The following is a 54,909-nucleotide window of genomic DNA, read 5'->3' on the forward strand; positions in this document are numbered from 1 at the left end:
CCGCCGCCGACGAGTTCGGGCTCGGACAGGCGGACCAGGCGGAGGGGCCGCTCGGGCAGATCACCGCCGCCGTGCTCTACAACACCGTCATGAACTTCGCGTACTTCGGCGGCGCGATCCTCTTCGGCCGGAACTCGTGGCGCTCGGCACTCCAGCGCTCGCGCCTCGTCGCCCAGACCGACCGGGTGCGGGAGCAGGCCGGCGAGCTGGCCCGTAGGGCGGTCGTGGACGAACGGCTGCGGATCGGCCGCGAGCTGCACGACGTCGTCGCCCACCACATCGCCGTCATCGGCATCCAGGCCGGTGCGGCCCGCCGTGTCCTGGGCAAGGACCCCGCCGCCGCATCACAGGCCCTGCGCACGGTCGAGGGTTCCAGCCGCGACGCGGTGTCCGAGATGCGCTCGCTCCTCGGCGTGCTGCGCAGCGAGACCGACACCCGGGTCGACCGCGCGCCCGAACCCGACCTCCGGGACCTGGCGCGGCTGGAGGTCGAGTACCGCGAGTCCGGCCTCGCGGTCGAGTTCCACCGGGCGGAGGACCGGCCCGGTGACCTCGACGACGTCCCGGCCCCGCTCGCGCTGTCCGTATACCGCACCGTCCAGGAGTCCCTCGCCAACGTCCTGCGTCACTCGACGGCCGGCACCGCGCTCGTCACGCTCCGCACCGGACGCGACGACGCCACGACGGCGGAACGGCCCGGCTGGGTCGAGGTCGAGGTCGTCGACGACGGCCGGCCCCGATCCGGTACGGCCGGCTCGGGCTTCGGGCTGCGCGGCATCCGGGAGCGCGTCGGGCTGCACGGCGGCGAGGCGGAGATCGGCCCGCGCCGCACCGGCGACGGGTGGCGCGTCCGGGCCCGCTTCGCCGTGCGCGTGCGCGAGGCCGCACCCATCGCCTGAGACCGGGAGAACCATGTCTGCACCCGTGCGCGTCCTCATCGTCGACGACCAGTCCCTGGTCCGTTCCGGCTTCGCCATGGTCCTGTCCGTCGAGGACGACATCGAGGTCGTCGGGCAGGCCGCGGACGGCGAGCAGGCGCTGAGCTCGCTGCGGTCCACGCCCGCGGACATCGTCCTCATGGACGTCCAGATGCCCGTCATGGACGGCATCACCGCGACCCGGCAGGTGGTCGCCCAGGACCTGGCCAAGGTCATCATCCTGACCACGTTCGACCGGGAGGACTACCTCTTCGACGCCCTGGCCGCCGGCGCCAGCGGGTTCCTGCTGAAGAACGCCGACCCCGAGGACCTCGTGGAGGCCGTCCGGGCGGTCGCCAACGGGCACGCCCTGCTGGCGCCGGAGGTGACCGTCCGGGTCATCGCCCGGCTGGCCGCTGCCGGCCGGCCCGCCCCGTCGTCCGGTGGCCCGCCGGACGATGCCGCGACCTCGCACACGCCGACGGGCACCGCGCCGTCGCACACGGTGCCTTCGGTCGGCGCCACGACATCTGCCGACGGCCCCGCGGCCGCCGTGCCCGATCCCGGCGCCACCGCCGCCGTCGGCGACCTCACCGCGCGGGAGCGGGAGGTGCTCGCCCTCATGGCGGACGGGCTGTCCAACACCGAGATCGCCCAGCGTCTCTTCCTCGGGGAGTCCACCGTCAAGACGCACGTCTCGCACATCCTCACCAAGACGGACTCGCGGGACCGGGTCCAGGCGGTCGTGCTGGCGCACCGGGCCGGCCTGGCCCGCCAGGACTGACCTCTCCGTCTGCAGGAGGAGGCCGGGGCTGCTGCGCCCGCCAGCAGGTTCACCCTCCAGGCCGATGTGCCCGCCCGGCCGGCCTTCCTAGGCTCGTCGCAGAAGAGGAAGGGAGCGTGGAGATGCTGAGCTCCGCACCGGCGCTGGAGGTCATGGACCTCACCCGCCGTTTCGGCGACAAGACCGCCGTCGACACCGTCTCCTTCGTCGTCGAGCCCGGTCGGATGACCGGGTTCGTCGGGGCGAACGGGGCGGGCAAGACCACCACCATGCGGATGATCATGGGGGTGCTGGCCATCCACCAGGGTGAGGTCCGCTGGGACGGCCGCCCGATCACCAACGCGGACCGGGCCGGGTTCGGCTACATGCCGGAGGAGCGTGGCCTGTACCCCAAGCAGCCGGTGCTCGACCAGCTCGTGTACCTCGGCCAGCTGCGCGGCATGACGCGTCGCGACGCCGCCGCCGAGGCGGCGGAGCTGCTGGAGCGGTTCGGCCTGGGCGAGCGCCTGAAGGACAAGCTCGAGGCGCTCTCGCTCGGCAACCAGCAGCGGGTCCAGGTGGCGGCCTCCCTGCTGCACGACCCGGCCGCGCTGATCCTCGACGAGCCGTTCTCCGGCCTCGACCCGGTCGCGGTGGACTCCATGGTGGACCTGCTGCGGGAGCGGACCCGCAAGGGCGTGCCGGTCCTGTTCTCCTCCCACCAGCTCGACCTGGTCGACCGGCTCTGCGACTCCCTCGTCGTGCTGGCCGGGGGCCGGGTCCGCGCCGCCGGCACCAGCGAGGACCTCCGGGCGCGTGGCCCGCGGCGGTACCGCGTGACCACCGCCGAGGACGCCGGCTGGGTGCGCGGCGCCGCCGGCGTCGAGGTGCTCGACGTCGCCGGCCCGACGGCGATCGTCCAGTTCGCCGACGACGCCGCCCGCGAGCATCTCGTCCGTGCCGCCGCGGAGCGTGGGCTCACCGAGCTCACCGCGATCGTCCCCACCCTGTCCGAGATCTACCGAGAGGCCGTGCGATGACCACCACGACCGAGACCCCAGAGACGACCGTCGAGAGCACCGGCTCCGTCCAGCGGCCGTGGCTCGTCGTCGCCGTGCGCGAGGTCATGGTCAAGCTCCGGGACCGCAACTTCGTGATCTCGACCTTCGTCACGCTCGTCATGATGGCCGGCGCGGTCGCGGTGTCGACGTGGTTCGGCTCGCGCAGCTCGGAGTACACCGTCGCCGTCGTCGACGACGACGCCGCGCGGATCGTCCAGACCGCGGACCAGGCCGCCGGGGCGGCGGGCGACTCGGTCGCCGTCGCGGAGCATCCCGACGCCGGCGCGGCGCGCGCCGCCGTCGAGTCGGAGGACGCGGACGCCGCGCTGCTGCCGGGCGATGACGGCTGGGCCGTCGTCGGCTTCAGCGAGGTCGACACCTCGCTCGAGGGCCTGCTGCGCGACGCCGTCGCCGCGGACGTCCTGGAACGGAACGCCCAGTCGATGGGCACCTCCACGGCGGAGCTGACCGCGGGGTCGGAGGTCACCACACAGCTCCTGGACCCCGACGCCGAGAACCCGGTGCTGAGGTACGTCGTCAGCCTCGCCTTCGCGTTCCTCTTCTACATGGCCGCGATCATGTTCGGCATGACGATCGCGACGTCGGTGCTGGAGGAGAAGCAGAACCGCGTCGTGGAGATCCTGGCCACCGCCATCCCGATCCGGCAGCTGCTCTACGGCAAGGTCATCGGCAACTCGGCGCTGGCCCTCGCCCAGATCGCGCTGTACGCGACCGTCGGCCTCGTCGCGCTCAACTTCACCGACCTCGTCTCCGACATCGGCTTCCTGCTCGGCGCCGCCGGCTGGTTCGTGGTGTTCTTCGTCGTCGGCTTCTTCGCCCTGGCCGCCGTCTGGGGCGTCCTCGGCTCGCTGGCCAGCCGCACGGAGGACCTCAACTCCAACACCGGCCCGGTGATGATGGTGATCATGGTGGCCACGTTCGCCGGGATCTTCGCCACGGGCACATGGCTGACCGTCGCCTCGTTCGTCCCGGTGGTCTCCACCGTGGCGATGCCCGTGCGGATGCTCAGCGGTGGTGTGCCCGTCTGGCAGTCCGTCGTGGCCCTGCTCCTGAACGTCGTCGCGGCCTACCTGCTGGTCCGGCTCGGGGAGCGGATCTACACCCGTGCGGTGCTGCAGGGCGGGACGGCGCTCAGCTGGCGGCAGGCCCTCCGGCTCGAGGCCTGAGCCCGCCCCTCACCAGGCCGGGACGAGCCCGATCCGCTCCCGCCGAAGCACGGCGCGGAACTCGGGGTCGCGCAGCAGCCGCAGCTCCCACGCCCGCTTGCGGCCCTCGGCGGGGTGGAGTAGCCGGCCCGCGGAGGCCGGGGCGGGATGCAGGATCAGCTCGGAGACGCCGTCGGGGATGGCACGCAGCTGGCCCAGCACGTGGGCACGCAGGTGTGCGTAGCTCACCAGCAGCCGGCCGGGGAGCCAGGCGCCGACCAGTGTCTCGGGCAGCCGCAGCCCCAGGTCGTGCGCCGTCGCGACCGCCTGGTCGTACCGGCGGCGCAGCCGCCCGCGCATGCCGGCGCGGGCGAGCCGCGGGAGGCGGCGCGGCAGGCGGAACCCGAGGGAGTGCTCGGCGCAGAACCGCAGGGCCGAGTCCATGCCGCGGCGGCCGTAGAGGCTGCCGGAGTGGGAGTCGAGTGCCTGCGGCCGCAGTCCCTCGGCATGCATCCAGGCGAGCTGCGCCCGCATCTCGGTGCGCAGGTGGTCGGGCTCGGCCGAGCCGTGCACCCGGGCGGGCAGCACGTGGAACGAGCCGCCGGCGTCGGTCAGTGACCCGACGTCGCCGGCGAGGGGGCGCCACGGCGTGAGCTCCCGGGCGCTGGTCAGCGTCACGTGCAGCCGGGGGTCCGGCAGGCTCGCGGCGCGGACGCGGCGGGCGGCGTCCCGGGCGCCGGGGGCGACGGGCATCAGCGTCGTGGAGGTGATCCGCCCCTGGCGGGCCAGATCCACGATGGCCTCGTTCGTGCGTGGACCGAGACCGAGGTCGTCGGCCGTCACCACGAGTCGTCTGCTCATGCCTCGCTCTCCGGGTCGGTGGCCGTGCCACGCTAACCCGTCCCGGTCGCGGCCGGAACGAGAGGTGAGACGGTCCACAGACCTCACGTGAAGCGTCTCACCCGGCCGGCGGTCGCGCACCTGGGCGCCCGCCGGCGGCAGCCCAGGGCTCACCAGCCGGACAGGACGCGCGCGATCGCGGCGTGGAACGCCCGGACGTGCTCCCGCACGGCGTCCGCGGCACGTTCGGCGTCACCGGCTGCGACGGCGGTCAGCACCTCCCGGTGCTCGCCGACCGCCTCCTCGAGGCGGCCCACGCGGTCCAGGCCGAGGAACCACAGCCGGACGCTGAGCACGAGGTACTCCTCGAGCGTGGCCGCGAGGAACCGGTTCGCGGCAGTGTCGTAGAGGAACCGGTGCACCCTCTGGTCCAGGCGGATCAACGGGAGCGGATCCTCCCCGACCTGCGCGACCTCGCCCGCCAGCTCCTCGGCCTGCCGGCGTTGCGGCTCGCCCGCCCGCCCGGCGGCGAGCCGCGCCGCCAGCGGCTCGAGCTCCACGCGGACCTCGGCGATGCCGGCCAGGTCGCGCGCGTCCACCGTGGCCACGGCCATGCCGCGCCGCGGCCAGATGGTCACCAGCCCGTCGTCCGCGAGCCGGCGCAGCGCCTCGCGGACGGGGGTGCGGCCGAGATCGAGCCGCGCCATCAGCTCGGGTTCGTGCAGCGGCGCGCCGGGCGGCAGCTCGAGCGTCACGACCAGATCGCGTATCCGGTAGTAGGCGGCCTCCGCCCGGCTGACCGTCCCACCCCGGGTCGGTCCGAGCACGGTGAGGTCGGCGAGGTCTGCGGCGTCGGCGGCGTCAGGCCGTCCGGACGGCTCGCTCCGGGGCATGGTCACCGCCACCTCCTCTGATATATCGTGAGGATATCAGCGCCCTCACGGACGGAGGCGGACCGATGGAGACCCTCCCCGAGCGTGCCGACGTGGTGGTCGTCGGCGCCGGAATCGTCGGAAGCGCGCTGGTCCGGCACCTCGCGGACCTGGGCTGGCGCGACGTCGTGCTCCTGGAGAAGGGTCACTTGCCGGACCCGGGCGGATCGACGGGCCACGCGTCGAACTTCGTCTTCCCGGTGGACCACTCCAAGGAGATCACCGAGCTCACGCTCGACTCGATGCGGCAGTACGCCGAGCTGGACGTCCTCATCACCTGCGGGGGGATCGAGGTGGCGCGTAGCGCCGAACGTCACCAGGAGCTTCGCCGCCGCGTCTCCTCGGCCCTCGCGTGGGGCGTGGAGGCGGAGCTCGTCGGGCCGGGCCGGATCAAGGAGCTCGTGCCGTGGGTGCGCGAGGACCTGCTGCGCGCCGGGTTCCACACCCCCACCGGCGCCGTCGTCGACCCGTTGCGGGCCGGCGAGCTCATGCGTGGCCGTGCCGCCGACGCCGGGGCGCTCACCGTGCTGGACCGCACCGAGGTGGTCGGCATCGACACCCTGCCCGGTCCGCGCGGACGACCGCGCGTGGTGGGAGTGCGCACCGACCGCGGCCGGATCGAGACGGAGACTGTCGTGGTCGCGTGCGGGGTCTGGAGTCCCGCCGTGGCCGCCCTGGCCGGCGCACGGATCCCGCTGACCCCGGCGGTGCACCAGATGATGGACCTCGGCCCGATCCCGGAGCTGGCCGCCGGCGGTGAGGTCATCAGCTTCCCGCTGGTGCGCGACATGGACCACAAGATGTACGAGCGGCAGCGTGGCGCCGACCTGGAGGTCGGCTCCTACGCGCACCGGCCGATCCTGCACCACCCGGCCGAGATCCCCCCGCTCGGCGCCGGGCCGCAGACCTCACCGACCCGGATGCCGTTCACCGAGGAGGACTTCGTGCCGCAGCTGCAGGCCGCCCGCGAGCTCTTCCCCGCTCTCCTCGACCGCGAGGACGTGCGGCCGAAGGACGCCATCAACGGCCTGCTCTCCCTCACCCCGGACGGCTCGCCGCTGCTGGGTGAGACCCCGGAGGTCCGCGGGCTGTGGTCGGCCGCCGCGGTGTGGATCAAGGAGGCGCCCGGCGCCGCCCGGGCGGTCGCGGAGCTGCTCACCGACGGCGCCAGCGAGGTCGACGTGCACGGCGCGGACATCGCCCGGCTCTACCCGCACCAGCGCACCACCCACCACGTCCGCGCCCGCGCCGCCGAGGGCTTCCCGAAGATCTACGGGATCAGCCACCCGCGCGAGCAGTGGGGCACGAACCGCCCGCTGCGCACCAGCCCGTTCCACCCGCGCGAGGTCGAGCTCGGTGCCGAGCTCTACGAGGCCGCCGGCTGGGAGCGGCCGCAGTGGTACGCCGCCAACGAGCCGCTGCTCTCCGAGTACGGTGCCCGCATCCCCGAGCGGCGTCACGAGTGGGACGCGCGGTGGTGGTCGCCGGTCATCGAGGCGGAGCACCTCGCCATGCGCGAGCGGGCCGGGCTGTTCGACCTGTCCGCGTTCGCCGTCTTCGACGTGACGGGGTCCGGGGCGCTCGACCTCGTCCAGCGTCTCGCGGTGGCGCAGGCCGACCGGCCGGTGGGCCGGGTGATCTACACCCCGCTGCTCGACCCCCGCGGCGGCTTCCGCGCCGACCTGACGATCGTGCGCCTGGGCGAGCAGCACTTCCGCGTCATCACCGGCGCGGCCGACGGCGGCCGGGACCTGGCATGGTTCGCCGCGCACGCCGAGGACACGGTCACGCTGACCGACCTCACCTCGGCGACCTGCGCACTGGGGCTGTGGGGCCCGCGCGCCCGCGACATCGCCTCCGCGCTCCTGGACGACGGGCCGGCCCAGGAGCACCCCGGCAGCGACCTCTCCGACGAGGCGTTCCCGTTCGGCACCGCCCGCGAGGTGGTCCTTGCCGGCGTCCCGGCGCTGCTGCTGCGCATCTCCTACGTCGGCGACCTCGGCTGGGAGATCCACGTGCCCACCGAGCACGGCCTCCCGCTGTGGGACGCCCTGTGGCGGGCGGGTCGGACGCACGGGCTGATCGCTGCCGGAGCCGGCGTGTACGGCACGACCGGCCGGCTGGAGAAGGCCTACCGGCTCATGGGGGCCGAGCTGTCACCGGACTACGACCCCGTCGAGGCCGGGCTGGCGCTCCCGCGGGTGAAGGACGCGGACTTCGTCGGCAAGGCGGCCTACCTCGCCGCCCGGGACCGCACGCCGACCACGACGTTGTGCACGCTCGCGCTGGACGAGGAGGTGGCGCGGTACCCGACCGGGAACGAGCCCGTGCTCATGCCGGACGGTGCACCGCTGCGCGACGGCCGCGGCCGGCGTTCCTACGTCACCAGTGCCGGCCCGGCGCCCTCGCTGGGTCGGTACCTGCTGCTCGCCTACCTGCCGCCGGAGCAGGCGGTCCCCGGCACCAGTCTCGTCGTGGACTACCTGGGCGAGCGGCTGCCGGTCGAGGTGCTCGAGGTGGGCAGGACCCCGCCCTTCGACCCCGAGAACGCCCGGACGAAGGGCTGAGGAAGGGCGGCCTCCGGCGAGCTCAGGCCGCGGGACCGCCCAACCGCCGGGACACCTCCGCCGCACCCGCGACGACGGCGTCCCGCACCCGGGGGAGCTCCTCCTCGGTCAGCCGGTAGCCGGGGCCGGCGGCGCTGAGCGCCGCGACCACCGAGCCGGTGTGGTCGTGGATCGGTGCCGCGACGGCGTGCAGCCCCTCCTCGAACTCCTCGTGCGCGAACGCATGCCCCTGCTCGCGCACCTGCCGCAGCTCCTGCCGCAGCGCGGCGGGCGCGGTGATGGTCCGCGCGGTGAACCGCTCGAGGCGCCGGGTGAGCATCTCCCGCAGCTCCTCCTCGGGGAGGTGGGCGAGGAGGACCTTGCCGTTCGAGGTGGCGTGCGCGGGGGTGCGCTGCCCGATCCAGTTCCGGGTCCCGATCGTGGTCGAGCCCTCGGCCTGGCACACGTTGACGGCCATCCCGCTGGACAGGATCGCCACGTTGCAGGTCTCGTCCAGCTCGGCCGCGAGCCGGTCGCACACCGGTTGCGCCTCGGCCGCCACGCTCAGCCGCCCCGCGGTGGCGCCCGCGAGCCGCAGGCACCCGATGCCGAGGCGGTAGCCGCCCTGACCCTCGGGCGGCTCCACCAGGTCGTGCCCGGACAGGACGTCCACCAGCCGGGAGATCGTCGACTTGTGCACGCCGATCTCCCGAGCCAGCTCGCCCAGGGAGGCCTCCTCCTCCCGTACGAGGATCTCCAGGACGCGCAGCGCGCGGTCGACGGACTGGACCGGTCGGGCGGGGCGGTCGGTGCTGACGCTCATGGCTCGAAGCCTAGGTGAGTCACGCCGTCGGACCGTGGATTTGGCGTTGCGCATCGCGCAACCCATTGCGCTGTGCGCAACCCGATGCTACGAAAGGCGTACCACCCCGGGAGGAGGCGACGATGCCCATCAACACTGACCCTCGAGTCCTGCTCTACCCACGGATCCGCAAGTCCCCGTTCTTCCACGCCTCGCGCCAGCACGGCGTCGCGATGTACAGCGTCTACAACCGCACCTACCACGCTCGTCACTACGGCGATCCCCTCGCGGAGTACTGGTCCCTGCTGACCGGTGTGACGCTGTGGGACGTCGGCGTCGAGCGCCAGGTCGAGATCACCGGGCCGGACGCGTTCGACTTCACCAACTACCTCGTCACCCGCGACCTGAGCCGCTGCGCTGTCGGGCAGTGCAAGTACGTGTTCCTCACCGACTCCGACGGCGGCATCCTCAACGATCCCGTCCTGCTCCGGCTGGACGAGAACCACTTCTGGCTCTCCCTCGCGGACAGCGACATCCTGCTGTGGGCGCGCGGCGTGGCCCACGGGCTGGGCTACGACGTGCAGATCCGTGAGGCCGACGCCGCACCCGTGCAGGTCCAGGGCCCGCGCTCGCCCGACGTCATGCGGGACCTGTTCGGCCCCTCCGTCCTCGACGTCGGCTACTACCGGCTGGCCCGGTACGAGCTCGACGGCATGCAGGTGATCGTCTCCCGCACGGGCTACAGCGGGGAGGCGGGCTTCGAGATCTACGTGCAGAACGCCTCCCGTGACGGGGTGCGGCTGTGGCAGCGGGTCTGGGAGGCCGGCCAGCCGCACGGGCTGGTGCCCATCGGCCCTTGCCACATCCGGCGGATCGAGGCCGGCATGCTCGCGTTCGGCGCGGACATCACGTTCGACACCAACCCGTTCGAGGTCGGCATGGGCTACGACTGGATGGTCAACCTCGACCAGGAGGCCGACTTCATCGGCAAGGCGGCGCTCACCCGGATCAAGGCCGAAGGCGTCAGTCGCCGGCTGGTCGGTCTCGAGATCGGCGGCAACCCGCTCGGCACGTACAACGACGGCAGCATGATCGAGCCGTTCGAGGTCTCCGTGGAGAGCGAGCGGGTCGGCGAGGTGACGTCGGCCTGCTGGTCCCCGCGGCTGGAGAAGAACATCGGGCTGGCCATGGTGCCCGTCGCCCAGAGCGAGATCGGCACGCAGCTCGAGGTGGCGGGGCCCGGCGGCACCGTCGAGGCCGTCGTGGTGCCCAAGCCGTTCGTCGACCCCACCAAGGAGGTGCCGAAGCGCGACCTCGTGGGCGGTGCGGACCGCACGTCGCCCACGGACGGTGCTCCGGTGCTCTCCGGGCCCTAGGCGTCCGACCAGGTCAGGAGTACGGCCCGCTCAGCGCTCGGCCACCTGGTGGGGCAGGCGCGCCAGTCGCGCGGTCTCGGCGTCGTCGCGCTGCTGAGCTCGCAGGCCGGTGGCGTACTCACGGTCCCGGCGGGCGACCAGCACGGCGGCCAGGAACCGCTCCGGATTCGTCCCCCACGGCGGTGGCGGCGAGACGAGCGGCTCGACCCGAGCCGCCAGGGCGCGACCCATGTCGGCGCGTGCGGCCGGGTCCATCGTCCCGGTGCGCCCGAGGAACTGCCGCGCCGCGAGGCCGAGTCCGTCGGGCAGCGCCCGGATGTCGGCCGAGGCGGCCCACTCCGCCAGGTCCGGCGGCATCACCAGGGGCGGCTGGCGGCGTTCGTCGCCGCGGATCCGCACCGCGTAGGTACCCGCGAGCATGTCGCCGAGGCGCTTGCCGCGGCGCGTCAGGATCGCGGCGATGACGGCGATCCCGCCCGCGGTGAGCCACAGCTCGCCGAGGCCCACGAGGGCCCGGACCAGGGTGTGCCGCAACCGGACCGGTCCGCCGTCGTCCCGCACGACGCGCACGCCGGTGGCGAGCTTGCCGAGCGAGCGGCCCCGCGTGAGCGTCTCGACCGTGACGGGCACCAGGAGGGTGACCGTCGCGATGAGCAGCACGGTCAACGCGCCCTGCAGGGCGGCGTTGAGCCGGCCGATCAGGGAGGACGCGGCGGCGGCCAGCGCGACGACCACGAAGAGCGTCGCCGCGGCGTCGAGGGCGCTGCCCAGCGCCCGCACACCGACGGAGGCCGGCCGCGACTCGAGCGCGACAGCCTCGCCGGTGACGATGAGGTCGTCCTGCAGCCGCACGTTCGCCAGGGCGGCTCGGGGTCCGGACGTGGTCACGTGTGGCAGGGTACCGACGTGGACCCGGACGCCTTCGCCGCCGTGCACGAGCCGCAGTGGCGACGGCTCGAGGAGCTCAGCCGGCGGCGGGAGCTCAGCGGCCCCGAGGCCGACGAGCTCGTGCGCCTCTACCAGGCGACCGCGGGCCACCTGTCCGCGCTGCGCAGCTCCGCGCCCGACCCGCAGCTGGTGAGCAGGCTGTCCGTGCTGCTCGGGCACGCCCGCGGGCGTGTGGCGGGCACGCACGAGCTTCGGCTGTCCGACGTCGTGCGCTTCTTCGCGGTCTCACTGCCGGCCGCGTTCTACCGGGTGCGCTGGTGGACGATCGGCGTCGCCCTCGCGTTCGTCGCGCTTGCCGTGGCGACCGGCGTCAACGCCGCCACGAACCCGGCGGTGATGAGTCAGCTCGGGACGCCGACCCAGCTGGAGGAGTACGCGCAGGAGGCGTTCGCCGCCTACTACAACAACTATCCCGCGCCGGACTTCGCCGCCCAGGTGTGGACGAACAACGCCTGGATCGCCGCGCAGTGCATCGGGCTGGGCATCACCGGCGCCTTCCCGGTCTACGTGCTCTACCAGAACGCCGTCGCCATCGGGCAGGCGGGCGCCATCATGGAGGTCTACGGCGACCTGGAGGTCTTCTTCGCGCTCATTCTCCCGCACGGCCTGATGGAGCTGAGCGCGGTCTTCATCGCGGGCGGCACCGGCCTGAAGCTCTTCTGGACCGCGGTCGCGCCGGGACGGCGCAGCCGCGCCCAGGCACTCGCGCAGGAGGGCCGGTCGCTCATCACCGTCGCGGTGGGGCTCGTCGTCGTCCTCGGCGTCTCCGGGCTGGTCGAGGGGTTCGTCACCGGCTCGTTCCTGCCCACCTGGGCCGAGCTGACCATCGGGGCGCTGGTGCTGGCCGCCTACTGGGCGTACGCGCTGCTTCCCGGCCGGTGGGCCGTCCGCTCCGGCGAGGTCGGTGACCTCGAGCGCGATCTCGCCGGGCACGTCCTCGCCGAGGCAGGCTGACCCCTGGCCCCGGCCGCGGCGTGGCACTGGTCCTGCCGCCGCGTGAGCGACGAAAACCTGCTGCTGCGTGCGCGTGAGAACGGTTAGTCTTGACGGTCGGCCCGCCGCGCTCCCGGCGGGCAGCACCAGGAAGGAGGACCGACCATGGCCGGCACCAAGGCACCCGGGGAGAAGAAGCTCACCGCCGCGCAGCGGGCCAAGGCCGAGTCCGACGCGCGCAAGGTGATCGCCCGGAACAAGCGGGCGCGCCACGACTACCACATCGACGAGGTCTTCGAGGCCGGGCTCGCCCTCAGCGGCACCGAGGTCAAGGCGCTCCGGATGGGGCGCGCCTCGCTCGTCGAGGGGTGGATCGAGATCGACAACCGCGGCGAGGCCTGGCTGCACAACGTCCACATCCCCGAGTACTCGCAGGGCTCCTGGACCAACCACGGGCCGCGCCGGAAGCGCAAGCTCCTCCTGCACAAGGACCAGATCGTCAAGCTGGGCACCAAGTCCCGCGAGAAGGGCCACACGATCGTCCCGCTCGAGCTCTACTTCATCAAGGGCCGTGCCAAGGTCGAGATCGCGCTCGCCCGAGGCAAGCAGGAGTGGGACAAGCGCCAGACCCTGCGCGAGAAGCAGGACCTCCGGGAGGCGCAGCGGGCGATGAGCCTGCGGCAGCACCGCTGAGGCCCTGGCGCGGCGTCCCGGCCGGTCGCGCAGCGCTCCTCCTCACGGGGGAGGAGCCCCCTCCTCAGCACGCCTGAAGTCCCTCCCCGGACGGACGAACCGGACGACCTGCGTCGATACGGTGGCCGGGACGAAGGGGGAACGATGCGAGCACCAAGACGCGCGGCCGCCCTGCTGACGCTGCTCGTCGGCGGACTCATGGTGAGCACGCCGGCACAGGCGGACGAGGAGGACGAGGCCGGCACCATCACCCGGATGGACATCACCGCCGACCTCGCGGCCGACCGGGGCACAGCGCGCATCGTCGTCGACCTCGAGCTCGATCTCGGGTCCGACGAGGCGCACGGGCCCTACCTCGCACTGGCCGAGCAGCAGGAGATCGCCGGGGACCCGGACCACTACCGCGTCCTGGACGTCACCGGGATCACCGCCTCGTCCGAGACCGCGCCGGACGACCTGCGCGTCGAGCGCGAGGACGGTGCCGTGCAGCTCTACGTCGGTGACGAGGACACCGAGATCACCGGGCGGCACGAGTACCGCATCGAGTACACCGCGACCGGCCTGGTCAACCCCGACGTCGCCGGGACCGACGAGCTGTACTGGAACGCGGTGGCCCCCGGCGGCTTCGAGATCCCGATCGAGGACGTCACCGTCACCGTTAACGGGCCGGCCGCCGCCACCGGCGGCGCCTGCTACGTCGGACGCACCGGGTCCGAGGAGGAGTGCGGCGACCTGGGCCTCAGCGGCGGCACGGTCCGGGCCCGCCAGGGCGCGCTCGAGCCCGAGACGGGGCTGAGCGTCGTCGTCGGCTGGCCGGCCGGGACCTTCCAGGATGCCGAGCCGGTGCTGACGCACCGGTACACGCCGGCCAACGTCATCCAGCTCACGCCCCTCACCGGTGGGGTGACGGCGCTCGCCGTCCTGGCGGGCACCGGCGCGGTCGCGCTGCACGCCCGCAGGCGCGGCCGGGACCAGGCCTACCTGGGCCTGACCCCCGGGCTCACGCCGGCCCCGGGGCAGTCCGCCCAGACCGGGACGGCGCGGCGGGCACCGGTCGCCGTGCGATTCACCCCGCCCGACGGCGTCCGGCCGGGCGAGGTCGGCACGCTCGCGGACGAGGTGGCGCACGGTCACGACGTCACCGCGACGATCATCGACCTCGCCGTGCGCGGGTACCTGCGCATCGAGGAGGTCGCGCCGGAGGCCGAGGACGGAGCGGGCGCCGAGAGCACGGACGACGGCGAGGACGCCGCACCGGACCCGGAGGACTGGCGCCTGGTGCGCCTGCGGTCCGACAGCGACGGGCTGGAGAGGTACGAGGCCGCGCTCCTGGGACGGATCTTCGCCGAGGGGGAGGAGGTCACGCTCTCCGACCTCGGTACGGACCTGCAGACCACCGTGAGCGCGACGCAGAACGACCTGTACGAGACCGTGACGGAGCGCGGGTGGTTCGCCGGCAACCCCCAGAAGATCCGCAACCGGTGGATCGTCCGAGGGATCGTGGTGCTCGGGGTGGGCGTGCTCGCGATCCCTGTCCTGTGGGTCACCCAGCTCCCGCTCGTGCTCGTGCTCATCCCGCTGCTGCTCGGCGTGGCGCTGCTCGTCGCGTCGACCGCGATGCCGGTGCGCACCGCTGACGGCACGGCGGTGCTCGCCCAGGCGCTCGGGTTCCGGCAGTACCTGGAGACCGCCGAGGCCGAGCAGATCCGCTTCGAGGAGCGGGAGGGCGGTACCGACGTCTTCTCCCGCTACCTGCCGTACGCGATCGTGTTCGAGCTGGCCGACCGGTGGGCCGAGATCGTCGCCGAGGCGGCGCGGGTCCAGGGCCACCCGATGCCCGAGCCGACCTGGTACGTGCCGATCGTGCACATGTCGCTGTGGTCCGACCCCGGCCGGTTCTCCTCGAACGTCGGGAGCTTCGCGACGGCCGCCTCCACGGCCGTGACGGCCGGGTCCACCGGGGCCGGCGGGTCGTCCGGGTTCACCGGATCGGTGGGCGGCGGCGTCGGCGGCATGGGCGGCGGCACCTGGTAGGACCGCGGGACGACCGTGCGGCGATCGGGTACCCGCGTTACGTTGTGGCCGTCCCTCGTCCGATCGGTTGGAGGTTCCTTCCCATGGGTCTGCCCCTCAAGCTCAGCCACATCCCCGCCCGCGCGGCGGCCGGTGCGTTCATCCTCAACTCCGGGCTCGGCAAGCGGGGCCTGCCGGCCGAGCACGCCGCCGGCCTGCAGGAGATGGCGGCCAACGCGTTCCCGCAGCTGAAGGACCTGCCGCCGAAGGAGTTCGGCAAGCTGCTCAGCACCTCGGAGACCGCGCTCGGCGCGGCGCTGCTCCTGCCGTTCGTGCCCAGCTGGCTCGCCGGGCTGGGGCTCACCGGCTTCTCGGCCGCCCTGCTCACCATGTACACCAAGACCCCGGGCCTCACCGAGGAGGGGTCGAGCGTCAAGCCGAGCCAGGACGGCATCGGGATCGCCAAGGACGTCTTCCTGCTCGGCATCGGCCTCACGCTCGTGCTCGACGACCTCGTCTCGCGCCGGAAGTAGTCGCGGCCAGGGCCCCTGGGCACGACATGGAGCTCGGCCTCTACACCTTCGGCGACCTCGACACCCGGCCGAACGCGGAGCGCGTCGACCCGGGCCGGCGACTGCGTGAGGTGGTCGAGCGTGCCGTGCTCGCGGAGCAGGTGGGCCTGGACCACGTCGGGATCGGTGAGCACCACCGGCCCGACTACGCGATCTCGGCGCCGAGCGTCGTCGTCGCCGCGATCCTGGCGAGCACGCAACGGATCACGGTGGGCAGCGCCGTCACGGTGCTGTCCACCGAGGACCCGGTCCGCGTGTACCAGGAGTTCGCGACGATGGACCAGATGTCCGGCGGACGGGTCGAGCTGCTCGCCGGTCGCGGGTCGTTCGTCGAGTCCTTCCCGCTGTTCGGGGCGAGCCTGGAGGACTACGACGCGTTGTTCGCGGAGAAGCTCGACCTCCTGCTGCGGATCGACGCGGGCAACCCGGTCACGTGGTCCGGCCGGTTCCGGCCCGGTCTCACGGACGCCGTCGTGCTTCCCAGGCCGGTGGACAAGCCGGGTCTGGGGGAGCACCTGCGGATCGCCGTCGCGACCGGTGGCTCGCCCGCCTCCTCGCGGCGCACGGGCGCGCTCGGGCTCCCGGTGGAGTATGCGGTGATCGGTGGGCAGCCGCGGCGCTTCGCCCCGCTCGTGGCGCTCTACCGGGAGGCGTATGCCGAGGCCGGCCACCCGCCCGGCGGCGACCGGGTGGGGGTCTCGGGCCAGGGCTTCCTCGCCGAGACGGACGAGGCCGCCCGGGAGCGGTTCTACCCGTACTGGCTCGCATCCGCCGCCACGATCGCCGCGGAACGCGGCTTCGCCATGCCGAACCGCATCTCCTTCGAGGCGCAGGCGCAGGGGCACGGCGCGTTCTTCGTGGGCGCGCCGCAGAGCGTGGCGGAACGCATCGTGCGGCTGCACGGTGAGCTCCGCCACGACCGGCAGAGCTTCCAGATGGACCTCTCCGGCGTCCCGCACGCCGACTCGATGCGGGCGATCGAGCTGCTCGGGCGCGTCAAGGAGCTCGTCGATGCCGAGGTCGACTCTGGGCAGGATGCTGGGCCGTTTCCGGGGCGAGGGCCGGCCGTCGGGGAATGAACGTGCCGCCGGCCTGGTTGACCCCGTAGCATGGACGTGCCGGACCGGCCTCGTGCCGGGACGGTGACAACTCAACAGGGGGATGATCGGTTTCGACGACGGTTGTCGTTCCAGGGGAAGCGGGCCGAGGATGCAGAGTCATCTCGGAAACGCTCTCTGCAAACCAATAGGTGCCGATTCCAAGCGCACCGAGTTCGCCCTCGCCGCCTGAGCGAGCCCCGAACTCCGTCAGCCCGGGATAGCTCTCGACCCGGTTCCTGGCGCCATCTAGAGAGCCACTGCTCGTAGCCCACGTCGCCGGGGCTGCGGGAACACCTAGGTGACTGAGCCCTATCGCGACTTGTCTGCGTGATCGCGAGGGCTGAGAAATCAAGCAGCAGACTGCGCCCGGAGAAGCCCTGTTACCTCACCGTCGGACGCGGGTTCGATTCCCGCCATCTCCACCCAAGCCGGAAGCCCGGACCCCGTGGGTCCGGGCTTCCGTCGTGCCTAGCGCCAGACGTCCGCCGCGATCTCGACGACGGAGCGCACCTTGGCCCACTGCGCCTCCTCGGTCAGGACGTTGCCCTCCTCGGTCGAGGCGAACCCGCACTGCGGGCTGAGGGCGAGCTGGTCGAGCGCGACGAACCCGCTGGCCTCGTCGATGCGGCGCTTGACGTCCGCCGGGTCCTCCAGGTCGCCGCTCTTGGAGGTGATGAGCCCCAGCACCACGGTCTTGTCGCCCTCGGGGAGGAGCCGCAGCGGCTCGAACCCGCCGGCGCGCTCGGTGTCGTACTCCAGGAAGTACCCGTCGTAGGGCGTCTCGGCGAGCAGCTGCTCGGCCACCGGCTCGTAGCCGCCGGACGAGATCCACGTGGAGCGGAAGTTCCCCCGGCACACGTGGGTGGTGACGGTGAGGTCCTCAGGCTTGTCCCGCAGGGCGGCGCTCAGCAGGCCGGCGTAGCGCTCGGCGATGTCCTCGGTCCGGATGCCGCGGGCCTCGGCCTTGCCCAGCTCCTCCTGCGAGCACAGATAGGCCCAGGCGGTGTCGTCGAGCTGGAGGTAGCGGCAGCCGGCGTCGTAGAACGCCGCGACGGCGTCCCGGTAGGCCGCGGCGAGGTCCTCGAGGATGTCGTCACGCTCGCCGTACTCGCCGGTGACCACCGCGTCCTGCTCGAGGCGGAAGTGCAGCACGGTCGGCGCCGGGATGGAGATCTTCGGCGTGACCGTGGTGCGGTCCCGCACGAAGCGGAAGTGCTCGAGCATCGGGTGGTCACCGGGGAAGCCGATCCTCCCGGAGACCTGGACGCCGCGGGGCTGGGTCTCCACGCCGGCGAACTGGATGCCGTGGTCGAGCGTGACGATGTCGACGCCGTCGAGCATCCCGAAGAAGTCGAAGTGCCACCAGGAGCGGCGGAACTCGCCGTCGGTGGCCAGCTGCAGGCCGGCGGCGCGCTGCTTGGCAATCAGGGCCGCGATCTCGGCGTCCTCGACGCGGCGGAGGCCCTCGTCGTCGAGGCGACCGGCCTCGTGGTCGGTCCGGGCCTTCTTGATGGCGGGGGTACGCAGGAAGCTGCCGACGACGTCGGCGCGGTACGGGGGATCGACGCTCACGCCGGCAGCCTACGGCGCCCGGCAGCGCCGGCCCGCGGCGCCCAGCCGTCGCCCAGGATGCGGACGGCACGGCGTTGCGGGCCGGAGGGTACGCTCGGCAACCGACCGTCGTCCCCTCGCCCTGACGGAGGGCAGTGACCGTGTTCCGTGCCCTGCGATCGCGGGCAGCCGTCATCGCACCCGCGGTGGCCGCCCTCGGCTCGCTCGTGTTCACCTACGTGACCAACCCGTTCTCGCGGTTCACGATCGTCGAGCAGACCTATCGGGCGAGGTTCCGCGGCGAGGTGCTGCGCACCGTCGACGAGAACGACCGGCTGGTGATCCGCACCGGGCCGTTCTGGAAGGCGCTGTCGGTCTACGCCACCGGGCTGAACGTGCTCGCCACGCGCTACTGGGCCTCGCCCCGCTCGCACGCGGAGACGGTGGACGGCGTCATCGACGACATCCACGCGCTGCGGTTCGACCCCCAGCGCCTGCTCCTCATCTCCGGCGACCACTTCACCGCGCTGTTCGTGCGCAACCTCGGCGTCTTCTACTACCCGATGCTGGACCGGTCGATACCGGGCAACGCACAGGACTGGCGCGACCGGCAGGCGGTGTACCTCCAGACGCTCGCCTACGCCCTCGGCGTCTTCGACAAGACCGACGAGCTGAGCACCACGATCGTCGCGACCGGCCGCCGGGCCGCCACGTGCGTGAACTTCTACCACTACCCCTCGGACACCCTCTTCGGGATGCTGTACGCGCTGGCCTCCCTCGCCGGGGTCGAGCCGGGCCGCGCGGCACCGTACGCGCAGGACGTGCACGAGCTCGAGACGCGGGAGGCCGCGACGGCGCTCCTCGAGCGCTACGGCGACGCGCTCGCCCGCCACTTCCGCACCTACCGCGCCCGGCTGCTCGACGACGAGACCCTCCTCGTGCGCACCGACCTGCGGGTCTCCGGCGCGAAGGACATCACCGAACGCCGCTCCGCGTTCTACGACAACGTCGTGCTCTGGAAGAGCGCCCAGCTGGCGATGCGGCTCGGCCTCGCCGAGGACGACCCGGAGTTCCTGGACGTCATGAAGGCCACCATCCTCGAGCGGTTCTGGCTCGAGGACGAGGGGCACTTCCTGGAGGACCTCTCCGCCGAGGCGGTCGCCGGACGCTACTACTCCTCGGACTGGCTCATCGTCCTCGCGACCGGGTTCCTCGACCCGTCCGACCCTGCGGAACGGCACTACTTCACCCGGTGCGTCGACTACGTGCGCACCCACGGGATCGCCGACCCGCTGCCGGTGAAGTACCAGGCGGAGCAGCGGGCGCACCGGCAGGTCCCGGTGGTGCGCCTGGCCGTGGCGTCCTACGGCGGGGACGCCATCTGGAGCTTCTGGGGCATGGAGTACGTCAAGACCCTCGTGCTCCTGCACCACGCCACGGGGGAGGGGCACTACCTGGAGGAGGCCGGTCGGCACCTGGAGGCGTACGGCGCGAGCATGGTCGCCAACGGCGGGTTCCCCGAGGTCTACGGGCCTGACGGCCAGATGCTCACGACCCCGTTCTACCGTTCGATCCGCCAGACCGGCTGGGTCATCGGCTTCGAGCAGGCCCGCGAGATGTACCGGGCGGCGCGGGGCTGACGTCACGTCGTGGGACGCAGTTGCGTCCTTCGGCCACAGTTTGGTAACGAACGCCGTCCGCATCTCGTGCGGGCGACCCGTCCCCACCTACCGTCTTCCCGGAGGTCCGGGGGGTTCCGGTCTCACATCCACTCAGCAGACCGGGGGGTCAATGATGTCCAGCTCAACCCTGCCCATCGACGACACGCGTCGTCGCAAGGTTCGCGCCCTGCTCGCCGGAGGCCTCGTTCTCGGCGTCGGCGCCGCCGTCACGCTCGCCGCGTGGAACGACTCCGAGTTCGCCGCGGGCACCTTCGCCGCCGGCTCGTTCAACCTCGAGGGCTCGACGACGAGCGCTGCGGACGGCTACGCCGACCACGCGAGTGCCGACGGCGCGGCGGACCTGGAGTTCGTCCTGGCCGACGTCGCCGCGAACCTCTCGCCCGACGACGTCGTCTACGCGCCGTTCTGGGTCCGTCTCGACGCCGGCACCACCAGCCCGGCGACGATGGTCGGCTCCGCCGTGACCGCCGACGGCGACAACGCGGCCAACCTCTCCTACGAGGTGCTCGCGATCGACGCCGCCGCCACCTGCGACGAGACGGCCACCGGTGAGACGGTCGCCTCCGGTGCCACGCTGACCGACTTCACGGCGGGTTCTGAGGTGGCGCTCCCGATCGGTGACGGCGCCGCCGGCGCCCCGGTCCAGCTGTGCTTCGTGGTCACCGCCGGGGCCGACCTCGTCCAGGGCGGCACCGCGACCGCGACCTGGCAGTTCGACGCAACCTCCGTCGACGAGGCGTAACCGTGGCGGGGCGCTACCGAGCGCCGTCGTCCCGGCTCCGCTTCGCACGGCTGCGTGCCGTGCTCGCCGCCGCGCTCGTGCTGGGCGTCGGCGCCACGGTCACGCTCGCCGCGTGGAACGACTCGGAGCACACGTCCGGGCAGTTCACCGCGGGAACGTTCAGCATCGTGGGTGCCACCGACGGCGTGACCTTCAGCGAGCATCCCACCGCTGGGCAGGCGGCAACCCTGAGCTTCCAGGCGCCGCCGACCGCGATGGCGCCGGGGACGACGACGTACGCACTGTTCAGCGTGCGGACCGCCGACCCGAGCGTGGCCGGGAGCGTGCAGCTGACCGCGCCGGGTGCGAACGGGGCGGGCCTCGGCCAGTACCTGCAGTACGGCGTGCGCACCGTGGCGGGGACGACCTGCGACGCGACGACGTTCGGCGGCGGGACGCCGGTGGTGGCCAACGGCTCCGCGCTGACCACGGGTGCGACCGCAGCCCAGGCGGTGCAGGCGAACGGCGCGAACCAGGTGAACTACTGCTTCGCCGTCACGCTGCCGACCACGGCCCCGAACGCGGCGCAGGGCCTGTCCCTGAACGCCACGTGGGAGCTGGTCGGCACCACCGCGACGAGCTGAGGACATGACCACGACGACCGCGCACCGACCACGGCGCCGCCTCGGCGCCGTGGTCGGCGACGCCCTGCTCACGGTCGCAGCGCTCGGCGGGGTCCTCTGCATCGTGCTCGTGGTCCTCGCGGTCGCGTTCGACATCACGCTGATGATGTTCAAGACCGGCTCGATGGCGCCCACGATCCCGGCCGGATCGGTCGCGGTGGTGCGCGAGGTCGCGGCGAGCGAGGTCGAGGTGGGCGACATCGTCACGGTGGACCGGCCCGGGGCCCTACCGGTGACGCACCGGGTGACGTCCGTCGAGGCGGGGGAGAATGCCGCGGGACGCGTCATCACGATGCGCGGCGACGCCAACGCCACGGACGACCCGTTCCCGTACACCGTCACGACGGTGCGGGTGGTGCTGGCCTCTGCCCCGGGGCTCGCCCACGTGATCGTCTGGTTCTCCAACCCGTACGTGCTCGGCGGCATCACGATGGGCGCGGCGCTGCTCGTGGGCTGGGCGTTCTGGCCGCGCCGGGGCACCGGGTCGCCCTCGTCCCGCCGTCCCAGGCACCTGGCCGCGGCGGGCGCCACCGTCCTGGTGGGCGTGACCGTGCTCGGCCCGGCGCCGCCCGCGCACGCCGCGCCGGTCACCGAGGTGGTGCGCGGGACGCACCTCACGCTCACCTCGACGAACGACCCGGCGCGCATGCGCGACATGCGGCCGGGGGAGACCGTGCGGTGGGACGTCGACGTCGCGGTCGACGCGCCCGACCCGGGCCGCGTGGCGGTCGTGCTGACCGGGGCCGGCACACTCCGGCTGGAGGTCGACGCCCGCTCCTGCGACGGGCCGTGGCGCGACGGGACCTGCCCGGGCACCGAGACCCGGCTCGCGGCGGGCGCCGCGATCCCGCTCGACGGCGCGGACCTGCCCCTGGAGGAGTTCTCCAGCGAGGAGGGCCGGTGGATCCGGTTGGCCGTGACGCTGCCGGCCGGCGCCTCGCCGGACCCGGGCGCGACGACGGACGTGCGGGTACGGGCCGACGGGTCCTCGGGATCGGTCTCGGTCACCCCACCGGGCGACGAGGACGGCGACGGCGTGCCGACCTATCCCGGGGGCGAGCCGGCTCCGGGCGCCGGGGGCGAGTCCGGTCCGGGCGGTGGTCCGGGCGCGCTGCCCACCACGGGGGCCTCCCTGGCGCTGCCGGCGCTGCTCGCCGTCGGAGCCGTGGTGTGCGGACTCCTCGCCGCACGCCTGGCGCGTCGCGGGCCGCGGGAGACGCCGTGAGGAGGTCGGTGCGCGGCGTGAGGAGGGCGGTGCGCCGTCGGCGCTCGCGGCTGCTGCGGCGGTGCGCGGCGATCGCCGTCGTGACCGGCGCGCTGGCGGCCGGGGTCTTCCCGGCGCCGCAGCAGACCGAGGCGGCCTGGAGCGAACCGGAGCATGCGGCGTCCGCGTTCACCTCGCTGCGGCTGGTCCCGCCCCAGGTGCAGAGCGTCGGGACGTGCGCGCGACCCGCGCTGCTGAACCCGACCCAGGTGGTCCTGCAGGTGCGGTGGCGCTGGCCTGCGACGGGGCAGCCGTACGGCTCCTTCACGGCGCAGAACTCGGCCTGGGCGGTCGGTGGCACGGCTGCGCCGAACGTGCAGACGACCGGGCCGGACAGCGCCGGCGTGTACACGACGAGCTTCACCAACGGCCTGCTCGACGGCCTGCTCGGCAGCCTCCTCGGGCAGAGCTACTCGGTCACGGTGCGGAGCCAGCTGACCCCGGCGGGCGGGCAGACATGGACCTCACCCAACGCGTCCACCGTCAACGTCAACGTGCCGGTGCTGATCGGCAGCCCGACCTGCAGCTTCACGAACGGGACCTGAGGACCGCCCACGGTCCGGGACGGTGATCCGACTGGTGGTGCCGGGCGCGGAGAATGGGCGTCATGGTGAGCGGCTTCCTGTCCGACAACGCATCCGGAGTCCACCCGCGCGCCCTGGCGGCGATCGCGGAGGCGAACGACGGCCACGCCCCCTCCTACGGGGCGGACCGGTGGAGCGCCGAGCTGGGTGAGCGCGTCCGCGACCTCTTCGGTCCCGACGCCGCCGTGCTCCCGGTGTTCAACGGCACCGGAGCGAACGTGGTGGCGGTCCAGGCGCTGCTCGCGCGGTGGGACTCGGTCCTCGCGACCACGGAGTCCCACATGGTCAACGACGAGTCGACGGCGCCACAGCTGGTGGGCGGCACCCGGATCGTGACGGTGCCGCACCAGGACGGCAAGGCCACCCCGGAGACGCTTGCGCCGGCGTTCGACGCCTACGACGGCACGGTCCACCACGCCCGGCCGTCGGCGATCACGGTCGCGCAGGCGACGGAGCTGGGCACGACCTACACGCTCGAGGAGCTGGCGGCGCTCACCGGGTTCGCGCGGTCCCGCGGTGCGCGCATCCACGTCGACGGCGCGCGCCTGGCCAACGCGGCCGTGCGGCTCGGCACGGGACTGCGCGAGGCTGCCGGTGATGCGGACGTGCTGTCGTTCGGCGGCACCAAGAACGGGTTGCTGCTCGGGGACGCCGTCATCACCCTGGACCCGGCGCTGGCGGAGCCGGTGGACCGGCTGCGGAAGGCCTCCACGCAGCTGGCCTCGAAGATGCGGTTCGTCTCCGCCCAGATCCTCGCCCTCCTGACGGACGAGCTGTGGCGCGAGAACGCCGAGCGGGCGAACGCCGCCGCCGCCCTGCTGGCCGGCCGGCTGGCGGAGCTCGGTGTCACGCCCCGCCACCCGGTCGAGGCCAACGCGGTCTTCGTCCCGGCACCGGCCGAGGCCGTGCCCCAGATCCTCGCCGAGGCCCCGGTGCTCGCGTGGGACGCCACGACGCTTCGTGCGGTCGCCTCCTTCGACACGACCGAGGAAGATGTGGCCGCTCTCGTCGAGGTGCTGGCCCGGCACCTCGCCCCCTGACCGCCGCTCGGCGCTACGAGACAGCCGACACCGGCGTCGCGAAGAGCTCCACCAGCCGCACGACGGCGGAGCGGTCACCCTCGACGTGCACCCTCCCGTCCCGTTCGGCGTCGTCGAGCGGGACGCCGCCGAGGAGCACGGAGCTCCACGCCGTCGCGGTCGCGGTCACCGTGGCGGCCGGGTCGGTGACCTCGCCCGCGGCGACCTCGAGGGCGCCGTCGTCGGTGGCGCGGGCGGCGTAGCCGCGCACCGGTGCGTCCGGGCGGCGGGCGTCGTTGAGCCACAGCGCGACGGCGGGAACCATGCCCGGGGAGGCCGGGGCCATCGTGCGCATGGCAAGGATCATCGCGTCCGGCGTCATCTCGCCCGTGGTGACGGGGTCCGGTCCGGCGGAGTACCACCGGCCGAGTGCCCGGAGCACGTTCTCGAGCCCGCGGCCCCACGCGGTGGCGACGTAGGCCTGGCCGCCGGCGCCGTCGGGCCGGACCTGTTTGACGATCCCGGCCTCCTGGAGAGAACGCAGCCGCTCGGTCAGGACCGCGGGCGTGATCCCGCGGACCGCGGTCTGCAGCTCGGCGAAACGGCGCGGCCCGAGGATGAGCTCGCGCACGATGACCAGCGTCCACTTCTCGCCCACGAGGTCGAGCGCGTTCGCCGCACGGCACGCGTCGCCGTGCTCCGCGTAGGTCCGCCTGATTGGCACGGTGTGGTTCCCTCCCCAGCTGTTCGAGTCGACCGGGTCTTCCGGTTGATGCAGCACTATGTTATACATAGTGCAGGTGCGGGACCGTGACAAGGAAGCCCGGGAGAGACCATGACGGCGACCAATCTGGCTGAGCTGTACGACGTGCCGACGATGTCCTGGGCTCAGGTGCGTGAACGCCTCGACGCCGGGTTCTCGCAGGTGCCGGACGCGGACGATGCTGGGCCCGGTCCCGGGCGGCACAGCACCTGGCTCACGACCCTCGACGCGGACGGCAGCCCGCACTCGACCGCCCTCGGTGTGCTGTGGCATCGCGACGCCTTCTGGTTCGAGACCGGGCGGAGGACCCGGAAGGGTCGCAACATCGCCCGTGACCCCCGATGCAGCCTCACCCTCTCGGTCCGGGAGTTCGACCTGGCCGTGAACGGCCGTGCCGAGCTCGTGACCGACCGGGTGGTCGTCGCCGAGCTCGCAAGGCTCTGGGCCGCGGAGGGTTGGCCGTGCGAGGTGGACGAGTCCGGCACCGCGCTGACCGCACCGTTCAGCGCCCAGTCGGCGGGCAGGCCACCGTGGCACGTCTACCGCATCGATGCGACGTCCGCGGTCGCCGTGCAGACCGTGGAGCCCGGCGGCGCGACCCGCTGGACATTCTGAGCAGCACGAGGCAGGACCCGAGGAAGGGGCATGGCCATGACCATCACCGAGAACGTCGCCGCACCGCCCGTGGTGGATCCGGAGGTCTGGCAGCGGGAACGTGAGGCGCTGCTGGTGCGGGAGAAGGCCCACACGCGAGAGGGGGACGCGATCGCGGCGGCGCGGCGGCGGCTGCCGATGTACGAGGTGGATGCCGGTGCGGTGCTGGTGGGGGACGGTGGGGAGCGGACGCTGGAGGAGGTGTTCGACGACCGCAGCCAGCTGATCCTCAAGAAGCACATGTTCCACACCGGCAAGCCCCTCGAGCACCAGTGCATGGGCTGCACCTACAACATCTGGAACATCCACGACGCGTCCTACCTGCATGCCGAGGACGTGACGTTCGCGGTCGTGGCGGACGGGCCGTGGAGCGAGGTGGCGCCGTTCCGGGACTTCATGGGGTACCAGGTGCCCTGGTACTCGAGCGAGCGCCTGGACCGGGACGGCCTCGAGCACCTGTTCGGCGGCACCTGGGGCGGCTTCGCGTTCTACCTGCGCCGGGGCGAGAGCGTGTACCTCACCTACGAGACCACGGCGCGCGGCAACGACCGCTTCATGCCGGCGCTCAACCTGCTGGACTCGACCGTGTACGGGCGGCAGGAGGAGTGGGAGGACTCGCCCGAGGGTTGGCCCCAGCGGCCGACGTTCACGCACTGGCGCACGGACGAGCACGGGAACGCGATCGGCGCGCGAGGTCACGGCCGTCCGACTCCGCAGTGGACCCGGCCCGGAGCGACGCCGGTCGGCGGGACGCACCGGGCGCCCGACTGGCCCGGGCTTGAGTGACGGAGCGCCGGCAGGAGGGCTCGGAAGGAAGGAGAACGGTGACATGACGGTCACCACGGAGAATCAGGCCGCGTCTGCCCCGCCGGTCGTGGACCGGAAGGCGTGGCAGCGGGAGCGTGCGGCGCTGCTCGTTCGGGAGAAGGCCCACACCCGGGAGGGGGACGCGATCGCGGCGGCGCGGCGGCGGCTGCCGATGTACGAGGTGGACGCCGGTGCGGTCCTGGTGGGGGACGGTGCGGAGCGGACGCTGCTGGAGGCGTTCGACGACCGCAGCCAGCTGATCCTCAAGAAGCACATGTTCCACACCGGCAAGCCGTTCGAGCACCAGTGTGAGGGGTGCACGTACGACGCGTGGAACATCCAGGACGCCTCGTACCTGCACGCCGAGGACGTGACGTTCGCGGTGCTGGCGGACGGGCCGTGGAGCGAGGTGGCGCCGTTCCGGGACTTCATGGGCTACACGATCCCGTGGTACTCGGCGGAGCGTCTCGAGGAGTCCACGCTCGGGCTGCTGCTCGGGGGCACCTGGGGCGGGTACGCGTTCTACTTGCGGCGCGGTGAGCACGTGTACCTCACGTACGAGACCACCGGCCGTGGCACCGAGCGGTTCGGTGCCTTCAGCAACCTGCTGGACTCGACCGTCTACGGGCGGCAGGAGGAGTGGGAGGACTCGCCCGAGGGTTGGCCCCAGCGGCCGACCTTCTCGCACTGGCGCACGGACGAGAACCTCAACCCGGTCGGCTTCAGCCGCGGCCGGACCGGGAGCCGCCCGACGCCGCAGTGGACGCGCCCCGGAGCGACCGCGCTCGGTGGTTGAGGCTGCGGCGCCAACAGCAGCGTGATCGACCTCGCTGGCCGGTAGCTCTGACAGGGATCTCAGTGGGAAGGAACGACATGGCTACACCGGACGTGCGGCCAGTAGGTGACCTGCCGAACGAGCTGGGCAAGACCGCACCTCGGGAGCTGCAGTCCGCGGGCGTCGACTCGTTGGTGAAGGTCAGCAAGCACACCGAGCAGGAGCTGCTGGCCATCCACGGGGTCGGCCCGAAGGCCATTCGCATCCTGGCCGAGGCGCTTGCCGAGAAGGGACTTTCGTTCCGGACCAGCAGCTGAGGTTGCACGAGCCCCCGCATGATCCCGGCGCCGTGAAGGGCCCGGCCCGTGAAGCCCGCGCCGTCAGAAGGGTGGGTCGCTGTAGGTCTCGTCGGCCGTGGTGCCGAGTTCGGCGCGCTCGCGTCTGCGGTCCTTGGCGTCGTGCCCGGTGTCCCGTCGGTCGCCGTCGCGCTTGGCGTCGGTGGCCGGTGTGGGTGGGCCGATGTGTAGGAGGGTGATGGTGCCGGCTGGGTCGCGTTGGTAGGTGTGTCCGGAGGGTGTGACCCATTCGAAGAGGCCGGGGGTGGGTTGGGTGACGTGCATGGCGCCGACGGTCTTCAATGCGTGGTCTCGTCCGCACAGGGGTCCGAGGTTGCCGGCGGCGGTGGGGCCGTGGGCGGTGCGGGCGATGGTGTGGTCCAGCTCGCAGTGCTCGGCGTCGGTGGTGCAGCCGGGCCGGTGGCAGGTCCGGTCCCGCAGCCGCACATGCTCGGCGAGTCCGGCGGGGGGCCGGTAGCGGGTCCGGCCCACGTCCAGGATTGTGCCGGTGGCCGGGTCGGTCAGCAGCCGCCGCCACGTCCCACCCGCCGCCGCGGCCAGCGCCAGGGTCTGGGCGGGGTTGAGCGCGCCGTACCCGCCCAGGGTCCCGACCGGGCCGGCAGCATCCTCGAACGGCAGACCCGCATCCGAGCCACCGGCAGCAGCGGCGGTCGTGTCGGTCTCGGCGGGCAGAGTGGTCCCCTCCTCGCCGGGCAGAGTCGTCCCCTGACCGCCGGGCGGGGGTGTCCCCGTGCGTGTGGGCAGACTGCTGCCTTGGCCGTCGGGCAGGGTCTCGTCGTTCAGGGCGGCGTGGGCAAGCAGGTCGATGGGGACGGTGACGTTGATGCGCGGGCGGGCCACTGGCAGGTCCTCGACCCTCTCGTGGCGCAGCAGTGCGGCCAGCAGCGGGGAGATCACCGCGACCTCCGGCACCCGCCCCTTGGGCAGGTCCGGGAAACGGGCCTGGATGGTCTGCCGCTTCCGCCGACCCCACCGACCCACGCCCCCGGTGTCGACATCGACACTGCGCAGCCCGTCCTTCGCGCCGGAACTCTCCGCCGAGCCCGCGTCCGCGCCGTTCGGCTCGCGGGCCGCGCCGGGACCGGGCGCGGTGCTCGGAGTCTTTGCGTCGTCCGTGGAGTCGGGATGATCTGCTTCGGGGCGGGTGTCCAGGCCCGGCAGCACACCCTGCACGGACAGCACCTGGCTGGTGTCTCGGAGGGTGGGGATGGTGCCCGGGTCGGTGTGCGGGCCGGTGGCCCCGGTGAGGATCCCCGCGCGGGTCAACGCGACCAGCGCGTCCGCCCGCAACTGATCCACACTCCGGCCATCCCCGCCGTTACGGGCCGCGGCGGCCACTGTGGTCAGGGTCTGGTCGACCAGGACGCAGTCCTCGGCCGGGAGCACCGCGGTCACCGAGCCCATGCCGTCCGGCAGCACCCTGGTGTGGGTCACGTGCCGGCCGGCCCGGGCCCGGGCGTGGCGGGCCGCGGCCTCCACCGGATCCACCTGCACGACCCGGTCCGCCACCCGCCGGGTGATCTCCGCGGCCGGCAACCCAGGAGCCTGGGGCAGCACGTCCTGCTCGACCATCCAGGCGACCTCGGTCGGTGAACCATCCAGGCCGGTCACGATCGCGGCCGCCTTCCGAAAATCCACCAGCCCACTGTCGAGGGCGTCGGCGGTGTCGGTGAACGACCCGGCCAGTCCCCGACCCACCCGCACCAACATGCCCGCCTCGGTACGGGAGACCGCCAGCCGCATCGCGACCTCCTCCACCGTCGGATTCACGACCCGGCCGGCGACCCGGGCGACCTGTTCCGGGTGGGTGAACAGCTGCGAGCCTCGCGACAGTGCTCCGGCGGTGGCGGCGGCCTTGCCCGCAGCCCAGGCCTCCAACCGCTTCGCCGCCGCCAACACCTCCACCTGCCCCGCCCGACTCAACCCGGCGACATCGACACCAGCCAGCACCGCTGCGAGCTCCGGACCCGGCTCCATCACCGACAGCTCCGTCACCGTCAACCCCAACCGCACCGCATCACCATCGACATCACCATCGACGTCGAAGCCGGCCCCGTCCGGCGCGGCCGCCTCGGCGGACGAGACGCGCCCGGTGTCGGCGTCCTGCGTGGTCTCGGCGTCCTCGCCGGACAGGCCCCCCGCGTCCCCGCCGAACAGGCCCTCGGCGTCGGAGTCGAGCAGGCACCGGATCTCCGCCTCGCAGACCTCCCGGTCCAACTCCGCCACCAGCGCCCGAGCATGCACACACACCCCGCCGGCGGACTCGACCGCGCAGCAGTACCCGCTGTCCGCGACCACCACCACCGCCGTCGTCCGATCCATGACTCAAACATATGTGCGACCACTGACATCCGCCCCAGGCCACCACCACCCTGTGGACAGACGGGCATGACGCCAGCAACGCCCAGATCCTGCGCACAATCACCGCCACCGCCACCACGCTCGGTGACCGTCACGGCCCGGGCACGCGAGCAACCACGAGCCACGCCACCGGCCGGCCCACATGACAAGGGGCGCGCTACCCCCTGACAGGCCGGACCACCCCTGACCCAGCAGACCGACTACTACTGCCGGCCCAGCACCCGCGCGACACCCGACGCCACCCAGCACGAGCGCACACGCACGCGAGCACGCAGGCGGCCGGCGCGCGCAGGCTCCCGCGGGCGCGCACGAGCGCAAGCGGGCCCGAGAGCGCCCCATGCGGACGGCGCACCCGTGGTCGAGCGACCCGCCCGCGACCTGCCCGCCGTCGCGCCGCTCCGGCTCCGCCTGTCACTCCAGGCCGTCAGCCTCGCGCCGCACGACCCGCACCACCCGCGGGGCCGCCGCCCGCCCCAGTGCCATCCGCGCCCGTTGCCGTAGCGACTCCGGGTCGCAGTGGCCTCCCGCGACCTCGGCGACGAGCACCTCGCCGAGCGAGTCGTGCGGCACCGCCCGCACGACGGCGGAGCTGACCTCGGGCTGATCGAGGAGCCACCGCCGCACGACCCCGATTCGCACGTTGTGCCCGCCGACCACCACGACGTCGTCCGCGCGTCCGGCCAGGAAGAGCCGCCCGGCGGCGTCCAGGTACCCGCGGTCACCCGTCAGCAACCGTCCACCGGCGAGTCCCTGCCCACCCTCGAGCACACGCCCAGCTCCCTCATCGCCGGCACGCCACGGAGATCGCACGACCACCCGACCTTCCGTGCCGGGCGTGACGCGTGCGCCGTCGTCGTCGACGATCTCGATTCTCACGCCGTTGACCGGGCGCCCAACGCTGCCGGGGGCCTCGCGGAGGTCGACCGCTGTGGCGACCGTGGCCGTTCCTGTCTCGGAGGTTCCGAAGAAGTCGACCAGGACGTCTCCGAAACATTCCTCAGTACGCGCAGCGAGCCCGGACGGCAGCGGTGCGGATCCGGTCGCGATGCGTCGCAGCACGGGAAAGTCCTCCCTGACGTCCCCGGCCGCGTCGAGGAAGCGGGCGAGCTGCGCGGGTACCGCCACGAGTGCCCCGACCCGGTGCTCCCGCGCAAGCGCGGCGAGGTCCACGCCGCCGTTGGCCGGTCCGCGGGATGCCAGCACCGCCGGTGCCCCCACAAGGAACGCCGCCGCGAGCGCGCTGAGGCCGTGTCCGTGCGCGAGCGGCGGTGCGATGAGCACGGGCTCGCCCCGGCGCAGCCCCAGTGCCGCGAGGAGACTGACGGCCGTCACCGCCGCGTGCGGACCCACCCGGCCCCTCGCCGTCGCGCGGGCCGGCCCGGTGGTGCCGGAGGTGAGCAGCAGGAGGCGACCCGGACGGGCCGGCCGCGGCCAGCGGGCGGCCCGGCGGCCCGCCGGCCGCGGCCGGACGGTGAGCGCGTCGAGCCGCGGCCCGGCGAGACCGGCGGCCGCCACCAGGTCCGCGGTGGTGGCGTCGTGCACCACGACGTCCGGCCTGGCCCGGCGCGCCGAGGCGCGCAGGCTCTCGATGCCCGCGGCCGGCGAGACGAGCGTCGCCGTGGCGCCGAGCACCCCGGCGGCGAGTGTCGCGACCACCAGGCCACGATGGTCGCCCGCGCACACGAGCACCCGCCCCGCGCCGTCACGGCCGCCGTGCCGCGCGAGCGCCGGGACCATGCCGTCCACCGCCCGCACCAGGCCTGCGCCGTCGAGTGGCCCGAGGTGATCGACCAGCACCGGCGCGGACGGGCTACGACGAGCCGCCACCAGTCCCGCACCGGCGAACGTCGTCGAGTACCGCAGCAGCGAGGCGAGGGCCGGCAGGTCCGACGGCCGCGGCCGCGCAGCCCGCAGCACGGCGAACGCCTCCGTCAGCAGTCGCGGGACCCTCAGGGCAGCCATGGCTCCGCGACCTGGAAGGCTCGGTCGGCCAGCCGCGGCGCGGCCGCGCTGAGCACGCCGCCGAGGCGTGCCCACCACGGCGAGATCAGCCGCGGCCGCTCCGTGATCGCGCGGCACAGCAGGCTCGCCGCCTCGTCCGCCGTCATTCCGGGCGCGTGCGCGTACGCGCGTGTGGGCGCGCTCATCGCGGTGTGCACGAGCGGAAGGTGCACCGAGGTGACGGCGACCCCGTGGGCCGCGAGCTCGGGCGCCACCGCCCGCAGCCACGCCTCGAACGCCGCCTTGCTCGCCGAGTATGCCGAGAAGCCCGGGCTCGGCACATCGACCCCCGCCGACGCCACGGAGACCAGGTGACCCGAGCCCGCCGCGGTCATCTCGCGCAGCAACGGCAGCGCCAGCGCGATGGGGCCGAGCGCGTTCACGCCCATGAGCCGCCGCACGTCGTGGAACCGGTCCACGTACTCCGGCAGCCGTCGCCGGATGCTGTGCCCCGCGTTGGAGACCACGACGTCGGGGGTGCCGTGCGCCGCGAGGATCGCCTCTGCAGCGGCCCGGGCGGCGGCCACGTCCCGCAGGTCCACCGGGAAGGTCGTCGCGAGCCCACCCCGTGCGGAGATCCGGGCGGCCACCACCTCGAGCGCCTCGGCGTCACGCGCGAGCAGGGCAACCCGCGCCCCCACGGATCCCAGTCGGATCGCCAGTCGCTCGCCGATGCCGCGTGACGCTCCGGTCACGACCACCAGCCGACCCGCGACCGCCCGCCGCACCGCGTCCGGGCCGGGTCCGTAGCCGGCCATGCCGAGCAGCGCCCGTGCCCCCCGTGGCCAACCCATGGATCCGAAGGTTACGCGGCCCTCCGCGTGGGATCCTCGAGCGGTGGAGGACGAGCCGGTCGAGGTGACCGGGCCGCGCCGTTGGTGGGCCGGCCCGCTCGACGTGGAGGGTCTGGCGCTCGACGCCGTGACCGCGTGCGCGTCCGCCGGGGCCCGGCTCGCCCGGGCCCGCGGCCGCCCGGTGCGCCTCGGTGTCGACGCCGGCGACGTCGCCGCCGCCTACGACTCCTTCCGGCACCTGCGTGTCGACGGCCGCGCGATCACCGGCTTCGCGCCGCTCTCGTCCTTCGTCCCGGCGGCCGACGGCTGGGTGCGCTTCCACGCGAACTACCCGCACCACCGTCGTGCGCTGCTCACCGCCCTCGAGATCGACCCCGACCTCGACGACGAGACCGCCGCCCCCAGGGTCCGCGACGCCGCCCGCGGGACGAGCGCCGTCGTCCTGGAGGACCTGGTCCGGCGGGCCGGCGGGATCGCGGCCGCGCTACGCGACCCGGGGGAGTGGCTCGAGCACGACCAGGGCCGGGCCGTGGCCGCCGCGCCGCTCGTCGAGGTCCGGCAGTCCCACCGTCCAGGCCGCGCGCTGCCTGCCGCGACCGGCCTGCCGACGAGCGGCCTGCGGGTGCTCGACCTCACCCGGGTCATCGCCGGTCCCACGGCCACCCGGGTGCTCGGCGCGCTGGGCGCCGACGTGCTGCGGCTCGACCCACCGCACCGACCCGAGCTCCTCGACCAGCACCTCGACACCGGCTTCGCCAAGCGCAGCGCCGTCGCGGACCTGACCGATCCGGCCGTGCGCGACCGCGTCGAGCGTCTGCTCGGCTCCGCGGACGCGCTGGTCACCGGCTACCGGCCCGGTGCGCTGCGCACCCACGGCCTCGACGCCGAAGAGGTCCTGGGCCGCCACCCGCACCTCGTGGTCGCGGAGCTGTCCGCCTGGGGCTTCGACGGCCCGTGGTCCACGCAGCGCGGCTTCGACTCCATCGTCCAGGTCGCCACGGGCATCGCGCACCGCTACGCCACCGACGCCGCACCCGGCGCGCTGCCCGTCCAGGCGCTGGACCACACCGCGGGCTACCTCCTCGCCGGCGCAGTCATGCAGGCGCTGGCCACCCGCGACGACGGCGGAGCCCGGGTCCGCGTCAGCCTCGCCCGCGTCGCGCACGAGCTGCAGTCCCGCACGGCCGTCGACGCCGAGCCCGCACCTGCGCCGCCGGTGCGGACACGCACCGTCGACTCCGCGTACGGCCCGCTCGTGCACGTGCCGCCGCCGCTACGCGTCGACGGCTCACCGCTGACCTACCCGGCGCCGCCGCGCCCGTACGGCCAGGACGAGCTGCGCTGGGCGGCCTGACCTACCAGCGGTCGTGCACCTGCGCCCGGATCCGCTCGTCGTAGAGCGCCTCGACAGCGGAGAGCAGCTCCTCCGAGAGCGGCTCCAACGCCGCCGCCGCGGCGTTGGCACGCGCCTGCTCGACGTTCCGGGCGCCGGGGATCACGCTCGTGACGCCGTCGGCCTGGATCACCCAGCGGAGCGCGACCTGTGCGGGTGTCGCGCCGTCGGGGCCGAGCTCGGCGGCCAGGCGGGAGAACTCGGATGCCGCCTCGACACCGGTCTCGAAGTCGACGCCCGCGAACGTCTCGCCGACGTCGAAGGCCTCGCCGTGCCGGTTGAACGTGCGGTGGTCGCCGGCCGCGAACGTCGTGTCCTTCGTGTACCGGCCCGAGAGCAGACCGGAGGCGAGCGGGACACGGGCGATGATGCCGACCCCGGCCTCCGCCGCACGCGGCAGCACCTGCTCGAGGGGCTTGCGGCGGAACGCGTTGAGGATGATCTGCACGGACGCCGGCGCGAGGGTGTCGATCGCGTCGAGCGCCTGCTGGGACGTCTCCACGCTGACCGCGTACGCCGCGATGCGGTCCTCCGCCACGAGCGTCTCGAGGGCGTCGCGGGTCTCGGTGGAGGTGAGGACCGCCGTCGGCGGGCAGTGCAGCTGGACCAGATCCAGCCGGTCGACCCCAAGGTTCCGTCGCGACCGGTCCGTCCACTCCCGGAAGGCCTGCAGGGTGTAGTTCTCGGGCACCTGCTCCGCACGCCGGCCCATCTTGGTCGCGACGAAGACGTCCAGTGACGGGTTCTCGGCGAGGAAGGTGCCGATGAGCCGCTCGCTGCGGCCGTCGCCGTACACGTCGGCGGTGTCGAAGAACGTCACCCCGTCCTCGACCGAGGTGCCGAGCACCTCGAGCGCCTCGGACTCGCCGACGTCGCCCCAGTCGGACCCCAGCTGCCAGGTCCCCAGGCCCACGACCGAGACCTCACGACCGGTGCTCCCCAGTGTCCGCTGCTCCATGTCTCGTGCGCCTCCCGTGCGTGGTCCGAACCGTGTGCCCCCTGACCGTAGCCCGCGCCGGTACGCGGGCCCCAACTCCCGGGCATCCCGGTCGTCGTGACACATGTGACAGACGGGGCGGGCGTGTCCGCAGTGGCAGGAGAGTGCCCGTCGCGCCCCTGATGAGGCCCGGAATCGCCCGGAAAGAGCCGGACACGCGGAGAAATCGGCGCGTGATGCGACATCCGCGGCAGCGTGTGCGTAGTGTCGGCGCATGCGGCACCAGCACGGGTGCCGAACCGAACGATGAGAGGGATTTCATGTCCGTCAACCGCACCGAGCTCGTTGCAGCAGTCGCCGAGAAGTCCTCGCTGACCAAGACCCAGGCCGACGCTGCCCTGTCCGCGCTGCAGGAGGTCCTCGTCGACTCCCTGGGCAAGGGCGAGGCCGTCAAGGTCACCGGTCTGCTCAGCGTCGAGCGGGTGGAGCGTGCGGCCCGTACCGGTCGCAACCCGCGCACGGGCGAGGAGATCCAGATCCCGGCCGGCTACGGCGTCAAGATCTCCGCCGGCTCGGCTCTGAAGAAGGCCGTCGCCAAGTGACGACGCACTGACGCGCCGCACGGCGCACACGGAGCGGGCAGGACCGAGGCTGGTCCTGCCCGCTCCGTCGTACCGGGCGGACGGGTAGGTTGACCCGGGGCCCCGACCGGGGCGGGAGCGTCGTCGCAGAGGGGTGCCACGTGGAGGTCGTCATCCAGCCCGGGAGCGCGCAGATCGCCTCCCTCGTCGCCGACGCCGTCGAGCGGCTGCTGACCGAGACCCCGGACGCGGTCCTCGGCCTGGCGACCGGATCCAGCCCGCTCGCCGTCTACGACGAGCTCGTCCGCCGGCACGAGGCCGGCCGGATCTCCTTCGCCCGGGCGCGGGCGTTCCTCCTCGACGAGTACGTCGGCCTGCCGGCGGACCACCCGGAGCGGTACCGCAACGTCATCGAGAAGGCCTTCACCGGCCGCGTCGACCTCCCGTCCGAGCACGTGCAGGGCCCCGACGGCTCGGCGCAGGACGTCCCCGCCGCCTGCGCCGCCTACGAGGAGGCCATCGCCGCGGCCGGTGGCGTCGACCTGCAGCTGCTCGGCATCGGCAGCGACGGGCACATCGCGTTCAACGAGCCGGGATCCTCTCTCGCCTCCCGCACCCGCATCAAGACGCTCACCCGGCAGACCCGGCAGGACAACGCCCGGTTCTTCGGCGGCGACGTGGACGCCGTCCCGCACCACTGCCTCACCCAGGGCCTGGCCACGATCATGTCCGCGCGGCACCTCGTCCTTCTCGCCACCGGGTCGGCGAAGGCGGAGGCCGTCCACCAGCTCGTCGAGGGCCCGGTCAGCGCCATGTGGCCGGCCACCGTGATGCAGCACCACCCGCACGCCACGGTGCTGCTCGACGGCGCCGCCGCCTCCCGCCTGCAGCTGGCGGACTACTACCGTGAGGTGTTCGAGTCCAAGCCCGGATGGCAGGGGTTGTGACGCGCCGGAGCCGCGCACCCACCGCCGGATCCACCGGCCTACACTTGCTCCCATGAGCTCGACGACCCCGCCCAGTTCACCGGAGTCGGCGCCGCCGGCCGCGCCAGACCGACCGGCCGGCAGCACCGGCGTCCTCGAGCGCGAAGAGGTGCGCGAGCAGGCCTCACCGGGCGACGACGAGCGCTACGCCCACTACGTCCGCAAGGACAAGATCACCGCCGCCGCGGTCTCCGGTCAGCCGGTCGTCGCCCTGTGCGGCAAGGTGTGGACCCCCGGGCGCGACCCGAAGAAGTACCCCGTCTGCCCCACGTGCAAGGCCATCTACGAAGGCATGCACGGCGACGGCGACGACTCCGGCGCCGGCAAGGGCCGCGGCCGCGGGTGGCCGTTCGGCCGCCGCGGCGGCTCGGCGGAGTGACGGGCCCGACCGACCGCCGATCCCCCCACGCTCCCGCCGGCGTCTCCACGACGGCGGCCGAGCAGCTGCCGCCCGCCTACCCGGCGCGCGCGGCGTGGGGGACGGCGTCCCGACTGCGCGCCTGGCAGGCCGAGGCGCTCACGCGCTACCAGGAGACCCAGCCCCGGGACTTCCTCGCCGTCGCCACCCCCGGCGCCGGCAAGACGACCTTCGCGCTGCGGATCGCCACCGAGCTGCTGGCCTCCGGCGTCGTGCGGCGCGTGACGGTCGTCTGCCCGACCGAGCACCTCAAGACGCAGTGGGCCGACGCGGCCGGGCGGGTGGGGCTGCAGCTCGACCCGCACTTCCGCAACAGCCAGGGCCGCCACGGCGCCGCCTTCGACGGCGTCGCGGTCACCTACGCCCAGGTCGCCGCGAACGCGGCCCTGCACCGCGCCCGCACGGCGGCGGAGCCGACCCTGGTCATCCTCGACGAGGTCCACCACGGCGGCGACGCGCTGAGCTGGGGCGACGCCGTCCGGGAGGCGTTCGAGCCGGCTCGCCGCCGGCTCGCGCTGACCGGGACGCCGTTCCGCTCCGACACCGCCGCGATCCCGTTCGTCGACTACGTCCCGGATGCCTACGGCGTGCGCCGCTCGCGTGCGGACTACTCCTACACGTACGGCGACGCGCTGCGCGACGGCGTCGTCCGGCCGGTCATCTTCCTCTCCTACTCCGGCCAGATGCGGTGGCGCACCAAGGCCGGCGACGAGGTCGCCGCCGAGCTCGCCGAGCCGATGACCAAGGACATGGCCGCCCAGGCCTGGCGCACCGCCCTGGACCCCGAGGGCGAGTGGATCCCCGCTGTGCTGCAGGCCGCCGACGTGCGCCTGTCCGAGATGCGCCGCTCCGTGCCCGACGCCGGCGGGCTCGTCATCGCCACCGACCAGGCCGCGGCCCGCGCCTACGCGCGGATCCTGCACCGCATCACCGGTGAGGAGGCCGTCGTCGTGCTCTCCGACGACGCCGGTGCCTCCGCCCGCATCGAGGAGTTCGCCGGCGGCGAGCAGCGCTGGCTCGTGGCGGTCCGCATGGTCTCCGAGGGCGTCGACGTGCCCCGCCTCGCGGTCGGCGTCTACGCCACCGCGACCTCCACGCCGTTGTTCTTCGCCCAGGCCGTCGGCCGGTTCGTCCGCGCCCGGCGCCGCGGCGAGACCGCCTCGATCTTCCTGCCGTCCGTGCCGCACCTCCTCGGCCTCGCCTCCGAGCTGGAGGTCGAACGTGACCACGCCCTGGACCGGGTGCTCACGGCCGAGGAGAAGGGGGACGTCGACTTCACCCCCGAGGACGCCCTCGTCGCCGCCGCGAACCGGACCGAGCAGGCCTCGGACGGTCTGCTGCCGGGTTTCGAGGCGCTCGAGGCGCAGGCGTCCTTCGACAAGGTGCTCTTCGACGGCGGCGAGTTCGGGACCGGCGCCGCGGTCGGGTCCGTCGAGGAGCAGGAGTACCTCGGCATCCCCGGGCTGCTCGAGCCGGACCAGGTGGCCCATCTGCTCCGGGCCCGCCAGGCCGAGCAGATCAAGACCCAGCAGCGGCAGGCCAAGGCGGACAAGGCTCGGCGTGAGAACGCCGGCGTCGACGACCACCGGCGCCGGCAGGCGGCCCGCAAGGAGCTCTCGAGCCTGGTCTCCGCCTGGTCGCGGCGCTCCGGTCAGCCGCACGGCGTCGTGCACACCGAGCTGCGCCGCCGGTGCGGGGGCCCGGAGGTGGCGCTCGCCCGGACCGAGGAGATCGAGGCTCGCATCGCCCTTGTCAGGAAATGGTTCGTGGGTCGGACCTAGACTGGCCAGGTGAACTTCTGGCTGGTCCTCCTCATCGTCGCGGTGGTCATGCTGGTGCTCGGGATCGCGATCCGGGCCGCCACCGCGCTGGTGTGGATCGGCGCCATCGTGCTCGTCGTCTCACTCGTCATGAGCGCCCTGTACCGCGGGAAGGCCAACCGCTGACCCCTGCCCACCGGGCGCACCCACTGCAGCGGTCGGTGCCTCAGACCGCCTCGTGGCGGGTGGGGACGCCCGGCTCGCCCTCGCTGAGCCGCCACGCCGCGTAGGGCAGCTCGTCGCGCGCCGCCAGGTGACGTTCCTGGGCACGCTCCAGCGCGCCGTCGCCGCGGTGCTCCTCCACGATCTGCCCGCCCTCGCGGACCAGCTCCACCTGCAGGTGGCGCGCGCCCGCCCGGTCCAGCTCGGCACGGCCCGCCGCCACCGTCCCGCACGAGACCACCAGCTCCTCGACCGCGCGGCCGTCCTCGACCACGCGCCCGCCGACCTTCAGCCCGCCGACCGACTCCTTCGACGCCGATGTCTTCGCCACCTCGCGCATCCGGCCGTCCGCGCCCTCGCGCGCGACCAGCTTGTAGACGAGCTCCGCCGTCGGGTGGCCCGAACCGGTCACCAGCCGGGTCCCGACCCCGTAGGCGTCCACCGGCGCCGCGTTCAACGCCGCGATGGCGTACTCGTCCAGGTCGGAGGTGACGGTGATCTTCGTCGACGTCGCGCCGAGGGAGTCCAGCTGCTCCCGCACCGTGAACGCCTGCGCCACCAGGTCCCCGGAGTCCAGCCGCACCGCCCCCAGCTCTCCGCCCGCCGCTCGCGCCGCGGCCACCGCGCGCTCGACCCCGCGCGTGACGTCGTAGGTGTCGACGAGCAGTGTCGTGCCCGGCCCGAACGCCTCGACCTGGGCGGCGAACGCGGCCTCCTCGTCGTCGTGCACCAGGGTGAAGGAGTGCGCGGCCGTGCCGATCGTGCGGATGCCGTACGAGCGGCCCGCCTCGAGCACGGAGGACCCGGCGAACCCGCCGACGACGGCGGCCCGCGCGGCCGCGACGGCGGACGCCTCGTGCGTACGCCGCGCCCCCATCTCCAGGCACGGGCGGCCGTGCGCGGCGGTCGTCATCCGGGAGGCTGCGGACGCCACGGCGCTGTCATGGTTCAGGATCGACAGCACGACGGTCTCCAGGATCACCGCCTCCGCGAACGTGCCTCGCACGGTGAGCACCGGAGAGCCCGGGAAGAAGCACTCGCCCTCCGGGTAGCCGAGGATCGAGCCGCGGAAGGTGTACTCGCGGAGGAAGTCGAGCGTCTGCTCGCCCACGATGCCCGCACCGGCGAGGTAGTCGATCTCGGCGCCGGTGAACCGGAACGCCTCGACGGCGTCGAGGATCCGTGCCGTCCCGGCCACGACGCCGTAGCGGCGCCGGGGCGGCAGACGTCGGGCGAAGACCTCGAACACGCTCTGCCGGGACGCGGCCGACGAGCGCAGCGCCGCGTCGATCATCGTCAGCTCGTACATGTCGGTCAGCAGGGCCGTGCTGCTCGTGACGCGCATGTGGCTCACGGTAGCGACCTGTGGGCCGCGGGCGGCCGGTGTGCTCGTAACCTGGGTGGCATGCGTGCGAGCAGGTCCAGGACGGGTGGTGCGGCGTGAGCGCCGCGGCGTCCCCGCTGCCGGTGGAGGAGCAGCGCGCCACGCCCGAGCCGGTGGTCGTGCCGGACCGGCCGTGGCGCACCGTCGTCTGGGACGACCCGGTCAACCTCATGACCTACGTGACGTACGTGTTCCAGACCTACTTCGGCTACGACGAGCGGACAGCGCACCGGCTCATGATGACCGTCCACACCGAGGGCCGCGCGGTCGTCTCCACGGGCCCGCGGGAGAAGATGGAGGTCGACGTCCAGGCGATGCACGGGTACGGGCTGTGGGCGACCCTCGAGCAGGAGGAAGGCGAGTAGTGCACGCGTTCGTCCCCGCCCACGGAGGACTCACCTCGCGGCTCGAGACGGTCGAGCGCCGCATCATCGCGCGACTGGTCGCCGACACGGCGGAGCTGCTCGGCACCCGGATCGAGGGCCGCGACGCCCGCGGCGCCGACGTGGAGGATGTGCTGGCCGCTCTCGACTTCGAGCCGTCCGACGGCGCGCCCGGGACCCCGACAGACGCCGCGCTCGCCCGGCTGCTGCCGCCGATGAGCGAGGACGAGGACCTGGCGGGCGAGCTGCGGTCCCTCACCGAGGACTCGCTCCGTGCCGGGAAGGTCGAGCGGCTGGAGACCGTCTGGCGGGCCCTGACCGCGCCCGGCGAGGCGGTCGTCGTGGCGGCCGGCACCGAGGGCCGGTGGCTCGCCGCCCTCACCGACGTCCGACTCGTCCTGGCCGCCCGCCTCGGGATCGAGGACGAGTCCGACGCCGAGGCCGTCTACCGGCGTGCCGAGCGCCCCGCGTCCGAGCAGCAGGGCGGCCGCGCCGACGACGTCGAGGAGGCGATGGCGACCATGTACGCGGCCCTCACGTGGTGGCAGGAGTCACTCCTCCAAGCCATGTCTCGGCGGGGGCGCGGCCGGTAGCCTCGAAGGTCGTGGACGAGGCACCCATCGGCATCTTCGACTCCGGCGTGGGCGGGCTGACCGTGGCGCGCGCGGTGCTCGACCAGCTCCCCGGCGAGTCGGTCCTCTACCTCGGCGACACGGCCCACACGCCGTACGGTCCCAAGCCCATCGCCCAGGTCCGCGAGCTCGCCCTGGAGTCGCTCGACCGGCTGGTGCTCGCCGGCGTGAAGATGCTCGTCATCGCCTGCAACTCCGCCTCCGCGGCCGTCCTGCGCGACGCGCGCGAGCGGTACGCGATCGACGCCGGCGTGCCCGTCGTCGAGGTGATCTTCCCCGCGGTGCGTCGCGCCGTCGCCGCGACCCGCAGCGGACGCGTCGGCGTCATCGGGACCCGCGCGACCATCGAGTCCGGCGCCTATGCGGACGCGTTCGCCGCCGCGCCGCACCTGAGTCTGACGACGGCGGCCGCACCCCGGTTCGTCGAGCTCGTCGAGCGCGGGGTCACCTCGGGGCCCGAGGTGCTCGACGCCGCCCGCGAGTACCTGGCACCCGTCCGCGCCGCCGAGGTCGACACGCTCGTCCTCGGCTGCACCCACTACCCCCTGCTCACCGGTGCCATCTCCTACGTCATGGGGGAGGGCGTCACGCTCGTCTCCTCCGCAGAGGAGACGGCCAAGGACGTCTACCGCACGCTCGTCGCCCACGACCTGCTCCGTGACCCGGCGGCAGAGCCGCGGCCCAGCCGTTACCTCGCCACCGGCGACCCCGAGGCCTTCGCGACGCACGCCAAGCGGTTCCTCGGTCCCGAGGTGACCGCCGTCAGCCCCGCCGAGACGCTCGCGGGGATCCGATGAGGCTGACCGTCATCGGGTGCTCGGGCTCGATGTCGGGCCCCGGCTCGCCCGCGTCGTGCTACCTCGTCCAGGCCGACGGGACCGACGAGCACGGCGAGCCGCGCACCTACTCCGTGCTCCTCGACCTCGGTCCGGGCGCCATGGGGGCGCTGCTGAACCACGTGGACCCGGCGGCCCTGGACCTGCTCAGCGTCTCCCACCTGCACGCCGACCACGTCGCTGACCTCGTCGGCATGCAGGTCTACCGACGCTGGCACCCGGGCGGGCCGCTGCCGGCGCTGTCCGTGGTCGGCCCGGAGGGCACGCTCGAGCGGCTCCGAGGCATCGACGGCAGCGAGGCCTCGGAGTGCTACGAGCGCGAGTTCCGCATCACCGCGCACGACACGAACGTGCCCGTGCACGTCGGGCCGCTCACGCTCCAGGCGTTCCGGGTGAACCACCCGGTCCCCGCGTTCGGCGTCCGCCTGACCGGGCCGAGCTCCAGGGCCGGCGGCCCCGAGCGGGTGAGCCTCGCCTACACCGGCGACACCGACTGGTGCGACGGGCTCGTCCCCCTGGCCCAGGACGTCGACCTGCTGCTCAGCGAGGCCGCGTTCCAGGAGGGCCGCGACACCGTCCGCGGCGTGCACCTGACCGGCCGCCGTGCCGGGCAGCTCGCCGCCGCGGGTGAGGTGCGCCGCCTTGTGCTCACGCACCTGCAGCCGTGGACCGACCCCGACGTCGTCCGTCAGGAGGCGCACGACGTCTACCGGGGGCCGGTCGACCTCGCCGAGCCGGGCGCGGTCTGGACCCTCTGACGGCTGTCCCTGACCCGTCCGGGGCCTCGGTAGCCTGGCGGGTATGACCCAGGAGTCCGTCACCAGCCCCACCCCGCCGGCTCCGGACGGTCCGCACACGCGTGCGGCCGCGACCCACGAGATCCCCGAGGCCATGCGCTCCGACGTGCGCCTGCTCGTCGGGATGCTGGGCCAGGTGCTCACCGAGTACGGCAGCGAGGACCTGCTCGACGACGTCGAGGCGCTGCGCGAGCTGGCCATCGCCGCGCACGACGACCCCGCCGACGAGACGCTCGCCGCGGCCGAGACGCTCGTCGCGCGCCTCTCGCCCGAGCGTGCCGAGGAGGTGGCTCGCGCGTTCACCTGCTACTTCCACCTCACCAACCTCGCCGAGGAGCAGCACCGAGTCCGGACCCTCCGTGCCCGCGACGGGCAGGTGCCGGTGGCCGAGCAGCGGCCCTCGGACTCCGTGGCGGCGGCCTTCACGCACCTCGTGGCCGAGGTCGGGCAGGACGAGGCCGAGCGCCGGCTCGCCGAGCTGCGGTTCCACCCGGTGCTCACCGCGCACCCGACGGAGGCCCGGCGCAACGCCATCGCCGCGTCGGTCCGCCGCCTCGGCACCCTGCTGGACCGCCGGGACGACCCGCGCCTGGGGCCGGCCGCCCTCGAGCAGCACGACCGCGACATGCTCGAGGAGATCGACAACATGTGGCGCACCGCGCAGCTGCGGGTCTCCAGCCCGTCGCCCTTGGACGAGGTCCGCACCGCGCTCGCCGTCTTCGACACCTCCTTCTCCTCGGTCTTCGCCGCCTCCTACCGGCGCCTGGACGACTGGATCCAGGGGGAGCATCGGGGCGCCCGGGCTCCGCAGGCGCCGGCGTTCATCCGGCTCGGGTCGTGGATCGGCGGGGACCGGGACGGCAACCCCAACGTGACGGCGTCGGTGACCCGCCAGGCCGCCGCGCAGGCCGCCGACCGGGTCCTGACCGCGCTCGAGGCGGAGGCCCGGCGGGTCGGCCTCGCGCTCACCCTCGACGACCGGTACACGGCCCCGAGCACGGCGCTGGATGGCCTGTGGGCCCGGCAGCGCCAGCTCTCCGAAGAGCTCACCGCGCAGGCGGTCGCCCACTCGCCGGGTGAGCGGCACCGCCAGGTCATGCTCGTCGTCGCGGCGCGCATCGGTGCCACTCGCGCCCGGGACGCCGACCTCGGGTACACCGGACCGCAAGACCTGCTCGCCGACCTGCGGACCGTCCAGGGCTCGCTCGCCGCCGCGGGGGCCGCGCGGGCCGCGTACGGGGACCTGCAGGACCTCGTCTGGCAGGTCGAGACCTTCGGGTTCCACCTGGCCGAGCTCGAGATCCGGCAGCACTCCAAGGTCCACACCCAGACGCTGCGCTGGCTCGAGGACCCAGCGTCGGTGCCCGACCCCGCCGTGCCCGGTGAGGAGGTCGTCGAGACGTTCCGGGCGATCGCCGCCGTCCAGCACCGCCACGGCGTCGAGGCGTGCCGCCGGTACATCGTCTCCTTCACGCAGTCGGCCCAGAACCTCGCCGATGTCTACACCCTTGCCGAGCGTGCGCTGGGCTCCGCCGACGCGGCGCCGGTGCTCGACGTCATCCCGCTCTTCGAGACCTTCGACGACCTGCAGAACGCGCCGCGGATCCTCGAGGAGATGCTGCAGATCCCCGCCGTGCAGCGGCGCCTGGAGCAGACCGGGCGGCGGCTTGAGGTCATGCTGGGCTACTCCGACTCGGCGAAGGACGTCGGGCCCGTCGCCGCCACCCTCGCCCTGTACGAGGCGCAGGCCCGGATCGCCGAGTGGGCCGCCCGCCACGAGATCGTGCTCACCCAGTTCCACGGCCGCGGGGGAGCGCTCGGCCGCGGCGGCGGCCCCGCCAACCGCGCGATCCTCGCCCAGCCGCCGCACTCGGTGGACCTGCGGTTCAAGGTCACCGAGCAGGGGGAGGTCATCTCCGCCCGGTACGGCAACCCCGACATCGCGCTGCGTCACATCGAGCAGGTCGCGGCCGCCGCCCTCATGGCGTCCGCGCCGTCGACCGAGCGGCGCAACGCCGAGGCGGCCGAGCGGTACCACGAGCTGGCCGGGCGTTTGGACGTCGTCTCCCGGGAGCGGTTCTTCGACCTCATCAAGGCCGAGGGATTCGCGCCCTGGTTCGCGCAGGTCACGCCCCAGGAGGAGATCGGGCTGCTCGCCATCGGCTCCCGTCCGGCCCGCCGCGGCCTGTCCGTGGAGTCCCTCGAGGACCTGCGGGCCATCCCGTGGAACTTCGCGTGGGGGCAGGCGCGCATCAACCTGACCGGCTGGTACGGGCTCGGCTCGGCGCTGGAGGCCGTCGGCGACCTGGACCTCCTTCGCGCGGCGTACACCGAGTGGCCGCTGTTCGCCGCCCTCATCGACAACGTCGAGATGTCCCTGGCGAAGACCGACCGCCGCATCGCCGAGCGCTACCTTGCGCTCGGGGATCGCGACGACCTCGCCGGCCGCGTCCTGGACGAGCTGGACCTGACCACGCGGTGGGTCCTGTCGATCACCGGGCACACCCGTCTGCTCGAGGGGCACCGGGTGCTCGGCCGCGCGGTCCAGCTGCGCAACCCGTACGTCGACGCGCTCTCCCTGCTGCAGCTGCGGGCGTTGCGGACCCTGCGGTCACCGGACGCCGACGAGACCTCGGTGGAGGAGAGCCGCAACCTGCTGCTGCTCACGCTCAAGGGTGTGGCCGCGGGCCTGCAGAACACCGGCTGACCTACTCCGGCCGCCGCACGCGTACAGCCGAGACTGACGACCGTTGACACGTGACCAAATGGTCACATATGTTGAGGTCGTGCAGGAGGACCTCGTCTTCAAGGCGCTCGCGGATCCGACGCGACGCCTGCTGCTCGACGCGCTCTTCGAGCGGGACGGCCGCTCGCTCGGTGAGCTGGAGGCGATCGTCAATCGAAGCACCGAGATGTCGCGGTTCGGCGTGGCCAAGCACCTGAGACTGCTCGAGGGCGCGGATCTCGTGATCGTCCAGAAGTCGGGTCGGGAGCGACTGCACTACCTGAACCCGGTCCCGATCCGCCAGATCCACGACCGGTGGATCGACAAGTACACCGAGCACCACGTGCGTGCTCTGACCGACCTCAAACGACTCGCGGAGGAAGACCATGACTGAGACAGCGGCACGGGCGGCGACCACCCAGGTCCACCGCATCTACATCGACGCGCCGGCCGAGAAGGTCTGGGAGGCGCTGACCAGCGCCGAGTACGCCGCCAGGTACGGCTACGGCGGCGGGCTCGACATCGATCCCCGCCCGGGCGGCGTCTACCGCAACCTGACCAGCGACGAGATGAAGCAGATGGGCATGGGCGACGTGGCCACCAGCTCGACCATCGTCGAGATCGACCCGCCCCGGAGGCTCGTGCTCGACTGGAGCGCGGTCTGGCATGACGAGCCGGCCTCCCGGCTGACCTGGGAGATCACCCAAGGACCCTCGGGCCTGACCCGGGTGACGCTCACCCACGAGCTTCCTCAGTCCCCGCGCACCGCGCAGGACGTCGCCGGCAACGGCAATGCCGAGGACGGTGGCGGTGGCTGGCCGTGGGTGCTCTCCAGCCTCAAGACGGTGCTGGAGACCGGAAAGGTGATGACCACCGCCGGCAGCTGACGCGGTCCCTGCGCACGCCGCGCCGCTTGCACCGTCGCCAGGGGCGTCTGCTCCGCCGGGTAGCCTCGAGGTCATGACCTCACCTTCGACCGAGACGACCGTGCGCGCCGACGGGCGCCGCCCCGACGAGCTGCGCGAGGTGCGCCTCAGCCGCGGCTGGCTGGATGCGGCCGAGGGCAGTGTCCTCGTGGAGTTCGGGCGGACGCGGGTGCTGTGCGCGGCGTCCTTCACCGAGGGCGTCCCGCGCTGGCGGCAGGGCTCGGGCGAGGGCTGGGTGACCGCCGAGTACGCGATGCTGCCCCGCTCCACCTCCAGCCGCAGCCAGCGCGAGTCGGTCAAGGGCCGCATCGGTGGGCGCACGCACGAGATCTCCCGCCTCATCGGGCGGTCGCTGCGCGCGATCATCGACGTCGCCGCGCTCGGGGAGAACACGATCGTCCTGGACTGCGACGTCCTGCAGGCCGACGGCGGCACCCGCACCGCCGCTATCACCGGCGCCTACGTCGCGCTCGCCGATGCCGTCGCGTGGGGCACCGAGGCCGGTCACATCCGGCCGAAGGCCGGCCGGCCCGTGCTGACCGACTCCGTCGCCGCCGTCTCGGTCGGGATCGTCGACGGCCGGCCCGTGCTCGACCTGCCCTACGTCGAGGACGTCGCGGCCGAGACCGACATGAACGTCGTCGTCACCGGCTCGGGCAGCTTCGTGGAGGTCCAGGGGACCGCCGAGGGGGCGCCGTTCGACCGCGCCGAGCTCGACGCCCTGCTGGACCTGGCGGTCGCCGGCACCGCCACGCTCCGCGACCTCCAGGCCCAGGCGCTCGCCGAGCCGCTGGAGCGCCGTCCGTGACGGATCTCCCGCCCGGGGCGCGCCTGGCCCTCGCCACGCACAACCGGCACAAGGTGACCGAGCTCCGCGAGATCCTCGCCCCGCTCCTGCCGGACCTGCCTGCGGAGGCCGTCGTCGGCGCCGCCGACGTCGGGGCCGCCGAGCCCGTCGAGGACGGCGTGACGTTCGCGCAGAACGCGCTCATCAAGGCCCGCGCCCTCGTGGCCGTGACCGGCCTTCCCGCGGTGGCGGACGACTCCGGGCTGTGCGTCGACGTGCTCGGCGGCGCCCCGGGCGTGTTCTCCGCCCGCTGGTCCGGACGGCACGGCGAGGACCGGGCGAACCTGGAGCTCCTGCTCGCTCAGCTGGCCGACGTCCCGGAGGCCCACCGCGGCGCCCACTTCGCGTGCGCGGCCGCCCTCGTGACGCCGTCGGGGGAGGAGGTCGTCGAGGAGGGCACCATGCCGGGCACGCTGCTGACCGCGCCGCGTGGGAGTGGCGGATTCGGCTACGACCCGATCCTGCTGCCCGCCGGCGAGAGCCGGTCCGCCGCCGAGCTGAGCCCCGCCGAGAAGCACGCGATCAGCCACCGCGGCAAGGCCTTCCGTGCCCTCGCGCCGCACGTCGTGCGGGCGCTCACGGGGAGCTGACCCGCGCCTGCCGGTCGTGGCGGCGGCGCTGCACCCACGGCAACGCCCGCCACCCGATCAGCAGCACCGCGAGCACGAGCGCGGTGATCACCGGGAACGCGCCGGTGACCCCGCCGCCGGTCAGACCACGCAGGGCGAGGCCGACGATCGTCGTCGACGCCCACACGACGACGCCGGTCGGCCAGATCAGCAGCGGCATCGCCCGCACGGCGGGGATCGCCCAGGCCAGCGCGAGGCCGACGACGAAGGGCCAGATCACGACGATCACGTCACCGGCCGGGGTCCCGTGCATGACCATCCCGAGCACGGTGAACACGACCACCGCGAGGAGGTCGACGCCGAACCACCGCAACGGCCGGCCGGCGGCCGGTGGGACGGCGGGAGCCTGCGGGTCCTCGGTCATCAGCGGATCGTCCCCGTGGCGGCGAGCGCCTGCTTGACGAGCACGGCGTGGCCGTCACCGAGGTCATCCAGGATCTCCGGTGTCATCGCCTCGGCGGGCGTCAGCCAGGTCATCTCGAGGGTGTCGTTGCGCGGCTGGCAGTCACCCGCCACGGGCACCACGTAGGCGAGGGAGACGGCATGCTGGCGCGGGTCGTGGAACGGGCTCCCCGGGGTGGGGAAGTACTCGCCGACGGCGAAGGGCACCAGCGAGGTCGGCAGCTGCGGCAGCGCCATCGGCCCCAGGTCCTTCTCCAGGTGACGCTCGAGCGCCTCACGGATCGTCTCGTGGTAGAGCACCCGGCCGGAGACCAGCGCGCGGGAGATCCGGCCCTCCGCCGTCGCTCGGAGCAGCAGGCCGATCGTCTCGAGCTCCCCGCGCTCCCCGAGCCGCACGGGCAGGGCGTCGATGTACAGGATGGGCACCTTCCGGCGCACGAGATCCAGGTCTTCGGGCGAGAGCCACGGCCCGAGGTCGCCGCTCGCGATGTCACTCACCCTACGTTTGTATCGTGCCGCGCCGCGGCGCGCGAGAAGGCTGGCCGTGCGGGTGGCCCACGGTCGCCGTCGTGCGGCGGTGGGGCGGTGCGCGAGGCGGGACTCGAACCCGCACGCCCGAAGGCACCAGGACCTAAACCTGGCGCGGCTGCCAGTTACGCCACTCGCGCTCGCGGGCCAGCCTAACGAGCGGCCGGACCTCGGGGACGACGCCCTCAGGCGACGGCCAGCTGCTTCCGCAGGCGCGCGACGTGCCCGGTGGCCTTGACGTTGTACTGCGCGAGGGAGACCGTCCCGTCCGGGTCCACCACGACCGTGGAGCGGATCACCCCGACGTAGGTCCGCCCGTAGTTCTTCCGCTCGCCCCACGCACCGTAGGCCTCGAGGACCGCGTGGTCGGGGTCGGAGGCGAGCGGGAAGGTCAGGGACTCCGCGGCGGCGAACGTCGCGAGCTTGTCCACCGGGTCGGGGGAGATCCCGACGACCGCGTAGCCGGCGCCGCGGAGGGCCGCGAGGGAGTCGCGGAAGTCGCAGGCCTCCGTGGTGCACCCGGGGGTGCTCGCCGCGGGGTAGAAGTAGACGACGACGCCCTTTGCGGCGTCGGCACGCAGGTCTGCGAGCGAGACCTGGCCACCGTCGGCGGTGGGCAGGGTGAAGTCCGGGGCGTTCTCGCCCGGTTGGAGTCGTGGCATGGGCTCATCCTCCCAGACCGTCACATGCCGCGGCACCGCCAGGCGGCGTAGAGCCGCTCCGCGTCCAGGAAGCAGGGCCGGGAGAGGATCGCCAGCGGGTGCGCGGCGCCGATGAGGGGGACACCGTCGGCGGTGCGGCCGGCGATCTCGCCCGCGATCAGCCAACCGGTCCCGGTCTCGCGGCGCAGGTAGGAGTGGCTGGTGAGCTGTCGGGCCACCCAGGTCGGCGTGCTGTCCAGCCACCAGGGCTCCGGGACGAGCCGGTACGCCGGAGCGCCGGGAAGCCGGTAGCCGCTCTCGAGGTCCCGCGGGCCGGCGGGGTCGATCGGCTCGGACCCGACGCGGAGGAACAGCTCGCCCGTGGTCTGCAGCATCCGGACGATCTCGCCGACGGACTCGAGGGCGGGTAGCCCGGACGCTCCGTCGCCGTGCGGGACATGAGGGGTGCCGGGCGTGCCGGCGGGACGGGTGTCGGGCATCTGAGCTCCAGAGGTGGCGGAAGGCGCACGGAGGCGTACCGCCAGGGTCTGGAGCGGTGAGGCCCGTCGGGTCCGGGACGGGCAGCGGCAACGGTAACCCGCAGGTGGACGACGGAACAAGACTCAGAGGCGTAGGCCCATGTGGACGATCGCGTCGGCCAGGTCACGGACCCGGACCTGGTGGTTCCGTGCGTGCCGGCGGATGAGCTCGAAGGCCTGGTCCACGCTCAGGCTGCGGGCCTCCGCGATGATGCCCTTCGCCTGCTCGATCACCACGCGCGACTCCAGGGCGTGGCTGAGCTGCTGGTTCAGCTCCGCCTGCTGGTTGTGGGTGGAGGCGTTGATGAGGTACCCGGTGGCCATGTCCGCCAGGAGCCCGGCGGCCGCCACGTCCTCCTCCGGCCAGTCGCGTCGTTCCGCGTAGAGCGTCAGCGTGCCGAAAGCCTCGTCCTCCAGGGCCAGCGGGAGGCACGCCAGAGATCGTGTCCCGCTCGTCAGCGCCGCGTCCACGTACTCGGGCCACAGGTCGCGGCCCTGCTCCAGGTCGGGCACCAGCGCTCGCCGGGACTCGCGGAACGCGTCCACGCAGGGCCCGGTCTGGTTCTCCTCCTGGTACTTCTCGAGGGCCATGAGGTGCGGTGGGATCGCCGTGATCATGCGTAGCCGGCCGTCGTGGCTCAGCGAGACGCCGGCGCCCGAGACGTGCAGCACCTTCGCGACCCGCAGCGCAAGGTCGTTGAGCACGGAATCGATGTCGTACGGCCGCACCAGCGTGCGGACGAAGTCGGACAGCGTCTGGACGAACAGGTGATGGTCGTACACATCTCCTCCGCTTCGGGACACTGCGACCCTAGGCGCGTGCCGGTGCGCTCGCAGGTCGATCGGCCACCTCGGTACGCCACGTCTCGCGGAGCGCGGCGAGGCCGCCAGGGGTGATCACGAGGCCGCGGCCGGACCGACGACGCCGCACCCAGCCTCGATCGAGGAAGAGCGCGGCGACGGCGGCACCGACCGCGCCGGCGAGGTGGTCCTGACGCTCGGTCCAGTCCAGGCACGTGCGGGTGAGGGGGCGGCGTCGGCCACGCAGCGCGAGGACGTCGATGCCCTGGCCGTCCAGGCCTTCGGCGCCCCGGTCGGTCAGGGTGAGCTCGTCCGTGAGCCACCCGCGCCGCCGCATGCCGGCCGTCAGCGCGACGCCGAGGCGCCCCGCGAGATGGTCGTAGCACAGGCGCGCCTCGGCCAGCTCCGCCGCCTCCCGGCTCCGGCGGTGCACCCGGGTCGGCAGGTCCGGGCACAGGCCGCCCAGGTGCTCCAGGGCTGTGGCGACCGAGGCGTCCCGGAGACGGTAGAAGCGGTGCCGGCCCCGCGTCCGGGCCTCCACCAGCCCGGCGTCGACCAGGACGCCCAGGTGCTCGCTCGCCGTCGAGGCGCCGATGCCGGCGGCACCCGCCAGCTCGCCCGCAGGACGGGAGGAGCCGTCCATGAGGGCGTCCAGCATCGCGGCACGCGCCGGCGCGGCCATCGCCCGGCCCACCACGGAGTAGTCACGGCCCATGCCGTGACGATACCGCCGGAACGCTTCGGGCTACGCCGAAAGGTCTGCGGCCTACGGTGCGGTGCATGGACCACGAGTACCGCACGAACCTGACCTGGACCGGGAGCACGGGGACCGGTTACCGCTCCTACCCGCGGACCCACCGGGTAGTCGCTCCGCCGTCCCCGCCGTTCACGCTGAGTGCCGACCCGGCCTTCCAGGGCGACCCGGAGCACCCCAATCCCGAGCAGCTGCTCGTCATGGCCGCGAGCTCGTGCCAGCTGCTGTCCTTCCTCGGCCGTGCCGCCCGGGCCGGCGTCGACGTCGTCGGCTACGTCGACCACGCCGTCGGCGTGATGCCCGAGGGCGACCTGCCTGTGCGGATCACGCGGATCGACCTGGCCCCGGAGATCCGGGTCCGGCCGGGCACCGACCATGACCTCGTCCGTGCGTTGGTCGAGAAGGCGCACGAGGGCTGCTACATCGCGAGCTCCCTGACCACCGACGTCGTCGTGACACCGCGTGTGGTCGACGGCGCGGTGACCCGCGAGGAAGGATCTGCGCACCCGTGAGTCCCTGGTGCACCGCGGACGTTTCCGGCGGGGCACGATTTGGTCTCGGTTGTGACGCGGCGCACAGAAGTCCTTGACGGGCGCACCTCCTGAGAATACGTTTCGGGCACTTTGTAGGTGGTCTGAGAGGCATTTTCAGATGGCGGGAGCGCTCGACGCCGTGGACGGCACCCTCCGGGTGGCCGAGCGCATCCACGCCAACCTGCCGGCGATGTCCTCGGCCCAGGTCAAGATCGCCGAGCTGCTGCTGGAGGACCCGACGGCGCCGCTCGACCTGTCGATCACCGAGCTGGCGGACCGGGCCGGCACCTCGCCGGCCACCGTCACGCGGTTCTGCCGCCAGATCGGGTTTCCCGGCTACGTGCAGTTCCGGGTCGGGGTGGCCACCGATGCCGCCCGCGGCGCCGTCGACGACGACGCCTGGCGCGCCGACATCCATCGCACCCTGGAGCCGGACGACACCCCCGCGGACGTCCTGCGGACCGTGCTGAGCGCCCACATCAGGTCACTGCGCGCGACCGCGAGCGTCCTGGACACGGCGCAGTCCCGGCTCGTCGCGGAACGGATCGCGAGCGCCCGGCACGTCGACATCTACGGCATCGGCGGCAGCGCGGCGCTCGCCGCCGAGATGCAGTCCCGGCTGTACCGGATCGGGGTCAACGCCCATGCCTGGGGCGAGGTGCATGCCGGTCTTGCCAGTGCCTCCCTGCAGGACGAGGGGACCACCGCCATCGGCATCTCGAACAGTGGCCGGACGAAGGAGACCATCGAGATGCTGGCCGGCGCCAAGTCCGCCGGTGCCCTCACCGTCGCCATCACCTCTCGCAGCGCCTCGCCCCTCGCCCAGCTCGCCGACGTCTGCCTGCTCGCGCCCGTGCCCGAGCAGTACCTCCACCCCGCCGACCTCTCCGCGAAGCACTCCCAGCTCTTCGTGCTGGACGTGCTCTACCTGCTCGTCGCCCAGCGCGACTTCACCGCCACCGCGTCGCGCATCGCGGCGTCGGCCGAGGCCGTCGCCGGGCACCGGCGCGCCGACTGACCTCGACCACCAGGACACCACCAAGAAAGGCCCGATCACCATGACCGAGAGCACTCACAGCCGCCGCGTGTTCCTGCGCAGTGCGCTGGTCACGGCGGGAAGCCTCCCGCTCGGCCTCACCCTCGCGTCCTGCGCCACCGGCGGCGGAGGAGGCGGGGAGGAGCAGACGACAGCACCCGCCGGGGAGGTCTCGGAGGACAACCCGTTCGGCCTCGAGGCGGGCTCGAGCATCGAGGCGGTCATCTTCGACGGCGGCTATCAGACCGACTACGTCGACTTCGCGGCTGGCGTCCTGGAGGAGACCCACGACGGCGTCACCGTCGAGGTGGCTCCGACGACCAACATCGCGCCCGAGCTGCAGCCGCGTTTCGTCGGCGGTACCCCGCCGGACCTCATCGACAACTCCGGTGCGCAGCAGATCGGGTTCAACACGATCCTCCCGCAGCTCGAGGATCTCACCGACGTCATCGATGCCCCGAACCTCGAGGGCACCACCATCCGCGACACTCTCTACGAGGGTGCGCTCGCACCGGGAACGTTCGGCGACAAGTTCGCGGCGATCAACTACGTGCTGAGCATCTACGGTCTGTGGTTCTCCCAGAGCCTGTTCGACGAGCACGGCTGGACCCCGCCGACCACGTGGGAGGAGATCCGCGAGCTCGGTGGCGCGGCGCAGGAGGCCGGCAAGTTCCTGTTCCTGTGGGGCACCGAGGCGGCCACGTACTACCAGACCCTCGCCATCGAGTCCGCGATCAAGGAGGGCGGCGACGAGGTCCGGCTGACGCTGGAGAACCTCGAGCCGAACTGCTGGTCGCACGACGCCGTGCAGGGTGTCTTCGAGATCATGAAGGAGATCATCGACCTCGGCTACTTCAAGCCCGGCGGCTCGGGAACCCAGTTCACCGCGGCGCAGACACAGTGGAGCCTTGACCAGGAAGCCCTGCTGTACCCGACAGGCTCGTGGATCGCCAACGAGCAGAAGGACTCGATGGCGGAGAACTTCCAGCTCACCGGCATCCCCAGCCCAAGCCTGACCGGCAGTCCGGCGATGGCGCCCCACGCGATCCACCTGACGGCCGGCGAGCCCTTCATCGTCCCGAGCGACGCAGCCAATGTCGCGGGAGGCAAGGAACTGCTGCGAGTCATGCTCTCGGCGGACGCCGTCGCCAACTTCGCCCGGGAGAAGCAGGCCCTGACGGTCGTGGAGGGGGCGCTGCCCGAGGACCCCTCGACGGCGGTTCAGTCTCAGGTCGAGATGATCGACCGTGCGGGCCCGGAGGACCGGTTCACGTTCAACTTCGTGTCCACCTACGGCATGAACCAGGAGCAGCTGCCGATCTGGAACTCGTTCCTCGACGGCAACAAGCCGGTCGACCAGCTGACGGCCGAGCTCCAGGCCATCACCGACCGGATCCGTGAGGACGACGCCATCGAGAAGATCGAGGTCGTATGACGACGGTCGTCCCCGCGCCCGGCGGGGGAGCGCCGTCGCCGAGCGCGTCCCCCGCCGGCCGGCGCGTCAAGTCGACGGCGGGTCGCCGGCGCAAGCTCTCGTTCGAC

At 73.2% G+C, this 54,909-nt stretch carries 57 protein-coding genes, 1 tRNA gene and 1 other RNA gene (2 of these 59 running past the window's edge); 41 read left to right on the forward strand and 18 right to left on the reverse strand.

Annotation, left to right across the window (positions count from 1 at the left end; genetic code table 11):
- The 4 genes from ACFQQL_RS08145 to ACFQQL_RS08160 all read left to right on the forward strand — a co-directional run.
- On the forward strand, positions 1–899 hold the 3' portion of the coding sequence (locus ACFQQL_RS08145; protein WP_382393083.1) for a sensor histidine kinase. 469 nt of this gene lie to the left of the window's left edge; the window shows 899 of its 1,368 coding nt (coding positions 470–1,368); the start codon falls outside the window, past its left edge; the stop codon is at positions 897–899.
- A gap of 13 nt (positions 900–912) precedes the next feature.
- Positions 913–1,701: a response regulator gene (locus tag ACFQQL_RS08150; protein WP_382393085.1), complete on the forward strand. Its 789-nt coding sequence runs from the start codon at positions 913–915 to the stop codon at positions 1,699–1,701.
- 122 nt (positions 1,702–1,823) lie between these two features.
- Entirely contained in the window at positions 1,824–2,720 is an 897-nt protein-coding gene (locus ACFQQL_RS08155; protein ID WP_382393808.1) for an ABC transporter ATP-binding protein, read from the forward strand.
- A complete protein-coding gene (locus ACFQQL_RS08160; RefSeq protein ID WP_382393087.1) occupies positions 2,717–3,928 on the forward strand; it encodes an ABC transporter permease in 1,212 nt (403 codons plus the stop codon). Before ACFQQL_RS08155 ends, ACFQQL_RS08160 begins: the two co-directional genes overlap by 4 nt.
- Before the next feature lie 9 nt (positions 3,929–3,937).
- Here the strand turns inward: ACFQQL_RS08160 and ACFQQL_RS08165 are convergent, their stop codons facing one another.
- Positions 3,938–4,768: a ChbG/HpnK family deacetylase gene (locus tag ACFQQL_RS08165; protein ID WP_382393089.1), complete on the reverse strand. Its 831-nt coding sequence runs from the start codon at positions 4,766–4,768 to the stop codon at positions 3,938–3,940.
- A 149-nt stretch (positions 4,769–4,917) separates the two neighbouring features.
- Positions 4,918–5,640 (reverse strand): GntR family transcriptional regulator, encoded by a 723-nt coding sequence (locus tag ACFQQL_RS08170; protein ID WP_382393810.1) that lies wholly within the window; start codon positions 5,638–5,640, stop codon positions 4,918–4,920.
- Between the two features lie 65 nt (positions 5,641–5,705).
- On the opposite strand from ACFQQL_RS08170, the gene ACFQQL_RS08175 reads away from it, so the two are divergent.
- Positions 5,706–8,246, forward strand: a complete 2,541-nt coding sequence (locus tag ACFQQL_RS08175) for a GcvT family protein (RefSeq protein ID WP_382393091.1) — start codon at positions 5,706–5,708, stop codon at positions 8,244–8,246.
- A 22-nt stretch (positions 8,247–8,268) separates the two neighbouring features.
- On the opposite strand, the gene ACFQQL_RS08180 is transcribed toward ACFQQL_RS08175, so the two are convergent.
- Positions 8,269–9,048, reverse strand: coding sequence for an IclR family transcriptional regulator (locus ACFQQL_RS08180; protein ID WP_382393093.1), 780 nt, complete (start codon positions 9,046–9,048; stop codon positions 8,269–8,271).
- A gap of 122 nt (positions 9,049–9,170) precedes the next feature.
- Between ACFQQL_RS08180 and ACFQQL_RS08185 the strand changes: the two genes are divergently transcribed.
- The gene (locus ACFQQL_RS08185) at positions 9,171–10,403 is read left to right on the forward strand and encodes a glycine cleavage T C-terminal barrel domain-containing protein (protein WP_382393095.1); all 1,233 of its coding nucleotides are present in this window, start codon (positions 9,171–9,173) and stop codon (positions 10,401–10,403) included.
- Positions 10,404–10,433: 30 nt separating this feature from the next.
- Here the strand turns inward: ACFQQL_RS08185 and ACFQQL_RS08190 are convergent, their stop codons facing one another.
- Positions 10,434–11,291 carry an RDD family protein gene (locus ACFQQL_RS08190; protein ID WP_382393097.1) on the reverse strand — a complete coding sequence of 286 codons (858 nt, stop codon included), beginning with the start codon at positions 11,289–11,291 and terminating at the stop codon, positions 10,434–10,436.
- An 18-nt stretch (positions 11,292–11,309) separates the two neighbouring features.
- Here ACFQQL_RS08190 and ACFQQL_RS08195 point away from each other — a divergent pair, with 18 nt between their 5' ends.
- The 6 genes from ACFQQL_RS08195 (at position 11,310) to ssrA (ending at position 17,087) form a co-directional block, all read left to right on the forward strand.
- Complete coding sequence (locus tag ACFQQL_RS08195; RefSeq protein ID WP_465254033.1) at positions 11,310–12,305, forward strand: stage II sporulation protein M; 996 nt, start codon at positions 11,310–11,312, stop codon at positions 12,303–12,305.
- A 144-nt stretch (positions 12,306–12,449) separates the two neighbouring features.
- Complete coding sequence (smpB, locus tag ACFQQL_RS08200) at positions 12,450–12,977, forward strand: SsrA-binding protein SmpB (RefSeq protein WP_382393101.1); 528 nt, start codon at positions 12,450–12,452, stop codon at positions 12,975–12,977.
- Positions 12,978–13,121: 144 nt separating this feature from the next.
- Complete coding sequence (locus tag ACFQQL_RS08205; RefSeq protein WP_382393103.1) at positions 13,122–15,011, forward strand: DUF2207 domain-containing protein; 1,890 nt, start codon at positions 13,122–13,124, stop codon at positions 15,009–15,011.
- An 83-nt stretch (positions 15,012–15,094) separates the two neighbouring features.
- The gene (locus tag ACFQQL_RS08210) at positions 15,095–15,523 is read left to right on the forward strand and encodes a hypothetical protein (protein WP_382393105.1); all 429 of its coding nucleotides are present in this window, start codon (positions 15,095–15,097) and stop codon (positions 15,521–15,523) included.
- A 26-nt stretch (positions 15,524–15,549) separates the two neighbouring features.
- Complete coding sequence (locus tag ACFQQL_RS08215) at positions 15,550–16,641, forward strand: LLM class flavin-dependent oxidoreductase (protein ID WP_382393107.1); 1,092 nt, start codon at positions 15,550–15,552, stop codon at positions 16,639–16,641.
- A gap of 78 nt (positions 16,642–16,719) precedes the next feature.
- Positions 16,720–17,087: a transfer-messenger RNA gene (gene ssrA, locus ACFQQL_RS08220) on the forward strand.
- A gap of 43 nt (positions 17,088–17,130) precedes the next feature.
- On the opposite strand, the gene ACFQQL_RS08225 is transcribed toward ssrA, so the two are convergent.
- Complete coding sequence (locus ACFQQL_RS08225; RefSeq protein WP_382393109.1) at positions 17,131–18,234, reverse strand: 5-methyltetrahydropteroyltriglutamate--homocysteine S-methyltransferase; 1,104 nt, start codon at positions 18,232–18,234, stop codon at positions 17,131–17,133.
- Between the two features lie 134 nt (positions 18,235–18,368).
- On the opposite strand from ACFQQL_RS08225, the gene ACFQQL_RS08230 reads away from it, so the two are divergent.
- The 6 genes from ACFQQL_RS08230 (at position 18,369) to ACFQQL_RS08255 (ending at position 24,187) form a co-directional block, all read left to right on the forward strand.
- Positions 18,369–19,853 carry a hypothetical protein gene (locus ACFQQL_RS08230; RefSeq protein WP_382393111.1) on the forward strand — a complete coding sequence of 495 codons (1,485 nt, stop codon included), beginning with the start codon at positions 18,369–18,371 and terminating at the stop codon, positions 19,851–19,853.
- A gap of 154 nt (positions 19,854–20,007) precedes the next feature.
- Positions 20,008–20,637, forward strand: coding sequence for a SipW-dependent-type signal peptide-containing protein (locus ACFQQL_RS08235; RefSeq protein ID WP_382393113.1), 630 nt, complete (start codon positions 20,008–20,010; stop codon positions 20,635–20,637).
- A 2-nt stretch (positions 20,638–20,639) separates the two neighbouring features.
- On the forward strand, positions 20,640–21,260 hold the full coding sequence (locus tag ACFQQL_RS08240; protein ID WP_382393115.1) for a SipW-dependent-type signal peptide-containing protein: 621 nt from the start codon (positions 20,640–20,642) through the stop codon (positions 21,258–21,260).
- 4 nt (positions 21,261–21,264) lie between these two features.
- Positions 21,265–22,524 carry a signal peptidase I gene (locus tag ACFQQL_RS08245; protein WP_382393117.1) on the forward strand — a complete coding sequence of 420 codons (1,260 nt, stop codon included), beginning with the start codon at positions 21,265–21,267 and terminating at the stop codon, positions 22,522–22,524.
- 29 nt (positions 22,525–22,553) lie between these two features.
- Positions 22,554–23,108, forward strand: a complete 555-nt coding sequence (locus ACFQQL_RS08250; protein ID WP_382393119.1) for a hypothetical protein — start codon at positions 22,554–22,556, stop codon at positions 23,106–23,108.
- Between the two features lie 62 nt (positions 23,109–23,170).
- Positions 23,171–24,187, forward strand: coding sequence for a threonine aldolase family protein (locus ACFQQL_RS08255; RefSeq protein WP_382393121.1), 1,017 nt, complete (start codon positions 23,171–23,173; stop codon positions 24,185–24,187).
- A 13-nt stretch (positions 24,188–24,200) separates the two neighbouring features.
- Here the strand turns inward: ACFQQL_RS08255 and ACFQQL_RS08260 are convergent, their stop codons facing one another.
- Complete coding sequence (locus ACFQQL_RS08260; RefSeq protein WP_382393123.1) at positions 24,201–24,890, reverse strand: winged helix-turn-helix transcriptional regulator; 690 nt, start codon at positions 24,888–24,890, stop codon at positions 24,201–24,203.
- A 111-nt stretch (positions 24,891–25,001) separates the two neighbouring features.
- Here ACFQQL_RS08260 and ACFQQL_RS08265 point away from each other — a divergent pair, with 111 nt between their 5' ends.
- The 4 genes from ACFQQL_RS08265 to ACFQQL_RS08280 all read left to right on the forward strand — a co-directional run bounded on the left by ACFQQL_RS08265 (position 25,002) and on the right by ACFQQL_RS08280 (position 27,482).
- On the forward strand, positions 25,002–25,544 hold the full coding sequence (locus tag ACFQQL_RS08265) for a pyridoxamine 5'-phosphate oxidase family protein (RefSeq protein ID WP_382393125.1): 543 nt from the start codon (positions 25,002–25,004) through the stop codon (positions 25,542–25,544).
- Between the two features lie 30 nt (positions 25,545–25,574).
- The gene (locus ACFQQL_RS08270; RefSeq protein WP_382393127.1) at positions 25,575–26,369 is read left to right on the forward strand and encodes a DUF899 family protein; all 795 of its coding nucleotides are present in this window, start codon (positions 25,575–25,577) and stop codon (positions 26,367–26,369) included.
- Between the two features lie 43 nt (positions 26,370–26,412).
- Positions 26,413–27,186, forward strand: coding sequence for a DUF899 family protein (locus ACFQQL_RS08275; RefSeq protein WP_382393129.1), 774 nt, complete (start codon positions 26,413–26,415; stop codon positions 27,184–27,186).
- A 77-nt stretch (positions 27,187–27,263) separates the two neighbouring features.
- Complete coding sequence (locus ACFQQL_RS08280) at positions 27,264–27,482, forward strand: helix-hairpin-helix domain-containing protein (RefSeq protein WP_382393131.1); 219 nt, start codon at positions 27,264–27,266, stop codon at positions 27,480–27,482.
- A 63-nt stretch (positions 27,483–27,545) separates the two neighbouring features.
- Here the strand turns inward: ACFQQL_RS08280 and ACFQQL_RS08285 are convergent, their stop codons facing one another.
- The 3 genes from ACFQQL_RS08285 to ACFQQL_RS08295 form a co-directional block, all read right to left on the reverse strand.
- Positions 27,546–29,843 carry an HNH endonuclease signature motif containing protein gene (locus ACFQQL_RS08285; protein ID WP_382393133.1) on the reverse strand — a complete coding sequence of 766 codons (2,298 nt, stop codon included), beginning with the start codon at positions 29,841–29,843 and terminating at the stop codon, positions 27,546–27,548.
- A gap of 450 nt (positions 29,844–30,293) precedes the next feature.
- Positions 30,294–31,844: an AMP-binding protein gene (locus ACFQQL_RS08290; protein ID WP_382393135.1), complete on the reverse strand. Its 1,551-nt coding sequence runs from the start codon at positions 31,842–31,844 to the stop codon at positions 30,294–30,296.
- Complete coding sequence (locus ACFQQL_RS08295; protein ID WP_382393137.1) at positions 31,832–32,677, reverse strand: SDR family NAD(P)-dependent oxidoreductase; 846 nt, start codon at positions 32,675–32,677, stop codon at positions 31,832–31,834. The genes ACFQQL_RS08290 and ACFQQL_RS08295 overlap by 13 nt, the downstream gene beginning before the upstream one ends.
- A gap of 43 nt (positions 32,678–32,720) precedes the next feature.
- Between ACFQQL_RS08295 and ACFQQL_RS08300 the strand changes: the two genes are divergently transcribed.
- Entirely contained in the window at positions 32,721–34,031 is a 1,311-nt protein-coding gene (locus ACFQQL_RS08300) for a CoA transferase (RefSeq protein ID WP_382393139.1), read from the forward strand.
- Between the two features lies 1 nt (position 34,032).
- On the opposite strand, the gene ACFQQL_RS08305 is transcribed toward ACFQQL_RS08300, so the two are convergent.
- Positions 34,033–35,028 carry an aldo/keto reductase gene (locus ACFQQL_RS08305; protein WP_382393141.1) on the reverse strand — a complete coding sequence of 332 codons (996 nt, stop codon included), beginning with the start codon at positions 35,026–35,028 and terminating at the stop codon, positions 34,033–34,035.
- Between the two features lie 299 nt (positions 35,029–35,327).
- Here ACFQQL_RS08305 and ACFQQL_RS08310 point away from each other — a divergent pair, with 299 nt between their 5' ends.
- From ACFQQL_RS08310 to ACFQQL_RS08330, 5 genes are all read left to right on the forward strand, one after another.
- On the forward strand, positions 35,328–35,609 hold the full coding sequence (locus ACFQQL_RS08310; RefSeq protein ID WP_382393143.1) for an HU family DNA-binding protein: 282 nt from the start codon (positions 35,328–35,330) through the stop codon (positions 35,607–35,609).
- A 140-nt stretch (positions 35,610–35,749) separates the two neighbouring features.
- Positions 35,750–36,535, forward strand: a complete 786-nt coding sequence (nagB, locus tag ACFQQL_RS08315; protein WP_382393145.1) for a glucosamine-6-phosphate deaminase — start codon at positions 35,750–35,752, stop codon at positions 36,533–36,535.
- 52 nt (positions 36,536–36,587) lie between these two features.
- Positions 36,588–36,953: a DUF3039 domain-containing protein gene (locus ACFQQL_RS08320; protein WP_382393147.1), complete on the forward strand. Its 366-nt coding sequence runs from the start codon at positions 36,588–36,590 to the stop codon at positions 36,951–36,953.
- Positions 36,950–38,773, forward strand: a complete 1,824-nt coding sequence (locus tag ACFQQL_RS08325) for a DEAD/DEAH box helicase (RefSeq protein WP_382393149.1) — start codon at positions 36,950–36,952, stop codon at positions 38,771–38,773. The genes ACFQQL_RS08320 and ACFQQL_RS08325 overlap by 4 nt, the downstream gene beginning before the upstream one ends.
- Before the next feature lie 9 nt (positions 38,774–38,782).
- Positions 38,783–38,938, forward strand: coding sequence for a hypothetical protein (locus ACFQQL_RS08330; protein WP_382393151.1), 156 nt, complete (start codon positions 38,783–38,785; stop codon positions 38,936–38,938).
- Positions 38,939–38,978: 40 nt separating this feature from the next.
- Here ACFQQL_RS08330 and ACFQQL_RS08335 read toward each other — a convergent pair whose 3' ends face one another.
- A complete protein-coding gene (locus ACFQQL_RS08335) occupies positions 38,979–40,319 on the reverse strand; it encodes a nicotinate phosphoribosyltransferase (RefSeq protein ID WP_382393153.1) in 1,341 nt (446 codons plus the stop codon).
- Positions 40,320–40,414: 95 nt separating this feature from the next.
- Here ACFQQL_RS08335 and clpS point away from each other — a divergent pair, with 95 nt between their 5' ends.
- The 9 genes from clpS (at position 40,415) to rdgB (ending at position 48,094) form a co-directional block, all read left to right on the forward strand.
- Positions 40,415–40,723, forward strand: coding sequence for an ATP-dependent Clp protease adapter ClpS (clpS, locus tag ACFQQL_RS08340; protein WP_382393155.1), 309 nt, complete (start codon positions 40,415–40,417; stop codon positions 40,721–40,723).
- A complete protein-coding gene (locus tag ACFQQL_RS08345) occupies positions 40,723–41,334 on the forward strand; it encodes a DUF2017 domain-containing protein (protein ID WP_382393157.1) in 612 nt (203 codons plus the stop codon). The genes clpS and ACFQQL_RS08345 overlap by 1 nt, the downstream gene beginning before the upstream one ends.
- 11 nt (positions 41,335–41,345) lie before the next feature.
- Entirely contained in the window at positions 41,346–42,170 is an 825-nt protein-coding gene (murI, locus tag ACFQQL_RS08350; RefSeq protein ID WP_382393159.1) for a glutamate racemase, read from the forward strand.
- The gene (locus tag ACFQQL_RS08355) at positions 42,167–42,967 is read left to right on the forward strand and encodes an MBL fold metallo-hydrolase (RefSeq protein ID WP_382393161.1); all 801 of its coding nucleotides are present in this window, start codon (positions 42,167–42,169) and stop codon (positions 42,965–42,967) included. Before murI ends, ACFQQL_RS08355 begins: the two co-directional genes overlap by 4 nt.
- 43 nt (positions 42,968–43,010) lie before the next feature.
- Complete coding sequence (locus tag ACFQQL_RS08360; protein WP_382393163.1) at positions 43,011–45,713, forward strand: phosphoenolpyruvate carboxylase; 2,703 nt, start codon at positions 43,011–43,013, stop codon at positions 45,711–45,713.
- A 58-nt stretch (positions 45,714–45,771) separates the two neighbouring features.
- The gene (locus ACFQQL_RS08365; RefSeq protein WP_465253997.1) at positions 45,772–46,125 is read left to right on the forward strand and encodes an ArsR/SmtB family transcription factor; all 354 of its coding nucleotides are present in this window, start codon (positions 45,772–45,774) and stop codon (positions 46,123–46,125) included.
- The gene (locus ACFQQL_RS08370) at positions 46,118–46,618 is read left to right on the forward strand and encodes an SRPBCC domain-containing protein (protein WP_382393167.1); all 501 of its coding nucleotides are present in this window, start codon (positions 46,118–46,120) and stop codon (positions 46,616–46,618) included. The genes ACFQQL_RS08365 and ACFQQL_RS08370 overlap by 8 nt, the downstream gene beginning before the upstream one ends.
- 73 nt (positions 46,619–46,691) lie before the next feature.
- Positions 46,692–47,465: a ribonuclease PH gene (rph, locus tag ACFQQL_RS08375; protein WP_382393169.1), complete on the forward strand. Its 774-nt coding sequence runs from the start codon at positions 46,692–46,694 to the stop codon at positions 47,463–47,465.
- Positions 47,462–48,094, forward strand: coding sequence for an RdgB/HAM1 family non-canonical purine NTP pyrophosphatase (gene rdgB, locus ACFQQL_RS08380; RefSeq protein WP_382393170.1), 633 nt, complete (start codon positions 47,462–47,464; stop codon positions 48,092–48,094). The genes rph and rdgB overlap by 4 nt, the downstream gene beginning before the upstream one ends.
- Here rdgB and ACFQQL_RS08385 read toward each other — a convergent pair.
- The 7 genes from ACFQQL_RS08385 to ACFQQL_RS08415 all read right to left on the reverse strand — a co-directional run bounded on the left by ACFQQL_RS08385 (position 48,081) and on the right by ACFQQL_RS08415 (position 51,759).
- Positions 48,081–48,497, reverse strand: a complete 417-nt coding sequence (locus tag ACFQQL_RS08385; protein WP_382393172.1) for a DUF3054 domain-containing protein — start codon at positions 48,495–48,497, stop codon at positions 48,081–48,083. The genes rdgB and ACFQQL_RS08385 overlap by 14 nt on opposite strands.
- Positions 48,497–49,033, reverse strand: a complete 537-nt coding sequence (locus ACFQQL_RS08390) for an NUDIX hydrolase family protein (protein ID WP_382393174.1) — start codon at positions 49,031–49,033, stop codon at positions 48,497–48,499. The genes ACFQQL_RS08385 and ACFQQL_RS08390 overlap by 1 nt, the downstream gene beginning before the upstream one ends.
- A gap of 88 nt (positions 49,034–49,121) precedes the next feature.
- Positions 49,122–49,203: transfer RNA gene (locus ACFQQL_RS08395), tRNA-Leu, on the reverse strand.
- Positions 49,204–49,248: 45 nt separating this feature from the next.
- On the reverse strand, positions 49,249–49,725 hold the full coding sequence (bcp, locus tag ACFQQL_RS08400; RefSeq protein ID WP_382393176.1) for a thioredoxin-dependent thiol peroxidase: 477 nt from the start codon (positions 49,723–49,725) through the stop codon (positions 49,249–49,251).
- Between the two features lie 20 nt (positions 49,726–49,745).
- On the reverse strand, positions 49,746–50,204 hold the full coding sequence (locus tag ACFQQL_RS08405) for a DUF6098 family protein (RefSeq protein WP_382393178.1): 459 nt from the start codon (positions 50,202–50,204) through the stop codon (positions 49,746–49,748).
- A 123-nt stretch (positions 50,205–50,327) separates the two neighbouring features.
- The gene (locus ACFQQL_RS08410) at positions 50,328–51,026 is read right to left on the reverse strand and encodes a GAF and ANTAR domain-containing protein (RefSeq protein ID WP_382393180.1); all 699 of its coding nucleotides are present in this window, start codon (positions 51,024–51,026) and stop codon (positions 50,328–50,330) included.
- A gap of 28 nt (positions 51,027–51,054) precedes the next feature.
- Complete coding sequence (locus ACFQQL_RS08415; protein ID WP_382393182.1) at positions 51,055–51,759, reverse strand: ArsR/SmtB family transcription factor; 705 nt, start codon at positions 51,757–51,759, stop codon at positions 51,055–51,057.
- A gap of 65 nt (positions 51,760–51,824) precedes the next feature.
- On the opposite strand from ACFQQL_RS08415, the gene ACFQQL_RS08420 reads away from it, so the two are divergent.
- The 4 genes from ACFQQL_RS08420 to ACFQQL_RS08435 form a co-directional block, all read left to right on the forward strand.
- Positions 51,825–52,310 (forward strand): OsmC family protein, encoded by a 486-nt coding sequence (locus tag ACFQQL_RS08420; RefSeq protein WP_382393184.1) that lies wholly within the window; start codon positions 51,825–51,827, stop codon positions 52,308–52,310.
- A 139-nt stretch (positions 52,311–52,449) separates the two neighbouring features.
- Positions 52,450–53,349, forward strand: a complete 900-nt coding sequence (locus ACFQQL_RS08425; RefSeq protein ID WP_382393186.1) for a MurR/RpiR family transcriptional regulator — start codon at positions 52,450–52,452, stop codon at positions 53,347–53,349.
- A gap of 34 nt (positions 53,350–53,383) precedes the next feature.
- Complete coding sequence (gene ngcE / locus ACFQQL_RS08430; RefSeq protein WP_465254034.1) at positions 53,384–54,802, forward strand: N-acetylglucosamine/diacetylchitobiose ABC transporter substrate-binding protein; 1,419 nt, start codon at positions 53,384–53,386, stop codon at positions 54,800–54,802.
- Positions 54,799–54,909, forward strand: partial view of a carbohydrate ABC transporter permease gene (locus tag ACFQQL_RS08435; RefSeq protein WP_382393190.1) — the 5' portion only. Its footprint extends 915 nt past the window's final position; the window shows 111 of its 1,026 coding nt (coding positions 1–111); the start codon lies at positions 54,799–54,801; the stop codon falls past the right edge of the window. Before ngcE ends, ACFQQL_RS08435 begins: the two co-directional genes overlap by 4 nt.

The sequence above is a fragment of the Georgenia alba genome (genome assembly GCF_042665525.1).
Lineage (GTDB): Bacteria > Actinomycetota > Actinomycetes > Actinomycetales > Actinomycetaceae > Allobogoriella > Allobogoriella alba.

Excerpts from the sequence above, each read along its gene's own strand:
- ACFQQL_RS08235 (WP_382393113.1), top strand. The coding sequence starts at position 20,008 with ATGTCCAGCTCAACCCTGCCCATCGACGACACGCGTCGTCGCAAGGTT.
- ACFQQL_RS08295 (WP_382393137.1), bottom strand. The coding sequence starts at position 32,677 with ATGGGTTGGCCACGGGGGGCACGGGCGCTGCTCGGCATGGCCGGCTAC.
- ACFQQL_RS08210 (WP_382393105.1), top strand. The coding sequence starts at position 15,095 with ATGGGTCTGCCCCTCAAGCTCAGCCACATCCCCGCCCGCGCGGCGGCC.
- ACFQQL_RS08425 (WP_382393186.1), top strand. The coding sequence starts at position 52,450 with ATGGCGGGAGCGCTCGACGCCGTGGACGGCACCCTCCGGGTGGCCGAG.
- ACFQQL_RS08365 (WP_465253997.1), top strand. The coding sequence starts at position 45,772 with ATGGTCACATATGTTGAGGTCGTGCAGGAGGACCTCGTCTTCAAGGCG.
- ACFQQL_RS08165 (WP_382393089.1), bottom strand. The coding sequence starts at position 4,768 with ATGAGCAGACGACTCGTGGTGACGGCCGACGACCTCGGTCTCGGTCCA.
- ACFQQL_RS08275 (WP_382393129.1), top strand. The coding sequence starts at position 26,413 with ATGACGGTCACCACGGAGAATCAGGCCGCGTCTGCCCCGCCGGTCGTG.
- ACFQQL_RS08170 (WP_382393810.1), bottom strand. The coding sequence starts at position 5,640 with ATGCCCCGGAGCGAGCCGTCCGGACGGCCTGACGCCGCCGACGCCGCA.
- ACFQQL_RS08370 (WP_382393167.1), top strand. The coding sequence starts at position 46,118 with ATGACTGAGACAGCGGCACGGGCGGCGACCACCCAGGTCCACCGCATC.
- ACFQQL_RS08385 (WP_382393172.1), bottom strand. The coding sequence starts at position 48,497 with ATGACCGAGGACCCGCAGGCTCCCGCCGTCCCACCGGCCGCCGGCCGG.
- ACFQQL_RS08415 (WP_382393182.1), bottom strand. The coding sequence starts at position 51,759 with ATGGGCCGTGACTACTCCGTGGTGGGCCGGGCGATGGCCGCGCCGGCG.
- ACFQQL_RS08175 (WP_382393091.1), top strand. The coding sequence starts at position 5,706 with ATGGAGACCCTCCCCGAGCGTGCCGACGTGGTGGTCGTCGGCGCCGGA.
- ACFQQL_RS08290 (WP_382393135.1), bottom strand. The coding sequence starts at position 31,844 with ATGGCTGCCCTGAGGGTCCCGCGACTGCTGACGGAGGCGTTCGCCGTG.
- ACFQQL_RS08405 (WP_382393178.1), bottom strand. The coding sequence starts at position 50,204 with ATGCCCGACACCCGTCCCGCCGGCACGCCCGGCACCCCTCATGTCCCG.
- ACFQQL_RS08155 (WP_382393808.1), top strand. The coding sequence starts at position 1,824 with ATGCTGAGCTCCGCACCGGCGCTGGAGGTCATGGACCTCACCCGCCGT.
- ACFQQL_RS08270 (WP_382393127.1), top strand. The coding sequence starts at position 25,575 with ATGGCCATGACCATCACCGAGAACGTCGCCGCACCGCCCGTGGTGGAT.
- smpB (WP_382393101.1), top strand. The coding sequence starts at position 12,450 with ATGGCCGGCACCAAGGCACCCGGGGAGAAGAAGCTCACCGCCGCGCAG.
- ACFQQL_RS08160 (WP_382393087.1), top strand. The coding sequence starts at position 2,717 with ATGACCACCACGACCGAGACCCCAGAGACGACCGTCGAGAGCACCGGC.
- ACFQQL_RS08205 (WP_382393103.1), top strand. The coding sequence starts at position 13,122 with ATGCGAGCACCAAGACGCGCGGCCGCCCTGCTGACGCTGCTCGTCGGC.
- rph (WP_382393169.1), top strand. The coding sequence starts at position 46,692 with ATGACCTCACCTTCGACCGAGACGACCGTGCGCGCCGACGGGCGCCGC.
- ACFQQL_RS08360 (WP_382393163.1), top strand. The coding sequence starts at position 43,011 with ATGACCCAGGAGTCCGTCACCAGCCCCACCCCGCCGGCTCCGGACGGT.
- ACFQQL_RS08305 (WP_382393141.1), bottom strand. The coding sequence starts at position 35,028 with ATGGAGCAGCGGACACTGGGGAGCACCGGTCGTGAGGTCTCGGTCGTG.
- ACFQQL_RS08285 (WP_382393133.1), bottom strand. The coding sequence starts at position 29,843 with ATGGATCGGACGACGGCGGTGGTGGTGGTCGCGGACAGCGGGTACTGC.
- ACFQQL_RS08245 (WP_382393117.1), top strand. The coding sequence starts at position 21,265 with ATGACCACGACGACCGCGCACCGACCACGGCGCCGCCTCGGCGCCGTG.
- ACFQQL_RS08150 (WP_382393085.1), top strand. The coding sequence starts at position 913 with ATGTCTGCACCCGTGCGCGTCCTCATCGTCGACGACCAGTCCCTGGTC.
- ACFQQL_RS08180 (WP_382393093.1), bottom strand. The coding sequence starts at position 9,048 with ATGAGCGTCAGCACCGACCGCCCCGCCCGACCGGTCCAGTCCGTCGAC.
- ACFQQL_RS08355 (WP_382393161.1), top strand. The coding sequence starts at position 42,167 with ATGAGGCTGACCGTCATCGGGTGCTCGGGCTCGATGTCGGGCCCCGGC.
- ACFQQL_RS08265 (WP_382393125.1), top strand. The coding sequence starts at position 25,002 with ATGACGGCGACCAATCTGGCTGAGCTGTACGACGTGCCGACGATGTCC.
- ACFQQL_RS08280 (WP_382393131.1), top strand. The coding sequence starts at position 27,264 with ATGGCTACACCGGACGTGCGGCCAGTAGGTGACCTGCCGAACGAGCTG.
- ACFQQL_RS08420 (WP_382393184.1), top strand. The coding sequence starts at position 51,825 with ATGGACCACGAGTACCGCACGAACCTGACCTGGACCGGGAGCACGGGG.
- ACFQQL_RS08255 (WP_382393121.1), top strand. The coding sequence starts at position 23,171 with ATGGTGAGCGGCTTCCTGTCCGACAACGCATCCGGAGTCCACCCGCGC.
- ACFQQL_RS08335 (WP_382393153.1), bottom strand. The coding sequence starts at position 40,319 with ATGCGCGTCACGAGCAGCACGGCCCTGCTGACCGACATGTACGAGCTG.
- ACFQQL_RS08185 (WP_382393095.1), top strand. The coding sequence starts at position 9,171 with ATGCCCATCAACACTGACCCTCGAGTCCTGCTCTACCCACGGATCCGC.
- bcp (WP_382393176.1), bottom strand. The coding sequence starts at position 49,725 with ATGCCACGACTCCAACCGGGCGAGAACGCCCCGGACTTCACCCTGCCC.
- ACFQQL_RS08320 (WP_382393147.1), top strand. The coding sequence starts at position 36,588 with ATGAGCTCGACGACCCCGCCCAGTTCACCGGAGTCGGCGCCGCCGGCC.
- ACFQQL_RS08310 (WP_382393143.1), top strand. The coding sequence starts at position 35,328 with ATGTCCGTCAACCGCACCGAGCTCGTTGCAGCAGTCGCCGAGAAGTCC.
- ACFQQL_RS08215 (WP_382393107.1), top strand. The coding sequence starts at position 15,550 with ATGGAGCTCGGCCTCTACACCTTCGGCGACCTCGACACCCGGCCGAAC.